The sequence below is a fragment of the Amycolatopsis coloradensis genome (genome assembly GCF_037997115.1).
In the GTDB taxonomy this organism is placed as follows: domain Bacteria; phylum Actinomycetota; class Actinomycetes; order Mycobacteriales; family Pseudonocardiaceae; genus Amycolatopsis; species Amycolatopsis coloradensis_A.
On sequence record NZ_CP150484.1, the window covers coordinates 6892532 to 6948840 of the forward strand.

Annotated in this window: 55 protein-coding genes (1 of these 55 cut by a window edge); 35 read left to right on the forward strand and 20 right to left on the reverse strand. The window is 70.4% G+C overall.

Annotation, left to right across the window (positions count from 1 at the left end; genetic code table 11):
* Positions 1-101: 101 nt before the first annotated feature.
* The 3 genes from LCL61_RS31980 to LCL61_RS31990 are packed head-to-tail and all read right to left on the reverse strand — an operon-like array spanning position 102 to position 4038.
* Complete coding sequence (locus tag LCL61_RS31980; protein ID WP_340683192.1) at positions 102-1052, reverse strand: LLM class F420-dependent oxidoreductase; 951 nt, start codon at positions 1050-1052, stop codon at positions 102-104.
* Positions 1049-3163 carry a S9 family peptidase gene (locus LCL61_RS31985; protein ID WP_340683193.1) on the reverse strand — a complete coding sequence of 705 codons (2115 nt, stop codon included), beginning with the start codon at positions 3161-3163 and terminating at the stop codon, positions 1049-1051. Before LCL61_RS31985 ends, LCL61_RS31980 begins: the two co-directional genes overlap by 4 nt.
* A gap of 20 nt (positions 3164-3183) precedes the next feature.
* Positions 3184-4038, reverse strand: coding sequence for a PPK2 family polyphosphate kinase (locus LCL61_RS31990; protein ID WP_340683194.1), 855 nt, complete (start codon positions 4036-4038; stop codon positions 3184-3186).
* A gap of 156 nt (positions 4039-4194) precedes the next feature.
* On the opposite strand from LCL61_RS31990, the gene rocD reads away from it, so the two are divergent.
* Positions 4195-5397: an ornithine--oxo-acid transaminase gene (gene rocD / locus LCL61_RS31995; RefSeq protein ID WP_340683195.1), complete on the forward strand. Its 1203-nt coding sequence runs from the start codon at positions 4195-4197 to the stop codon at positions 5395-5397.
* Between the two features lie 31 nt (positions 5398-5428).
* Positions 5429-6790, forward strand: coding sequence for a DUF2252 domain-containing protein (locus tag LCL61_RS32000; protein WP_340683196.1), 1362 nt, complete (start codon positions 5429-5431; stop codon positions 6788-6790).
* A gap of 399 nt (positions 6791-7189) precedes the next feature.
* On the opposite strand, the gene LCL61_RS32005 is transcribed toward LCL61_RS32000, so the two are convergent.
* Positions 7190-8065 carry an FAD-dependent oxidoreductase gene (locus LCL61_RS32005; RefSeq protein ID WP_340683197.1) on the reverse strand — a complete coding sequence of 292 codons (876 nt, stop codon included), beginning with the start codon at positions 8063-8065 and terminating at the stop codon, positions 7190-7192.
* A 69-nt stretch (positions 8066-8134) separates the two neighbouring features.
* Here LCL61_RS32005 and LCL61_RS32010 point away from each other — a divergent pair, with 69 nt between their 5' ends.
* Entirely contained in the window at positions 8135-8743 is a 609-nt protein-coding gene (locus LCL61_RS32010; protein WP_340683198.1) for a phosphatase PAP2 family protein, read from the forward strand.
* On the opposite strand, the gene zapE is transcribed toward LCL61_RS32010, so the two are convergent.
* Positions 8697-9731, reverse strand: a complete 1035-nt coding sequence (zapE, locus tag LCL61_RS32015) for a cell division protein ZapE (RefSeq protein ID WP_340683199.1) — start codon at positions 9729-9731, stop codon at positions 8697-8699. The genes LCL61_RS32010 and zapE overlap by 47 nt on opposite strands.
* Positions 9732-9829: 98 nt before the next feature.
* On the opposite strand from zapE, the gene LCL61_RS32020 reads away from it, so the two are divergent.
* The 10 genes from LCL61_RS32020 (at position 9830) to LCL61_RS32065 (ending at position 16644) form a co-directional block, all read left to right on the forward strand.
* Complete coding sequence (locus LCL61_RS32020; RefSeq protein ID WP_340683200.1) at positions 9830-10576, forward strand: pyrimidine reductase family protein; 747 nt, start codon at positions 9830-9832, stop codon at positions 10574-10576.
* Positions 10573-11130, forward strand: a complete 558-nt coding sequence (locus tag LCL61_RS32025) for an RNA polymerase sigma factor (protein ID WP_340683201.1) — start codon at positions 10573-10575, stop codon at positions 11128-11130. Before LCL61_RS32020 ends, LCL61_RS32025 begins: the two co-directional genes overlap by 4 nt.
* Positions 11130-11555: a hypothetical protein gene (locus LCL61_RS32030; RefSeq protein WP_340683202.1), complete on the forward strand. Its 426-nt coding sequence runs from the start codon at positions 11130-11132 to the stop codon at positions 11553-11555. Before LCL61_RS32025 ends, LCL61_RS32030 begins: the two co-directional genes overlap by 1 nt.
* A 238-nt stretch (positions 11556-11793) precedes the next feature.
* Positions 11794-12243, forward strand: coding sequence for an Asp23/Gls24 family envelope stress response protein (locus LCL61_RS32035; protein ID WP_125675157.1), 450 nt, complete (start codon positions 11794-11796; stop codon positions 12241-12243).
* On the forward strand, positions 12243-12419 hold the full coding sequence (locus tag LCL61_RS32040) for a hypothetical protein (protein ID WP_005157087.1): 177 nt from the start codon (positions 12243-12245) through the stop codon (positions 12417-12419). Before LCL61_RS32035 ends, LCL61_RS32040 begins: the two co-directional genes overlap by 1 nt.
* The gene (locus LCL61_RS32045; protein ID WP_340683203.1) at positions 12416-12772 is read left to right on the forward strand and encodes an Asp23/Gls24 family envelope stress response protein; all 357 of its coding nucleotides are present in this window, start codon (positions 12416-12418) and stop codon (positions 12770-12772) included. The genes LCL61_RS32040 and LCL61_RS32045 overlap by 4 nt, the downstream gene beginning before the upstream one ends.
* Positions 12773-12786: 14 nt before the next feature.
* Positions 12787-13323, forward strand: a complete 537-nt coding sequence (locus LCL61_RS32050; RefSeq protein WP_340683204.1) for a DUF6286 domain-containing protein — start codon at positions 12787-12789, stop codon at positions 13321-13323.
* Positions 13320-13907: an alkaline shock response membrane anchor protein AmaP gene (amaP, locus tag LCL61_RS32055; RefSeq protein WP_340683205.1), complete on the forward strand. Its 588-nt coding sequence runs from the start codon at positions 13320-13322 to the stop codon at positions 13905-13907. Before LCL61_RS32050 ends, amaP begins: the two co-directional genes overlap by 4 nt.
* A 28-nt stretch (positions 13908-13935) precedes the next feature.
* On the forward strand, positions 13936-15015 hold the full coding sequence (locus LCL61_RS32060; protein ID WP_340683206.1) for an ATP-dependent DNA ligase: 1080 nt from the start codon (positions 13936-13938) through the stop codon (positions 15013-15015).
* A 72-nt stretch (positions 15016-15087) separates the two neighbouring features.
* Positions 15088-16644, forward strand: coding sequence for an alpha/beta hydrolase (locus tag LCL61_RS32065; protein WP_340683207.1), 1557 nt, complete (start codon positions 15088-15090; stop codon positions 16642-16644).
* A gap of 62 nt (positions 16645-16706) precedes the next feature.
* Here LCL61_RS32065 and LCL61_RS32070 read toward each other — a convergent pair whose 3' ends face one another.
* Positions 16707-16949: a DUF2630 family protein gene (locus LCL61_RS32070; protein ID WP_340683208.1), complete on the reverse strand. Its 243-nt coding sequence runs from the start codon at positions 16947-16949 to the stop codon at positions 16707-16709.
* 90 nt (positions 16950-17039) lie between these two features.
* Between LCL61_RS32070 and trxA the strand changes: the two genes are divergently transcribed.
* On the forward strand, positions 17040-17396 hold the full coding sequence (gene trxA, locus LCL61_RS32075; protein WP_007033511.1) for a thioredoxin: 357 nt from the start codon (positions 17040-17042) through the stop codon (positions 17394-17396).
* A gap of 173 nt (positions 17397-17569) precedes the next feature.
* On the opposite strand, the gene LCL61_RS32080 is transcribed toward trxA, so the two are convergent.
* Together LCL61_RS32080 and pruA are read right to left on the reverse strand one after the other, a co-directional pair.
* Positions 17570-18499 carry a proline dehydrogenase family protein gene (locus LCL61_RS32080; protein WP_340683209.1) on the reverse strand — a complete coding sequence of 310 codons (930 nt, stop codon included), beginning with the start codon at positions 18497-18499 and terminating at the stop codon, positions 17570-17572.
* A gap of 18 nt (positions 18500-18517) precedes the next feature.
* Positions 18518-20146, reverse strand: coding sequence for an L-glutamate gamma-semialdehyde dehydrogenase (pruA, locus tag LCL61_RS32085; protein ID WP_340683210.1), 1629 nt, complete (start codon positions 20144-20146; stop codon positions 18518-18520).
* 128 nt (positions 20147-20274) lie between these two features.
* On the opposite strand from pruA, the gene LCL61_RS32090 reads away from it, so the two are divergent.
* Positions 20275-21867 (forward strand): PucR family transcriptional regulator, encoded by a 1593-nt coding sequence (locus LCL61_RS32090; protein ID WP_425342072.1) that lies wholly within the window; start codon positions 20275-20277, stop codon positions 21865-21867.
* Positions 21868-21967: 100 nt separating this feature from the next.
* On the opposite strand, the gene LCL61_RS32095 is transcribed toward LCL61_RS32090, so the two are convergent.
* The 5 genes from LCL61_RS32095 to LCL61_RS32115 all read right to left on the reverse strand — a co-directional run bounded on the left by LCL61_RS32095 (position 21968) and on the right by LCL61_RS32115 (position 25624).
* A complete protein-coding gene (locus LCL61_RS32095; protein WP_340683212.1) occupies positions 21968-22204 on the reverse strand; it encodes a S1 RNA-binding domain-containing protein in 237 nt (78 codons plus the stop codon).
* Between the two features lie 155 nt (positions 22205-22359).
* Positions 22360-23400 carry an LLM class flavin-dependent oxidoreductase gene (locus LCL61_RS32100; RefSeq protein WP_425341946.1) on the reverse strand — a complete coding sequence of 347 codons (1041 nt, stop codon included), beginning with the start codon at positions 23398-23400 and terminating at the stop codon, positions 22360-22362.
* A gap of 7 nt (positions 23401-23407) precedes the next feature.
* Entirely contained in the window at positions 23408-23800 is a 393-nt protein-coding gene (locus LCL61_RS32105) for a DUF6221 family protein (protein WP_340683214.1), read from the reverse strand.
* 224 nt (positions 23801-24024) lie between these two features.
* Positions 24025-25047 carry a DNA polymerase domain-containing protein gene (locus tag LCL61_RS32110; RefSeq protein ID WP_340683215.1) on the reverse strand — a complete coding sequence of 341 codons (1023 nt, stop codon included), beginning with the start codon at positions 25045-25047 and terminating at the stop codon, positions 24025-24027.
* 19 nt (positions 25048-25066) lie between these two features.
* Entirely contained in the window at positions 25067-25624 is a 558-nt protein-coding gene (locus LCL61_RS32115; RefSeq protein WP_340683216.1) for a GNAT family protein, read from the reverse strand.
* A 24-nt stretch (positions 25625-25648) separates the two neighbouring features.
* Here LCL61_RS32115 and LCL61_RS32120 point away from each other — a divergent pair, with 24 nt between their 5' ends.
* The 9 genes from LCL61_RS32120 (at position 25649) to LCL61_RS32160 (ending at position 32837) form a co-directional block, all read left to right on the forward strand.
* Positions 25649-26335, forward strand: a complete 687-nt coding sequence (locus LCL61_RS32120; protein WP_340683217.1) for a TVP38/TMEM64 family protein — start codon at positions 25649-25651, stop codon at positions 26333-26335.
* Between the two features lie 166 nt (positions 26336-26501).
* Positions 26502-28106 (forward strand): serine/threonine-protein kinase, encoded by a 1605-nt coding sequence (locus LCL61_RS32125; RefSeq protein WP_340688732.1) that lies wholly within the window; start codon positions 26502-26504, stop codon positions 28104-28106.
* A gap of 80 nt (positions 28107-28186) precedes the next feature.
* Positions 28187-28492 carry a hypothetical protein gene (locus tag LCL61_RS32130; RefSeq protein WP_038515722.1) on the forward strand — a complete coding sequence of 102 codons (306 nt, stop codon included), beginning with the start codon at positions 28187-28189 and terminating at the stop codon, positions 28490-28492.
* Between the two features lie 19 nt (positions 28493-28511).
* On the forward strand, positions 28512-28934 hold the full coding sequence (msrB, locus tag LCL61_RS32135; RefSeq protein ID WP_007033524.1) for a peptide-methionine (R)-S-oxide reductase MsrB: 423 nt from the start codon (positions 28512-28514) through the stop codon (positions 28932-28934).
* A 75-nt stretch (positions 28935-29009) separates the two neighbouring features.
* Positions 29010-29897 carry a TIGR04222 domain-containing membrane protein gene (locus LCL61_RS32140; RefSeq protein WP_340683218.1) on the forward strand — a complete coding sequence of 296 codons (888 nt, stop codon included), beginning with the start codon at positions 29010-29012 and terminating at the stop codon, positions 29895-29897.
* Positions 29890-30681 (forward strand): TIGR04222 domain-containing membrane protein, encoded by a 792-nt coding sequence (locus LCL61_RS32145; RefSeq protein ID WP_340683219.1) that lies wholly within the window; start codon positions 29890-29892, stop codon positions 30679-30681. The genes LCL61_RS32140 and LCL61_RS32145 overlap by 8 nt, the downstream gene beginning before the upstream one ends.
* Positions 30682-30761: 80 nt before the next feature.
* The gene (locus LCL61_RS32150) at positions 30762-31691 is read left to right on the forward strand and encodes a TIGR04222 domain-containing membrane protein (RefSeq protein WP_340683220.1); all 930 of its coding nucleotides are present in this window, start codon (positions 30762-30764) and stop codon (positions 31689-31691) included.
* Positions 31681-32496 carry a DUF692 domain-containing protein gene (locus LCL61_RS32155; protein WP_340683221.1) on the forward strand — a complete coding sequence of 272 codons (816 nt, stop codon included), beginning with the start codon at positions 31681-31683 and terminating at the stop codon, positions 32494-32496. The genes LCL61_RS32150 and LCL61_RS32155 overlap by 11 nt, the downstream gene beginning before the upstream one ends.
* Positions 32493-32837 carry a hypothetical protein gene (locus LCL61_RS32160; RefSeq protein ID WP_340683222.1) on the forward strand — a complete coding sequence of 115 codons (345 nt, stop codon included), beginning with the start codon at positions 32493-32495 and terminating at the stop codon, positions 32835-32837. The genes LCL61_RS32155 and LCL61_RS32160 overlap by 4 nt, the downstream gene beginning before the upstream one ends.
* Positions 32838-32854: 17 nt before the next feature.
* Here the strand turns inward: LCL61_RS32160 and LCL61_RS32165 are convergent, their stop codons facing one another.
* Genes LCL61_RS32165 through hemE form a run of 4 tightly spaced genes read right to left on the reverse strand, consistent with a single transcriptional unit; the run spans position 32855 to position 37365 of the window.
* Positions 32855-34201, reverse strand: a complete 1347-nt coding sequence (locus tag LCL61_RS32165; RefSeq protein WP_340683223.1) for a CoA transferase — start codon at positions 34199-34201, stop codon at positions 32855-32857.
* Positions 34201-34893, reverse strand: a complete 693-nt coding sequence (gene hemQ, locus LCL61_RS32170; protein WP_016332997.1) for a hydrogen peroxide-dependent heme synthase — start codon at positions 34891-34893, stop codon at positions 34201-34203. The genes LCL61_RS32165 and hemQ overlap by 1 nt, the downstream gene beginning before the upstream one ends.
* Before the next feature lie 25 nt (positions 34894-34918).
* A complete protein-coding gene (gene hemG, locus LCL61_RS32175) occupies positions 34919-36298 on the reverse strand; it encodes a protoporphyrinogen oxidase (RefSeq protein ID WP_340683224.1) in 1380 nt (459 codons plus the stop codon).
* Positions 36295-37365 (reverse strand): uroporphyrinogen decarboxylase, encoded by a 1071-nt coding sequence (hemE, locus tag LCL61_RS32180; protein ID WP_340683225.1) that lies wholly within the window; start codon positions 37363-37365, stop codon positions 36295-36297. Before hemE ends, hemG begins: the two co-directional genes overlap by 4 nt.
* Before the next feature lie 88 nt (positions 37366-37453).
* Between hemE and LCL61_RS32185 the strand changes: the two genes are divergently transcribed.
* The 3 genes from LCL61_RS32185 to LCL61_RS32195 all read left to right on the forward strand — a co-directional run bounded on the left by LCL61_RS32185 (position 37454) and on the right by LCL61_RS32195 (position 41272).
* Entirely contained in the window at positions 37454-38017 is a 564-nt protein-coding gene (locus LCL61_RS32185; protein WP_340683226.1) for a DUF3000 domain-containing protein, read from the forward strand.
* Positions 38018-39221: 1204 nt separating this feature from the next.
* On the forward strand, positions 39222-39938 hold the full coding sequence (locus tag LCL61_RS32190) for a response regulator transcription factor (protein WP_034318331.1): 717 nt from the start codon (positions 39222-39224) through the stop codon (positions 39936-39938).
* A 68-nt stretch (positions 39939-40006) separates the two neighbouring features.
* Positions 40007-41272, forward strand: a complete 1266-nt coding sequence (locus LCL61_RS32195; protein WP_340683227.1) for a ribonuclease D — start codon at positions 40007-40009, stop codon at positions 41270-41272.
* Positions 41273-41354: 82 nt separating this feature from the next.
* On the opposite strand, the gene LCL61_RS32200 is transcribed toward LCL61_RS32195, so the two are convergent.
* Positions 41355-42011 carry a helix-turn-helix domain-containing protein gene (locus tag LCL61_RS32200; protein ID WP_340683228.1) on the reverse strand — a complete coding sequence of 219 codons (657 nt, stop codon included), beginning with the start codon at positions 42009-42011 and terminating at the stop codon, positions 41355-41357.
* Between the two features lie 177 nt (positions 42012-42188).
* On the opposite strand from LCL61_RS32200, the gene LCL61_RS32205 reads away from it, so the two are divergent.
* From LCL61_RS32205 to LCL61_RS32230, 6 genes are all read left to right on the forward strand, one after another.
* Positions 42189-43655 (forward strand): amino acid permease, encoded by a 1467-nt coding sequence (locus tag LCL61_RS32205; RefSeq protein WP_340683229.1) that lies wholly within the window; start codon positions 42189-42191, stop codon positions 43653-43655.
* 11 nt (positions 43656-43666) lie between these two features.
* Positions 43667-44500 (forward strand): urea amidolyase associated protein UAAP1, encoded by an 834-nt coding sequence (locus LCL61_RS32210; RefSeq protein ID WP_340683230.1) that lies wholly within the window; start codon positions 43667-43669, stop codon positions 44498-44500.
* The gene (locus tag LCL61_RS32215; RefSeq protein WP_340683231.1) at positions 44497-45108 is read left to right on the forward strand and encodes an urea amidolyase associated protein UAAP2; all 612 of its coding nucleotides are present in this window, start codon (positions 44497-44499) and stop codon (positions 45106-45108) included. Before LCL61_RS32210 ends, LCL61_RS32215 begins: the two co-directional genes overlap by 4 nt.
* Positions 45105-48671 carry an urea carboxylase gene (gene uca, locus LCL61_RS32220; protein WP_340683232.1) on the forward strand — a complete coding sequence of 1189 codons (3567 nt, stop codon included), beginning with the start codon at positions 45105-45107 and terminating at the stop codon, positions 48669-48671. The genes LCL61_RS32215 and uca overlap by 4 nt, the downstream gene beginning before the upstream one ends.
* The gene (atzF, locus tag LCL61_RS32225; RefSeq protein WP_340683233.1) at positions 48668-50281 is read left to right on the forward strand and encodes an allophanate hydrolase; all 1614 of its coding nucleotides are present in this window, start codon (positions 48668-48670) and stop codon (positions 50279-50281) included. The genes uca and atzF overlap by 4 nt, the downstream gene beginning before the upstream one ends.
* 459 nt (positions 50282-50740) lie before the next feature.
* Complete coding sequence (locus LCL61_RS32230; RefSeq protein WP_340683234.1) at positions 50741-51328, forward strand: D-alanyl-D-alanine carboxypeptidase family protein; 588 nt, start codon at positions 50741-50743, stop codon at positions 51326-51328.
* On the opposite strand, the gene bla is transcribed toward LCL61_RS32230, so the two are convergent.
* On the reverse strand, positions 51325-52245 hold the full coding sequence (gene bla, locus LCL61_RS32235) for a class A beta-lactamase (RefSeq protein ID WP_340683235.1): 921 nt from the start codon (positions 52243-52245) through the stop codon (positions 51325-51327). The genes LCL61_RS32230 and bla overlap by 4 nt on opposite strands.
* Positions 52246-52430: 185 nt before the next feature.
* Here bla and LCL61_RS32240 point away from each other — a divergent pair, with 185 nt between their 5' ends.
* Positions 52431-53663, forward strand: a complete 1233-nt coding sequence (locus LCL61_RS32240) for a thiolase family protein (RefSeq protein WP_340683236.1) — start codon at positions 52431-52433, stop codon at positions 53661-53663.
* Positions 53663-55774 carry a 3-hydroxyacyl-CoA dehydrogenase NAD-binding domain-containing protein gene (locus LCL61_RS32245; protein WP_340683237.1) on the forward strand — a complete coding sequence of 704 codons (2112 nt, stop codon included), beginning with the start codon at positions 53663-53665 and terminating at the stop codon, positions 55772-55774. The genes LCL61_RS32240 and LCL61_RS32245 overlap by 1 nt, the downstream gene beginning before the upstream one ends.
* 198 nt (positions 55775-55972) lie before the next feature.
* Here LCL61_RS32245 and LCL61_RS32250 read toward each other — a convergent pair whose 3' ends face one another.
* A protein-coding gene (locus LCL61_RS32250; RefSeq protein ID WP_340683238.1) for a hypothetical protein crosses the window boundary here: on the reverse strand, positions 55973-56309 show its 3' portion. Its footprint extends 8 nt past the window's final position; only the last 337 of its 345 coding nucleotides appear in the window; the start codon falls outside the window, past its right edge — the gene reads right to left on this strand; it ends in the stop codon at positions 55973-55975.

A 56309-nucleotide genomic window follows, 5' to 3' on the forward strand; every position in this document is an offset into this window, starting at 1 on the left:
CTTCCGATCTGAACCCGAAACGCCACTCACGACCACCCTGTACCGACCACGCCACCTTTGCCTTACCTCTCAATAGAACCGTCCTTACCACTCACGAGACTTCAGCGAGGAGCGAGCCCACGCACGTGCGCGAACGGGTCCTCCCCCGTCGGCAGCAGCGCGATGATCGGCGTCGTCAGCCCGTTGTCCACATAGGACTGCACTTGCTCGCGGCAGGAATCGAGACTGCCGTGGACGATCAGGTCGTCGACGACCTCGTCCGGGATGACCTGGTTCGCCTTCTGCCGGTCGCCCGCGGCCCACGCCTCGTGCATCGGCGCGAGCGCGTCGCCGCGGCCGAGCCATTCGTGGAACGCCGCGTACACCGGCACGGTCAGGTAGCTCGAGATGAGCATCCGGCCGAGCCCGCGCGCGGCGGCCTTGTCCTCGGTGGGGCAGACGAAGATCCGCGCGGCCAGTTCGACGTCCGGCCCGATTTCCGCCCGCACCTTGGGCACGTCGGAGGCGGCGAGCCAGTTGGTGATGGCGCCGTCGGCCTCCTTCGCCGCCAACCGCAGCATCCCCGGCCGCAGCGCGGCGAGCATGATCGACGGCGGCGGATCGGCGGGCCGCTCCAGCCGGAACTTGCTGACGGAGAACGACTCGTACTCCTCGGTGACCTTCTCCCCCGCCAGCGCCGACCGCAGGAAGCGCAGGGTGTCCCGCGAACGCGCGAACGGCGCTTCGAACTCGGCGGCGTTCCAGTTCTTCACGATCACCGGCGACGACGCGCCGATGCCGAGCACGAACCGGCCGGGCGCCAGTTCCGCGACGGTCGCCGCGCTCATCGCCAGCAAGCCGGGTCCGCGTGTGTACACCGGCACGATCGCGGTGCCGAGCCGAAGCTGCGGCGCCCACTGCGAGGCCAGCACCAACGGCGTGAAGGCGTCGTGGCCCGCCGTCTCGGCCGACCACGCGTCGGTGTAGCCGAGATCCGGCAGCTCCCGCACCATATCCTCGTGCGCCGCGAGCGGCACCCCGGTCAGCGGAATGGTGATGCCCCACCGTTTCATGCGTTCTCCTCGCTCTTGACCGCGGCACCGGACAGCTCACGCACGATCCAGTCCACCTGCGTGCGCATCAGGTTCTCCGCGACCTCTTCGGCTTGCGGCGTCATATGCGTCGCGCCGGCCAGCGGCAGGAACACATGCGCGCGTCCCTTGGCCAGCAAAGCCGACGACAGGCGCAACGAGTGGGCGACGAAAACGTTGTCGTCGGCCAGTCCGTGCACGATCAGCAGTGCCCGCGAGAGGTCGCCGGCGCCGGCGATCAGCGAGTTGTGCTCGTACGAAGCGGTTTCCTCCTGCGGAAGCCCGAGGTAACGCTCGGTGTAGTGCGTGTCGTACAACGACCAGTCGGTCACCGGGGCGCCCGCGACACCGGCGTGGAAGACGTCCGGGCGCCGCAGCACGGCCAGCGCGGACAGGTAGCCGCCGTAGGACCAGCCCCGGATCGCGACCCGTTCCAGATCCAGTTCCGGATGGAGCGCGGCCGCCGCGTGCAGGGCGTCGACCTGGTCGGCGAGGGTCACGTCGGCGAGTTTGCCCGCGATCTCCTTTTCCCAGGCCGCACCCCGGCCGGGGGTCCCGCGCCCGTCGGCGACCAGCACCGCGAAGCCCTGGTCCGCGAGCCACTGCGGGGTCAGGAAGGCGTTGCGGGTCTGCAGGACACGCTGGGCGTGCGGGCCGCCGTACGGGTCGAGCAGCACCGGGAGCTTGCCCTCGCTCTCTTCGTACCCGGTCGGCAGCACCAGCGCGGCACGCAGGCCCCGCTCCCCCAGCGTCAGCCAGGTCAGGTTCGGCACGACGTCGGGGTCGACGGTGAAGGAACCGATGCGCGCCACCGTCTTCTCGCCGGACACGACGGTCACCACCGGGCCGCTGCGCTCCAGCGTCCACGACGAGAGCACGGTCAGCGCGGCGTTCCCGGAGCCGACGTGTACACCGTCCTCAGTGGACAGACGGCGGAGCTCGCCGCCTTCCGTGCGGAAGACGTGGATCTGCGTCGGATCGCCCTCCGACGCGCTGAACAGCACCTCGTCGCCGACGTGCAGGATCGACCGCACCTGCAGTCCCGGCGGGGTGACCGCGACCCCGTCGACGACCAGCCGGTGGTCACCGTCGGCGGCGCTCTCGCGGACCAGGCGGCCGTCGGTCGTCCACGCCGGGACGCCCGCGGCGAGCTCGACCCAATGCTCGTCGGTCTCGGTGTGCAGCACCTCGACGGCGCCGGTCGCCGGGTCGACCGACTGGATCTGGAGTTTCCGCTGGTCCCGCGACTGCACGGACAGCAGCGGCTGGCCCGCGGCGGACCAGTGCACCGCGGCCAGGTACTCCCAATCGGTCTTCTCGACGTCGACGCGGGAGCCGTGGAGGCCGAGGATCGCCAGCGTCACGTCCGCGTTCGTGGTGCCCGCCGCCGGATACGCGACGACGTTCGCCGCCGACTGCGGGTTCGCCGGATCGGCGATCGTCCAGCGCGGCACGGCCGCCCGGTCGGACCGCTCGGCCAGCAGGCTCTTCCCGTCCGGCGACCACCAGTACCCGCGCGTGCGGCCCATCTCCTCGGCCGCGATGAACTCCGCGAGCCCCCAGGCGATGTCGTCGCCCGCTTCGTCGACGAGCAGCCGGTCCTCGCCGGTCGCCCGGTCGATCACCCGCAGGCGGCGGTCGCGGACGTAGGCGACGTGCGTGCCGTCCGGGCTGGGCCGCGGGTCGACGACCGAACCGTCGACCAGCACCGACACCTCGCCGGTGGCCAGGTCGAGGGTGTGGAGCTTGCCCGAGAGCGAGAACGCGGCGACGGTGAAGGCGTCGTCGACCGCGTAGCCGACCACGCCGCCGCCGGTCTCCCGGCTGCGCTCGCGGCGGGCACGCTCCTCCGGCGGCAGGTCCTCTTCACCGGGCAGCAGCTCGGCGGCGTCGACCAGCTTCGTCTCCTCGCCCGACGCGACGTCGAACGACCACAGGCTGTGCCGAGGGTCGGTGCCGGATTCGGACCGCAGGAACAGGATGCGGGAACCGTCCGGGGCGACCTTGAACTCTTTCGGCGCGCCGAGGGTGAAGCGCTGGGTGCGGGCCTGACGGCGAAGGAACGGGAGATCTTCGAGGCTGGTGTCGGTCACCTCCGCACTCTCTCAGACGCTCAAGCCGGTACGCCAATGCCTTCCAGCTTCTCGATCTCCGTCTCGGGATCGAAGTCGGCGGGCGGGAACTTCGGGTCCTTCAACTCGATCGTCTCGATCAGGAGCCGCGCGACCAGCCAGTTGCGGTACCACTTGCGGTCGGCCGGGACGGCGTACCAGGGCGCGGCCGCCGTGGAGGTCTTGGCGAAGATGTCGGCGTAGGCCTTCTGATAGTCGTTCCACTGGGCCCGCGCGTCGAGGTCCGCGGGGTTGTACTTCCACCACTTCGCCGGATTCTCCAGCCTCGCCTTGAGGCGCTTCAGCTGCTCCTCCGGCGAGATGTCGAGGAAGACCTTCACGATCGTCGTGCCGGCGTCGGTCAGCTCCTTCTCGAACGCGTTGATCTCGGCGTAGCGCTTGCGCCATTCCGTCGCGGGCACCAGCTTCTGGACGCGCGGGGCCAGGATGTCCTCGTAGTGGGAGCGGTCGAACACGCTGATCTGCCCCGGCGCCGGGAGCTGTTTGCGGATCCGCCACAGGTAGTGGTGGCGACGCTCCGCCGCGGTCGGTTTCTTGAACCCGGCGTACCGCACGCCCATCGGGTTGACCAGGCCGAGGACGTGCCCCACGGTGCCGCCCTTGCCGGAGGTGTCCATCCCCTGCAGGACCAGCAGGACACTACGGTTTCCCCCGCCGACGCCCTCCGCGTACAGCGCCTCCTGCAGCTCGGCGAGCCTGCCTCCGGCGTCGGCGAGGTCTTTGAGCCCCTTGGGCTTCTTGGTCGGCCCGATCGGGAACGAGCCGGGATGGTGCCGCTCGGCGCCCTTGCCGATCCTCAGCGTGTCCCGGACGGAGACGGTGTCCTTTTTCGCCATCCGGCAACGATAACCGCGCTCCGGAGACCGCGCCTCCGGTGATCAAGTACGCCGACGCACGATTTCGCCACCCGAAGGAGTCGATACGCAATGAACAACGGGTCAAAGCAACGTTTCCCGGATGAAAGCGGCCGGATGGACCTCTAACCTGAACGCATGACGACCGCCGACTTCATCGCGCTCGACGAGCAGTGGAGCACGCACAACTACCACCCGCTTCCGGTGGTGATCGCCACCGCCGAAGGAGCCTCGGTCACCGATGTCGAGGGCAAGACCTACCTCGACTTCCTCTCCGGCTACTCCGCGCTGAACTTCGGGCACCGCCACCCCGGGCTCATCGCCGCCGCGATCGAGCAGTTCGGCCGCGTGACGCTGACCTCGCGCGCCTTCCACCACGACCAGCTCGGGCTGTTCTGCAAGGAGCTCGCCGAGCTGACCGGCACCGAGATGACCCTGCCGATGAACTCCGGCGCGGAAGCCGTCGAGTCGGCGGTGAAGATCGCCAGGAAGTGGGCGTACCGGGTCAAGGGCGTCCCCGACGGGACCGCTGAGATCGTCGTCGCCGGTTCCAACTTCCACGGCCGCACGACGACCATCGTGTCCTTCTCCACCGACGAGACCGCGCGCGCCGACTTCGGCCCCTTCACGCCGGGCTTCGTCACCGTCAAGTACGGCGACGCCGAAGCGCTGCGCGACGCCATCACCGAGCGCACCGCCGCGATCCTGCTGGAGCCGGTGCAGGGCGAGGCGGGCGTGATCGTCCCGCCCGCCGGCTACTTCGCCGAGGCCCGGCGGCTGTGCGACGAGCACAACGTGCTGCTGATCGCCGACGAGATCCAGTCCGGTCTCGCCCGCACCGGCACCGTCCTCGCGCTCGACCACGAAGGCGTCCGTGCCGACGTCTACACCCTGGGCAAGGCGCTCGGCGGCGGGATCATGCCGGTGTCTGCCGTGGTCGGCGGCAAGGACGTGCTCGGCGTGCTGCGGCCGGGTGAACACGGCTCCACCTTCGGCGGGAACCCGGTCGCCTGCGCGATCGGGCGGGCCGTGGTCGGGCTGCTGAAGACCGGGGAGTTCCAGGAGCGTTCGCGGGAACTGGGCGCCCACCTGCACTCGCGGCTCGGCGAACTGGTCGGCGACGGGCTCGCCGAGGTCCGCGGGCGCGGGCTCTGGGCGGGGATCGACATCGCGCCCGGTGGGCCGACCGGCCGCGAGGCGTCCACCGCGCTGGCCGAACGCGGCGTCCTGTGCAAGGAGACGCACGACCACACGCTGCGGATCGCGCCGCCGCTGGTGATCAGCCGCGAGGAGCTCGACCGCGGTATCGACGCCATCACGGAGGTCGTCAAGACCCGGTGATCCTTTCGGACGGGCTGTACGTTGCCTGTCCATGGGAGACGAGCGGGAGTGGGTGGAGCGGCCGCTGGCCGGCACCGAGTCGGTGTCGCCGGAGGACTGGTTCGCGAGGGGTAAGGCACTGCGGGACGAGGCGCCCTCGTCCGCGCACGACCACGCGGCGGCGGGCGAGGGGCGGCCCAGCGTGGCGGAGTTCTTCGCGCGCACCAACGAAGGCCGCCTGCCCGAACTGGTGGAACTGCGGCGCGAGCGCATGCTCGCGTCGCCGTTCACCTTCTATCGCGGGGCCGCCGGGCTGATGGCCGCCGACCTGGCGGGTTCGCCGTCGTCCGGGCTGACCGCCCAGCTCTGCGGGGACGCGCACGCCGCGAACTTCGGGCTGTACGGCACGCCCGAGGGCCAAATCGTCATGGACATCAACGACTTCGACGAATCCGTGCCGGGCCCGTGGGAGTGGGATCTCAAACGGCTCGCGGCGAGTCTCGTGCTCGCCGGGCGCGAGGGCGGCATCGGCGAAGCGGGCTGCCGTGAAGCCGCCGAGGACGCGGTGAAGTCGTACCGGCGCACCATCCGGGGGCTGGCGGAGCTGCCGTTCCTGCGGTCGTGGAACGCGTTGCCCGACGCGTCGGTGCTGAGCAAGGTCAAGGCGCACGACCTGATCGACGACTTCGAAGAAGCGGCCGAGAAGGCGCGGAAGAACACCAGCGCCAAGGTCACCGCGAAGTGGACCAGGCGCATCGACGACCACGAGACCGGCCTCGAACGGCATCGGTTCGTCGAAGATCCGCCGGTGCTCACGCACGTCGACGACGCGACCGCCGAAGCCGTCGTGACCGGATTGGTGTCCTATGTGGACACGCTGCGCGAGTCCCGGCGGACGCTGATCTCGCGGTACCGGGTGTCCGATGTGGCTTTCCGGGTAGTCGGCACCGGCAGTGTCGGGCTGCGCAGTTATGTGGCGCTGCTGCACGGGAACTCCGGCGAAGACCTTGTCCTGCAGGTGAAACAGGCCATTCCGTCGGCGCTCGCGCCGTTCCTCGGCCTGCCGGCCCCGGAGCACGAGGGGCGGCGGATCGTCGAGGGCGCGCGGCTCGTGCAGGCCGAGACGGACATCCTGCTCGGCTGGACGACCATCGACGGCGTGCCGTACATCGTGCGGCAGTTCCGGAATCTCAAGGGCGACATCGATCCGGCGGAGCTGAAGAAGGACCACCTCGACGACTACGGCCGGCTCGCCGGCGCGTTGCTCGCGCGGGCGCACGCGCGGTCACTGCATCCGCGGATGCTGGCAGGCTACTTCGAGGACGACGAAGACCTCGACGAGGCCATCGGGGCCTACGCGGTGCGGTACGCGGATCAGACCGAAGCGGACTTCGCCGCCTTCGCCGCCCTCTGACTCCCTGCTCCTATTGAGGGGTAAGGCAAACGTGGCGGCTGGCCGAAGAGACACTTCTCCCGACTGTCCATAAGGGACACTTCCGAGGGCATCTGTGTCCGAGTTGAGCGATTTATACGGTTCGACGCGGGGGTCGTGAGTGGCAAAGAGGGTTAGAACGCTACTTACCACTCACGACCCCCACGCCAAACCGGGCATACAGCCCCGAAGCAGACATTTCGTCGCCGGAAAGCGTCCCTGTGGACACTCAGAGCGCAGCTGACTCCTGCCGGCCAGCCCAGAACCACGCCGCGACGGCCACCTCTCTGCCTTGCCCCGGCGAAGGGGGCCTTCACCGCGCAAGCTCGGTCACGCCACATTCGACCACCCCGCCGCATTTAGTCCTCTGAATGCGGGTAGTCACACCAGGGCCAGGACGTCGTCAGCGCAACCCCAAGCCACCGTGATCCCCGCACCCCCGTGTCCGTAGCAGTGCACGATCCGGCCGTCCCGGTCCAGCCGTACCTCGGGCCGGAACGGCCGCAGCCCGACCTTCGCCCCCAGCACGGGCGCGTCGGCCAGCGCGGGCACGAGGTCCCGGCACCGCCGCACGATGTCGGCGGTCACCCCGGGATCCGGCTCGACGGAGTCGCGCCCCGGCTCCTGCGTGCCGCCGCAGACCACGTGCCGTCCGTGCGGGATCACGTGCCGCAGCACCGGAGTGGCCCCGTCGACGATCCATTCGGTCAGCCCCGGGTCGGCGAGGTGGACGACCTGGCCGCCGACCGGCACCACGGTTCCGTCCCCCGCGAGCCGCCCGCCACCGAGCCCGGCGGCGTTGACGACGAGGTCCGCGCCGAGGTCGTCCAGCCGCGTGACGGTGCGGTATTCGGTACGCACGCCCAGCGCGGCGACCTGACCGGCGAGCCACCCGAGGTACACCGGGGTGTCGACCAGTGCGGTCGTGAAGGTGAGCCGCCCGGGTTCGTGGTCGAGGCCGGGCATCGACAAGGCCCACGAAGGTAGCGGCGCCTCGCGCGGGACGAGGTACGTTCCCCGGACCATGCGGACTCCTGGCGCGCCGAGGCCGCGGTACTCCTCGACGCTCGTCGCGGTCCAGCGGTCGACCCGGTCGGAGTTCGCCGCCAGCGGCGGGAAGAGCACGCCACCGGCGACCGCCGACGTGGTCTCCCCCGGCCCGGTCTCGGTGACCACCGTGACGTCGTGCCCGGCCCCGGCCAGCCGGTACGCGCAGCTGAGCCCGATCACGCCGCCACCGACCACACTGATCCGCATCGAAAGCCCCCTTCGTTCTCGCGAGCCGTCCCTGCATGGTGACTGATCACCGTCACGTAATCTCGCCGGATGAGCGGAAGAGGGCCGTACGGGCCGGTCGCGGTGACCTGCGCCGTGATCATGGTGGTCCTCGGCTTGCTGGTCTCCGGTGACGGCCCTTCCGTTCCCGACGACCTCGCCGTCAGGTGGGTGGAGCGCACCTTCGGCCGCGACACCGGCCTTCTCGGGCTGCTGGTGCTGCCGACCGAGGCCTACGTCCTGATCCCGGTCGCGGTCCTCACCGCCGTCCTCTGCCTGACCGGACGCCGCAGGCTCGAAGCGGCGCTGACCATCGCCGGCCCGCTCATCGCGATCCTCGCGAACACCTGGGTGCTCAAACCGCTCTTCGACCGCTGGAAGTACACCTACCTCGCCTACCCGAGCGGGCACACCGTCGCGCTGGTCGCGGTGCTGACTGTGCTCGTCCTGCTCGCCCGCCCCGGCGTCGCGACGGCGGTCATCTCGACGGTGGGCGCCGTGGTGCTCTGCGGAGTCACGATCGGCATGATCGGCCTCGGCTACCACTACCTGACCGACGTCGTGGGCGGCACGCTGTTCGCCGTCGCGACTGTATGCGCGACTTGGGTGCTACTCAGCTGGGCTGCACGGCGTCGCGCGCCAGTGCCGTCAGACGGCTGACGGCGCGCAGGTACTTCTTGCGGTAGCCGCCGTTGACCATCTCCTCGGTGAACAGCTCCGGCACGGGCTCGCCCGAGACCACCAGCGGGATCGCGCGGTCGTAGAGCCGGTCGGCGAAGGCGACCAGGCGCAGTCCCACGTTCTGGTCGGGCACCGGGTGGATGTCGCGAAGGTGCACCCGGGTCACGCCGTCGAGAAGCCTGCCGTAGCGCGAAGGGTGCAGGCCGCCCAGGTGTTCGCACAACGCGTCGAAATCGTCCACAGTGGACTCGGGATGCGTGGCGACGGAGGCTTCCAGCTCCTCGGGGCTCGCGGGCGGCGGCGCGTCCGGCAGGCCGCGGTGCCGGTAGTCCGGGCCGTCGACGCGGCAGACGCCGAACCGGGCGGACAGCGACTGGATCTCGCGCAGGAAGTCCGCGGCGGCGAACCGGCCCTCGCCGAGTTTGTCCGGCAGCGTGTTGGACGTCGCCGCCACGAACACGCCCGCCGAGATCAGCTCCTGCAGCAACCGTGTGACGAGCATGGTGTCACCGGGGTCGTCGAGCTCGAACTCGTCGATCGCCAGGAACCGGTGTTCGGACAGCCGCCGCACCGCCTCGGCGAAACCCAGCGCGCCGACGAGATGGGTCAGCTCCACGAACGTCCCGTACGCCTTGGGCGACGGCGTCTCGTGCCAGGTCGAGGCGAGCAGGTGTGTCTTGCCCACGCCGAAACCGCCGTCGAGGTAGAGCCCCATCGGCCCGGACGGCACCTCGTCCCCGCCGCCGAAGAACGCGCGCAGCTTCGACTTCGGCTTCCGGCTCGACGCTTCCGCCACGCGCTTCGCGAACGCGCCACAGGTGACGACGGCTTCGGCCTGGCTCGGCTCGTCCGGGTTGGGCACGTACGTGGAGAACCGGACCGCGTCGAACCTCGGCGGCGGGACGAGCGCGGTGATCAGCTCGTCGGCGGACAGCTCCGGACGGCGATCGATCAGGCGGGCGGGCATTCGCCGAGCGTAACGGCACCGGCCTGGCGGGTTCACCCTCCCTGACCGGGCGTATCCCCCGCTCAGCGGTGCCATCAGGCGCGTGCTGGGATGTTCGTGTGCAGCTTCTGTGGCCAACGACACCGGCGGAACCCGTCTCCGACACCGACCTCGAACGGCTCTATGGGTATCCGGAAGACCTGAACCGTCCCTGGGTCCAGGTCAACTTCGTCAGCTCCGCGGACGGCGCGGCGGCGGTCGACGAGCTGTCCGAGGGGCTTTCCCACCCCGCCGACAAGCGGATCTTCCTGATGGGACGGCTGCTCTCCGACGTGATCCTGGTCGGTGCGGGCACGGCGCGCGCCGAGGGCTATCGCGGCGCGCGCGTCACTCCCGAACGCGCCGCCCGCCGGGTCGCGCTCGGTCTGTCCGAGGTCCCGCCGATCGCGGTGGTGACCCGTTCCGGTGATCTCGACCCCGAGGGCCCGTTGTTCACCGACACCAAGGTCCCGCCGATCGTCATCACCACCGAGAAGGCGCCTCGCGCCGAGTTGGAGCGCGCGGGTGCCGACGTGCTCGTCGCGGGGACCGCCGACGTCGACCTCCGCCGGGCGCTCGCGCTGCTGGGCGAGCGCGGCCTGCGCCGTGTCGACTGCGAGGGCGGTCCGGCGCTGTTCGCCGACCTGATCGCCGCCGACCTCGTCGACCAGCTGTGCCTCACCGTCGCCCCGCTGCTGGCGGGAGCGGGCGAGAGCCGGATCGCGCGCGGCCGTCCGGCCCCGGAACCGCGGCGGATGGATCTCGCGTCCGTGCTCGTCGAAGACGGCTTCACCATGCTGCGCTACCGGCGCCGGGAGGGCGGGTGAGCGAGGCCGCGCCGGTTCCGGACGAGGAACTGGTGGCACTGGCCGCCGCCGGGGACCACGGTGCGTTCGACACCTTGGTCCGGCGGCACACGGCCAGGATGTACCGGGTGGCGCTGCGGATCACCGGCAGCTCGTCCGAGGCCGAGGACGTCGTCCAGGAGGCCTGGCTCTCCGCGTGGCGGGCGCTGCCCGGCTTCCGGTTCGAATCCGCGGTGTCGACCTGGCTCTACCGGGTGACGACGAACGGCGCGCTCGGCGCGGTCCGGCGCCGGAAGCCGACCGTGCCGCTCGACGAGGGCGACGCGGGCGTCGTGCCTGGTCCGGAGGGTCACGTGGTGAGCGCCGAGCAGGTCGGCACGGTGCTGCGCGCGATCGCCGAACTGGACGTCGGCCAGCGGATCCCGCTGATTCTGCGAGAATTCGAAGGGTTGACCTACGACGAGGTGGCCGAGGTGCTCGAAGTCAGCGTGCCCGCCCTGCGTGCCCGTCTGCACCGCGCGAGGGTGGCGCTGCTGGCGAAACTCGGCGACAACTTCCGACCCGGGGAACGGTGATGAGCGACGATCCGCGCGACGACCCCCGGTGGCAGCAGGTGCGCGCCGCCGCGAGCCGTCCGGTGCCGACGCCGCCGGGACTGGTCGAACGGGTGCTCCGCTCGGTCGGCGGCGTCCGCGGCAAGCACACCACCGCCCCGCTCGATCTGCCGTCGTCGGGCGGCAAGACTCAGGTGTCGGAACGGGCGCTGGTACTGATGACCAGGAACCTCGCCGCCGAAATCGGCCGGGAGCTCGGCGGAGTGCACGTCGCCGCCGTCGCGCTCGAAGAGGACGTGCTCCAGGTGCTGGTGACGATCCGGTTCGGTGTCGAAGCGGCCGTCGCGGACCTGTTGCGCCACCGGGTCAGCGCGGCTCTGACCGGTCAGCTCGGATCCGCCCCGCCGACGATCAACGTCCACGTCGTCGACGTCCACCCGGACTGAATCCGGAACACCCGCGGGGTGAAGGGGACTTTCCCCTCAACGGACGCGGGGAAAGTCCCCTTCACCCGGCCCGGGACGCGACCTCCCCCGGCTTCCCGCGGACCGATCCCGGAACTGATTACCCCATCCGGGGGACATCGCGTGACGGCTCGGCATGCGCGCGTGTCCTGGTCGGTGAGAGCGTAGAGACCGTCGCGCGCGCAGGTCGCGCGGCACAGGCCGAGAAGGAGCGAACTTCATGGCGCAGCCGAGCGCGAGCAAGCCCGACACCCCCGTGGCGGGGGCGTCCCTCAACGAGGAAGGAGCCGCCGGCAAGACCACGATCTCGTCGGTGGTGGTGCAGAAGGTGGCGGGTCTCGCCACCCGCGAGGTGACCGGGATCCACGCGCTGGGCGGCGGGGTCTCGCGGGCCTTCGGCGCGATCCGCGAGCGCATTCCCGGTTCCGGCACGGTCACCACGTCCGGTGTCTCGGTCGAGGTCGGCGAGAAGCAGGCGGCCATCGACCTCGACGTGGTCGTCGAGTACGGCGCCCGCATCGTCGACGTCGCGCGGGCGGTGCGCCGCAACGTGATCGGCCAGGTCGAGCAGATCACCGGCCTCGAGGTGATCGAGGTCAACATCGCGGTCAACGACATCCACCTGCCCGACGAGAACGGCGGCGAGACCGAGACCTCGCGGGTCGAGTGATGAACGGGACCCAGACCGGCCTGCTCGCCGGCCTCATCCTCGGCCTCGCCGCGACCCAGGGCTTCACCGCGTTCCTGGTGACGCTGGCCGTCGGCGTCATCGGCCTCGTCCTCGGCCGCGTGCTCGACGGCGAACTCGACCTCGGCGACTTGTTCGGCCGGGGCCGCGACAAATGACCGTCCCGCCCGAACCCGAGGATCGCGGCACCCTCACCATCTCGCCGTCCGTGGTCCGCAAGATCGCGCAGCACGCCGCGGACCAGGTCGACGGGATCACGCGCGCGGAGCGGCGCATCGCCGGGCTCGGGCTCGGGACACACGGCGCGAGCGCGAAGGTCGGCGGTGAGGGCAACGACGTCGACCTCGTGCTCGACGTGGCGCTGAACTATCCGGCGCCGGTGCGGCGGATCGTCGGCGACCTGCGCGCCAGGGTCACCGAGGAGGTCGAGCGGATCACCTCGTACCAGGTGCGGGACATCTCGGTGACGGTCTCCGCGCTTCTGCCCGACATCGCGCCCCGCGTCCGCTAGAAGGAGCAACCGGTATGCGTTTGATCGTCCGCCTGCTGTCGGCCCTGATCGGGCTGGCGCTGGCCGCCGCCGGGGTCCTGCTGGCACTGGAGGTCGGCTGGGGCTGGTGGCGGCCGGGGCGGGGCCCGCTGTTCCTCCCGTGGGACGACTGGCGCGACACGCTCGCGGAGCAGTCCTGGAACGCTTCCCCGGTCCGGTATCTCGCGATCGCCGTCGCGGTCCTGGGGCTGTTGCTGATCCTGGCGGCGGCCTCGGCCGGGCGGCGTGCCATCCGGCTGACCGATCCGGCGAACGAGGTCAGTGTGACCACATCACCGCGTTCCCTGGCGAGGCTGGTCGGGGTGACCGTGCGCGCGCAGGACAACGTCGCGGGCGCGAAGGTCACGGCCACCGCCAAGAAGATCCGTGTCCGCGCGACGAGCAGGCTGGAAACCGAAGGCGAGCTGCGTCCGCGGCTGCTGGCGACGGTCTCCGGTCTGCTCGACGACGTCCCGTTGCTGCGGCGGCCGAAGGTCTCGGTCGTCGTCGACTCCCCGAAGGACCGCCGATGACCCGTTCGGTCTCCGCCAAGGCACTCGGCCGGTCCACCGGCACGGAACGGACCCTGACCGTCCTCATCGGACTCGTCGCGCTGCTCGGCGGCGCGGCGGCGCTCGTGGTCGGCGCGGGCTGGCTCGGCACGCACCGCGCCGGCAGGCCGCTCGTCGACCCGATCGCCCTCGACTGGCTGTCGCGGCACGCACTCGCCTCCCGGATCGGGGCGATCGTGCTCGGCGTTCTCCTGCTGTGGCTGGGACTGTGGTGGTTCTTCCGGTCGCTGCGCCCGGAAGGCCGTCCGGACCTCGAACTCGACGACGACCTCGTGGTGACCTCCTCGGCCATCTCCGAGGCCGTCCGCGCCGACGCGGAGAGGGTGGACGGGGTCGGGCGCGCCCGGGTCCGCGCGGTCGGCGACAAGGAGAATCCGGCGTTGCGGATCACGCTCTGGCTCGTCGAGGGCACCGACCTGAAACGGGTCTGGGAGCAGCTCGACAGCACGGTGCTGGCCCGCGCGCGGGAGTCGCTCGGGGTGGACGTCCTGCCGACGGCCGTCCGAATCGAACTCGACACGGCAGCACCGCAGCGGGTGCGCTGACCGGCTCGGTGCGGCAAGAATGGCCGTCATGTCGCTTCCCCTGACTCCGCCGGTCAAACCGATGCTCGCCAAACCGGCGAAAGCGATCCCCGATTCCGGCGGGCTGCTGTTCGAGCCGAAATGGGACGGGTACCGCTGCCTGGTGTTCCGCGACGGTGACGAGCTGACCTTGCAGTCGCGGTCGGAGAAGCCGCTCAACCGGTACTTTCCCGAGGTCGTCGAGCGGTTGAAGGCGGCGCTGCCCGAGCGGATCGTGCTGGACGGCGAACTGGTCGTCGCCAGGGACGGGAAGCTGGACTTCGACGCGCTCACCGACCGGGTCCACCCCGCCGAAAGCCGTATCAAGCTGCTGGCGGAGCAGACCCCGGCGGAGTTCGTCGCGTTCGACCTGCTGGCGCTGGGCGACGAGTCCTTTCTGGACGAACCGACGTCGACGCGGCGGGAGCGGCTGGAGAAATTGGCCTCCGACGGCGTCCACCTGACTCCGGCCACTTCGGATCCGGCGATCGCGCGGCACTGGTTCGCGCTGTTCGAGGGTGCGGGGCTCGACGGCGTCATCGGCAAACCGCTCGACGAGCCGTACACACCCGGCAAACGTGTTCTGCTGAAGTACAAGCACTCGCGCACCGCCGACTGCGTGCTCGCCGGGCTGCGCTGGCACGTCGACGGCGAACCGGGCGAGCTGGTCGGCTCGTTCCTGCTCGGGCTCTACGACGAGGACGGCGTGTTGCACCATCCCGGCGTCGTCGGTTCGTTCCCGGTCACCCGGCGGCGTGAGCTGGCCGAGGAGCTGGCGCCGCTGATCACCGACGGGACCGATCACCCCTGGCTGGGTGACAACGTGCGCGAGAACCAGCGGATCCCCGGCGGGATCACCCGGTGGAAGGCCAAGGAAGCCCCGTGGGTGCCGCTGAAGCTGGAGAAGGTGGTCGAGGTCGGCTACGAGCACACGGAGGCCGGATTTCCGTCGCGGTTCCGGCACACCGCGCAGTTCAAACGCTGGCGCCCCGACCGCGAGCCGTCCTCCTGCACCTATGCCCAGCTCGAGGAGGTCGCCCGCTACGACCTGGACGCGGTGTTCCGCGGCGAGGTGAAACGCACCCGCTAACCGTGTCCTGACATCCGACCTGCGAAGCTCTGTTCCGAGCTTTTGTCATGCCTTGGAAGTGAGGACCAGCCCGTGAGCACCGCCCGCCGCACGCCACGGCTGATCCTGACGACCACCGTGGTGACGGCCGTGCTCGCGGGCTGCACCGCCGGGCCGTCGGTCCGGCCCGCGGTGATCGACAACGACGGCAAGCCGAATCCCGGTGGTCCGACGACGGCGCAGCAGGTACCGCTGCCACCGCTCGCCGAACCCCGGTCGCCGTCGATCAAATGGGAGGACTGCGACGAGGCGACCCGGCAGCGGCTGGGTCAGCCGTCCGTGCCGGACACGCTGAAGTTCTCCTGCGCCAGGGTGCCGACCACGCTCGACGCGCCGGACCTGCCGGGTCGCGGGCTCTCGCGGCTTTCGGTGGTCAAGACCGGGGGCGGGCCGATCCCGCTCGTCGTGGTCAACGACGTCGACGGCGAGCCGGGGTCGCTGTACGCCGCGCGGCTGGCCGCGACGCTGCCGCCCGAGTTCCTGCAGAAGTTCTCGCTGATCGGCGTGGACCGGCGCGGGACGGGGACGTCCATGCCGGTGCAGTGCATCCCGGCGGAGATCCGCACCGACCTGCTCGGCGCCGATCCGGCCGCCCCCGACCTCGAAGGCGTCGTCGACGCGGCACGCCGGGCGGGGCAGCAGTGCGCCATCGAGCTGGACGACTCGCAGGTCGCGATGGACAGCTGGCGGGCGGCGGGCGACCTCGAAGAACTCCGCGAGCAACTGGGGCTGGACAAGCTGCACGCGCTGGGCCGCGGCGACGGTTCGAAGGTCCTCGCCGAATACGCCGTGCGGTTCCCCGCCCAGGTCGGCCGGGTCATGCTCGACGGACTGCCCGACCCCGCCCCCGACGCGGCCGCCACGCAGGAAGGCGTCGCCGCGAGCGCGCAGGCGACCCTCGACGCGTTCGGCGCCGACTGCATCGCGAGGGGCTGCCCGATCGGCGACGCCCGCTCGGCCGTGACCGCCGTCGCGGACCGGCTCCGGTCGGCGTCCGCGACGACCACCGACGGCGAGCAGATCACCCCGGGGATCGCGCTGTACGCCATCTACTCCGGGCTCGCGCAGCGCTCGCGCTGGGTGGAACTCGCCGAGGCGCTCAAGACCGCGCAGACCGGCGACGTCACGCCGCTGGCCGCGTTCGCCGAGCCCGTGCTGAAGGACACCAAGGCGCGGCCTTCGCGGCTGGACGGCACGCTCGCGACCAAATGCAACGACAGCGCGACCCGGCTCTCGGCCGAGGAACTCACGCGCGCGACCACGACCCTGCGCGACAAGTACCCGCAGTTCGGTGTCTTCGCCGCACAACAGCTGGCCTGGTGCAGCCCGTGGCCCGTACGCCGCGAACCGCTCCCGCCCGCGGGAGCGCCGGGCGCCCCGCCGATGCTCGTCGCGGGCACCGCGACCGACCCGGTCACTCCGGAGCAGGGCACCGGCCGGGCGGCCGACCAGATGCCGAGCGCGGTGACGATCACCTGGCAGGGTGCCGGGCACGGCGCGCTGAGCCTCTCGCCGTGTGTCGCGGACGCGACGCGGGCCTTCCTGATCGACGGCAAGATCCCGGTCGACGGGACCCTCTGCCCCGCCTGAACGACTCGTGAGCGGTAAGGACGGTTAGAACCGTCCTTACCACTCACGAGACCCAGCACCCGCTACTGCCGGTAAGACTCCACCTCGGAGATCGGCCGCGCCGAAGCCTGGTCCGGATCCTCGTCGAACTCCACGCGCGCCCGCCGCTGCCGCAGCAGGTCCCAGCACTGGTCCAGCTGCTGTTCCACACTCGCGAGCCTGGACCGGTCGTCCGAGCTCAGCCCGGTGCCGATCGCCCGCGAACGGAGCTCGTGCTCCTCGATGACCAGCTCGTCGATCCGGCTGAGGATGTCCCCGTCGGCCATGTGCGCCTCCTGCGAAACGTGGGTTGCTCCATCCGAGACGCTACGCGCACTCGCGGGAATGCGCGTCCCGCCCGATTCGTTACGCCGGGCATGAGCACTGTGGAGCTGACCGCCGCCAACTTCGACCAGGTCGTTTCCGAGAACGACTTCGTCATCATCGACTTCTGGGCGGGCTGGTGCATGCCGTGCCGTCAGTTCGCGCCGACCTACGAGAAGGTGTCGGAGAACCACGACGACATCGTGTTCGCGAGCGTCGACACCGAGGCCGAGCAGCAGCTGGCCGCGGCCTTCGACGTGCGTTCGATCCCCACCCTCGCGGTGATCCGCGACAAGACGGTCATCTACGCGCAGCCGGGCGCCCTCCCGGAGAAGACGCTGGAAGACCTCATCCAGCAGGCGCGCGACATCGACATGGACAAGCTCAAGGAAGAGGCCCAGGAGGCCTGACGCGTATGGAGAAGGGGCCCTTCCCGGCGGGTTTCGCGAAGAAGATGAGAATTCTTTGAATTGTGACCCGGAACACANAGGCCGACATCATCGCCTGGCAGGTCAAGCCGGGTGACAAGGTCACGGTGAGGGCCCCTTTGACTTTCAGCGGACCAGTGCCACCGGTGACCGGGTCAGCCCCGGGTGGCGAGTCCGCGCAGGAAGAACGCCAGGTTCGCCGGGCGTTCCGCCAGCCTGCGCATGAAATAGCCGTACCATTCGTCGCCGTAGGGGACGTAGACGCGCATCGTCTTGCCGTCGCCCGCGATCCGGCGCTGCTCCTCGGGACGGATCCCGTACAGCATCTGGAACTCGTGGTCGTCCGCCTTGCGGCCCGCGTCCGCCGCGAGCTTCTCGGCGATCGCGATCATCCGCGGGTCGTGCGAGGCGACCATCGGATAACCCTTGCCCCGCATGAGGATCTTCAGGCAGCGCACATAGGACTTGTCCACTTCGGACTTGTCCTGGAACGCGACCTCCTCGGGTTCGGCGTACGCGCCCTTGCACAGCCGGACGCGGGAACCCTCGGTCGCCAGGTCGCGGCAGTCCTGCTCGGTGCGCCGCAGGTAGGCCTGCAGCACCGCGCCGACCCACGGGTACTCGGTGCGCAGCTCCTTGAGGATGCCCAGCGTCGAGTCGGTGGTGGTGTGGTCCTCCATGTCGAGGGTCACCGTGGCACCGACCGCCTCGGCCGCCGCGCAGATCTTGCGGGCGTTCTCCAGCGCGACCTTCTCACCGTCGGCCGGCAGGAACTGCCCGACGGCCGACAGCTTCACCGAGACGTCCGCGCCGAACGCGAGGCCGTCGGCCGCCAGCGCGGTCAGCAGTTCCTCGTAGGCGCGGACGGTCGTCGCGGCCTGCTCGGCGTCGGTGGTGTCCTCGCCGAGGTGGTCGAGGGTGACCCGGAGGCCGTCGTCGGCCAGTTCGCGGACCACCCTGGCGGCGTCGGGCGTCTTCGAACCGGCGACGAACCGGCCTACCACCGATCGGGTGGCGGGGACGACCTCGACCAGCTTGCGCATCCGCTGGGATCGAGCGGCGGCGAGCAACGGGGCACGCAACATCACGGACTCCTGGAGAACTCAGCCCTGGTGGGGGTAACGGACGCTGGTGGGCGGGACGAAGGTCTCCTTGACCGAGCGCGGGCTCGTCCAGCGGAGCAGGTTGAACACCGAACCGGCCTTGTCGTTGGTGCCGGACGCGCGACCGCCGCCGAAGGGCTGCTGGCCGACGACCGCACCGGTCGGCTTGTCGTTGACGTAGAAGTTGCCGGCGGCGAAGCGCAGCGCCTCGGACGCCTTCGCGACGGCCGTGCGGTCGTTCGCGATGACCGCGCCGGTGAGCGCGTAGTCGGCGGTCTCGTCGACCAGCTTCAAGACGTTGTCGAAGTCCTCGTCCTCGTAGACGTGCAGCGCGAGGATCGGGCCGAAGTACTCGGTGCGGAAGATCTCGTGGTTCGGGTTGTCCGACACCAGGATCGTCGGGCGCACGAAGTAGCCGACGCTGTCGTCGGCGGTACCACCGGCGATGACCTCGATCTCGGCGTCCTCAGCGGCGCTCTTCAGCACGGCGGCGTGCTTGTCGAAGGCGCGGCGGTCGATCACGGCGCCACCGAAGTTGTCCAGGTCGGTGACGTCGCCGTAGGTGATGGCCTCGGTCTCGGAGACCAGCTCGTCCTTCAGGCTCGCCCAGAGCGAACGCGGGACGTAGGCGCGGGACGCGGCCGAGCACTTCTGGCCCTGGTATTCGAAGGCGCCGCGGATCAGCGCGGTGCGCAGGACGTCCACGTCGGCGGAGGCGTGCGCGAGCACGAAGTCCTTGCCGCCGGTCTCGCCGACCAGGCGCGGGTACGTGCGGTAGCCGGAGATGTTGGCGCCGACGGTGGCCCACAGGTGCTGGAAGGTCGCGGTGGAACCGGTGAAGTGGATCCCGGCCAGGTCGCGGTGGGTCAGGGCGACCTCGGAGACGGCCTTGCCGTCACCCGGAAGCAGGTTGATGACGCCCGGCGGCATGCCCGCCTCTTCGAGCAGCCGCATCAGCATGTGCGCGGCGTAGCTCTGCGTCGGCGACGGCTTCCACAGCACGACGTTGCCCATCAGCGCGGGCGCGGTCGGCAGGTTGCCGGAGATCGCGGTGAAGTTGAACGGGGTGATGGCGTACACGAAGCCCTCGAGCGGGCGGTGCTCCATCCGGTTCCAGATGCCGGGCGAGCTGACCGGCTGCTCGGCGAGGATCTGACGGCCGAACGCGACGTTGAAACGCCAGAAGTCGATCAGCTCGCAGGCGGAGTCGATCTCGGCCTGGAAGGCGGTCTTCGACTGGCCGAGCATGGTGGCGGCGTTCAGCTTGGCGCGCCACGGGCCCGCCAGCAGGTCGGCGGCACGCAGGATGATCGCGGCGCGGTCGTCGAAGGACAGCGCGCGCCAGCCCGGGGCGGCGGCCTTGGCCGCCGCGATCGCGTCGCGGGTGTCCTCCGCGGTCGCGCTGTGGATGACGCCCAGCACCGCCTTGTGGTTGTGCGGCTGGACGACCTCGATCTTCTCGCCGCCGCCCTTGCGCTGCTCACCACCGATGGTCGCGGTGATGTCGATCGGGTCGGCGTTGCCCAGCAACTTGAGCGCGCCCTCGAGTTCAGCGCGCTCAGCGCTGCCCGGTGCGTAGTTCAGCACCGGCTCGTTCTTCGGGGCGGGGGTCTGGGTCACGGCGTCCACTGACTGCTCCTGACTGCACTTCGCCGGGTAGAGGTCTCACCCCGAACGGTAGACCCGACGGCTCCACGACGGCTTGTTCGACTGGCTAGAATCAGGGTGACCATCTTGTCCGATCGGCTTAATCGGTGATCAAGACGACTGCTCAGGCAACCACCGGCGCTTCCCTGCGGCACATCCTCGCCACGCTCGGGGAACCGCTGGTCAGGGTGCTCGCGGCCCCGGGCGGGCTCGGCGTCGGAGTGGAGGACGTCGTCATCCACGATCCGGAGGATCCGCCCGACGCCCATCCGGGTGACCTCGTCCTGGTGATCGGCGCTCGCGGACGCTCCGCCGCGGGTGCGATCCGGGCGGCGGGACGGTCCGGCGCGGCCGCCGTCGCGGTCAAGAACGGCATGGCCGTCGTGAACGTCGCGACCGACGCGGGGATCGCGCTGATCGAGGTCGGCCACGAGGCACGCTGGGAGCAGGTCGAAGCCCTGGCCAGGGGCGTGGTCGACGCGGCTCGCGCGGGTGGCGAGGCGGACAGCGGCGAGGTGCTGGGCGATCTGTTCTCGCTCGCGCAGACCATCGCGACGCTGACGGGCGGCCTGGTCAGCATCGAGGACACCGCGAGCCGGGTGCTGGCCTATTCGCGGGCGGGCGACGAGGTGGACGAGCTGCGCAGGCTCTCGATCCTCGGCCGCGAAGGCCCGGAACGCTACCTCGCGATGCTGCGCGAATGGGGCGTCTACCAGCGTCTTCGCGCCGGTGAGGGCATTGTCCGCATCGACGAGCGGCCCGATCTCGGCATCCGGCGGCGGATCGCGGCCGGGATCCACGCCGGATCGCAGCCGCTGGGCACGATCTGGGTCCAGGAGGGCGCGCATCCGCTCACCGAAAGCGCGGAGGTCGCGTTGCTCGGCGCGAGCCGGGCGCTGGCACCGCAGCTGATCCGCCACCGGACGCTGCCCAGCCCCGAGCTCCGGCTGCGCGAGGATCTGCTGGCGGGCCTGCTCGACGGCCGTGTCGACGCCGAGTCCGTCGCCGACGACATCGGCGCGGATCCCGGGAAACCCGCCGTGGTGCTGGCGTTCTCGCTCCCTCGCGACCGGGCGGCGACCGACCGGCAGCTGCGGCGCGCCGAGCTGGTGCACCTGATCACCGTGCACACCGCCGCGTACCGGCGGAGCGCGCTGGTGAGCGTGATCGGCGGCCGGGTCTACGCGCTCCTTCCCGACCTCCCCGAGCACGCCGAAGCGCGGATCCTGGCGCTGGCCAAGGAAATCGCCGGCACCGCGCAACGGCATCTCGACGTCCGGGTGCGCGCGGCGCTGGGCGGTGTGGTCCCCAGTCTTTCCGACGCGGCGGCCTCGCGCGGCGACGCGGACCGCGTGCTGGCCACGATGGCGCGCGGGCACGGGACCGCGGACGTCGCCTCACTGGCCGACGTCCGCGCCGAGGTCCTGCTCTCGGAGGTGCTCGCGTTCCTCGGTGAGCAGCCGAGGATCCGCGATCCGCGGTTGACCGACCTGATCACCCACGACGCCGAGCACGGCGGCATCCTGGTGCCCGCCGTACTCGCGTACCTCGACGCTTTCGGCGACGTCCGGAAAGCGGCGCGTGAGCTGAACATCCACCCGAACACGGTCCGCTACCGGGTGCGCCGCGCCGGCGAGGTGTGCGGGATCGACCTGGACGACCCCGCACAACGCATCCTCACCCAGCTTCTGCTGCGCCTCTAGGTTTTCTCGCTGCAATCAGTCCTCTGGATGCGTTCCTTGCACGCGCAACTACCGCATTNGCGTGTGCAAGGAACGCATCCAGAGGACGAAATGCGCCGGGTCAGGCCAGGATCAGGCTGAACCGCCGGTTCTGGACGTCCAGCTTGTCCAGCCGTACCGCGACGGCCGCACCGGCGGTGAGCGGGCCGGTTCCGCCGACGGTCGGCAGCAGCCCTTCCATCCCCTGGGCCACTTCGACGAACGCGCCGAAGGGCAGCACCCGCGTGACGACACCGTCCAGGACGCCGCCGTCGGCGTGCGCGGCGACGAACTCGCGCCAGTTTTCGGTGGGAGACATGCGATTCACCTCCTCTCCGCGCATGGTCCACAACAGAAGGACACATACGGGAGGGCGGGCTTCGTGCCCGCGCGGAGATCAAGCGGCGGCCGGGGAACCCGTCCGCTCACGGCACGAGGCCGACCCGGCAGTCATGGCCGTGACACTAGCAAAAGTCAGGAGACGGCGGCCAGGCTGCGAAGTCCGGCGACCTCGGCCAGCGCGCGATAGGAATCCAGCCGCTCCGCCTGGTCGAAAGTACTGGTGGTCACCAGGATCTCGTCGGCTCCGGTCTTGGCGACGAGATCGGTCAGCCGGTCGCCCACCTCGTCCGGGGTGCCGGCGAGCTGACCGTCGAGCGCCCGGTCCAGCCGTTCCCGGTCGCGGTCCGGCAGCGGCCCGGCGAGGATCTCTTCCACCGGCGACAACGGCGGGAAGACGCCGTGCGTCCGCGAGTAGACCGTCGACCACGCTTCGGGGATCAGCAGCCGCCGTGCCCGTTCGGCCGTCTCGGCGACCGCGATCGCCGTCGACACCACGACGTACGGCCGCGACGCCTGTGCGGACGGGCGGAATCCGGAGCGATAGCCGTCGATGGCTTCGAGCAGCGGACCCTCGCCCCGGACCGGCGCGATCACCAGCGGCAGCCCCAGTTCCGCGGCCAGCCGCGCCCCGGCACCGGTGGCCAGCAGGAACGCGGGCACGCGCAGGCCTTCCGCGGGAATGGCGTGCACACCCGGATAGGTCGTCTGGTCACCCACGAGGAAGCCCAGCAGCTCGCGAACCTGGTCACCGAAGCGGTCGGCGTCGTCCTTCTCGTGCCCGAGCGCCTGCCGGACCCCGCCGGTGAACCCGACCGACCGGCCCAGTCCCATGTCGATCCGCCCGGGGAAGAGTGATTCGAGCACGCCGAACTGTTCCGCGACCACGAGGGGCCGGTGGTTCGGCAGCATCACGCCGCCGGTGCCGACCCGGATCCGTTCGGTCGCCGAGGCGACGGCGGCCGCCAGCACCGTGGGCGCCGAACCCGCGACACCGGGCACGCTGTGATGTTCGGACACCCAGAACCGGTGGTAGCCGAGCGCTTCGATGTCCCGCGCGAAGGCGACCGTGTCCCGCAGGGCGCGGGGCGCGCCGCCGCCGCGGCGGGTCGGGGACCGGTCCAGTACGGAAAGCGTGATCACCTTCGGGTCAACGTGTCCGGACCCGGCGGGCATTCCCCGCTCAGGGACGCCAGCGCTCGCTGTAGTCCGGGTGGTCGGCGTGCGGCAGGGCCAGCAGCCGCAGGGTCAAACACCAGTTCGTCCCGGCCTCGTCGGCGGGCACATGGCACGTCTCGCACCAGTACTCGTTGCCGTACAAGGGGAATCCGGGAACCTTCTCCGAGACCGTGGTGCGGTGTGCCTGCAGGAGCCGCCGGGTCGCTTCGATCTCGTTGATCATCTGATTGACCGTGTCGAGTTCGATGTCGTTGAGCGAACGAATCTTCTTTTCGATGACGACCTTGGTCTCACCGCGATTGAGCGATTCGTTGCTCTCGGTTTTCTTGACCGCCTGCATGATCAACGCCTGGCGCTGCCCCACACGCGCGGCGAGAAAGGCGATCAGGTCGTCCACGGGCACTCCTTCGTCTCCCCCAGCCTAGTGTTCGGAGGGAAATGTCGCTGGCAGGAGGCCCTGCGTTACGGCTGAGTCCCACGCGTCACACAGTCTCGTATCGGTCCACGGCGGAGCGGTAACAGGTTTCTGGATCGACACGAAAGCGCAATCACTCCGCGAGCAAAACGAAGGAAAGACGTAAATCGGTCACCGACGCCGCACGCGTCGTCACTTGGTGCGTGCTACGCCGTGTCGTCGCGCGCCTTGCTCGGCTGGACGCGCTTCGGCTCGCCGGGCATTTTCGGGTAGTCCGGCGGATATGGCATCTCGCCGACGCCGTGGTCGCGTTCGTCCCGCACGTACCAGTCCAGCAGCGTCTCGATGCCGAACGCCTGCTCGTCCATCGGCGCGTGCAGGTCACCGTGCTCGCGATAGAAGGCTCCCGCGGTGAGGACGTCTAAGTCGTCCGGGTCCACTTCGGTCAGCAGATCCCAGGTCAGCGGCGTCGACACCGTCGCCCGCCGGGTGCCGCGGACCGACCAGGCCGAAGCCACCGTGCGGTCGCGCGCGGCCTGGTTGTAGTCGATGAAGACCCGGCCGCCGCGCTCTTCCTTCCACCACGCGATGGTCGCCTTGTCCGGGATCCGGCGCTCGACCTCGCGGCCCAGCGCGATCACCGCGTGGCGCACGTCGATGAAGTCCCACTCCGGCCGGATCCGCACCAGGACGTGCACGCCGCGGCCGCCCGAGGTCTTCGGGTAGCCGACCAGGCCCGCCGAGTCGAGGACCTCTCGCACCACGCCCGCGACCGCGACCGCGTCGGCGAAGCCCGCCTCGTCCGGCGGGTCCACGTCGATGCGGAGTTCGTCGGGATGGTCGACGTCGGGCCGCCGCACCGGCCACGGATGGAAGTCGAAGGTGCCCAGGTTCGCCGCCCAGGCGAACACGGCGGGCTCGGTCGGGCAGACCTCCTCGGCCGTCCGGCCGGACGGGAAGGTGATCTTCGCGGTCTCCACCCACTCCGGGGCGCCCTTCGGCACGCGCTTGGCGTAGAACCACTCGCCCTCGACGCCGTCGACGTAGCGCTTCAGCGTCGTCGGCCGCTCCCCGATCGCGCGCAGCAACGGCTCCCCGACCGCGACGTAGTGCTCCACGACCTGGCGCTTCGTGATACCCCGGGCCGGGAAGTACACCTTGTCCGGGCTGGACACCCGGACCTTGCGCTCGCCCGCCTCGACCTCGATCGGCTCACCGTTCTTGGGCATGCGCACACCGTATCGCCGATCAGGGCCGGGGATCGGTCTTCAGGATTGCCATCGTGACGACGTCATGCCATTCGCCGTCCCACCACAGCGCCTGTCGTTGAAGCCCCTCGCGGACGAACCCGGCCTTCTCATAGACGCGCTGGGCCCGCGGGTTGTGGTCGAAGACCTCCAGCGAGACACGATGCAGGCCGACGACGTCGAACGCGTAGCCCAGCAGCAACTCGGTCGCTTCGGTGCCATAGCCCTTGCCGAAGAACTCCGGGCCGTTCAGGGCGATGCGGAACGACGCGGAGCGGTTGTCCTTGTCGACGTCGGTGAGCGCGAGGTCGCCGACGTGCGCGCGATCCTCCCTGCGCACGATCGCGTAGTCCGCGCGATCGTCGAGGCCCCTCCGCCCGGCGAGCCAGGTCCGGATCTGCTCGGGGGTGAACCGGCTGTGCGTCCCGGTCAGCCGGGTGGTTTCGGGCTCCTGCAGGGCCTTCCACGCGGTCTCGAAGTAGGTCTCGTCGAGCTGGGTGAGCACGACGTTCTCGCCGGTGAGTTCGGGCTGGACGCGCAGCGCCTCGGTGTCGATCACAGCGGACACGGTACGGTTGACGTGGTGTCCGGCCGTACCAGATTAATCCTCGCGCTCACCGTGTTCGCCGTGTTCGTGGCGGCGGCGGTGCTGTTGCCGATCCCGAGTCCGGCCGGGCTGCGGGCTTGGGCGGCCGAGACCGGTCCGGCCACCCCGTTGGTGTTCTTCCTGGCCTATTCGGTGCTGACCGTGGCGCCGATCCCGCGCACCGTGTTCAACCTGGCCGGCGGGCTGCTGCTCGGCGCCACGACGGGCATCGTCGTCGGCATCCTGGCGACCACGGTCGCGTCCGCGCTCTCGTTCGCTCTTTCGAGGGCACTCGGCCGCGATCTGGTCACCCGGCACCTGCACCGGGCGAAGGTCCGCGCGGTCAACGAGAGGCTTTCGGACGGCGGGGTCCTGGCGATCACCTCCTTACGGCTGATCCCGATGGTGCCGTTCGCTCCGTTCAGTTACCTGTGCGGAGTGTCATCGGTCCGTTTCGCCCCGTATCTGATCGGGACCGCGCTCGGCAGCCTGCCGGGGACGGTCGCGGTCGTCGTCCTCGGCGACGCGCTGACCGGGGAAACACCGCCCGCCCTGCTGATCTGTTACGCCGTGTTCGCCGCGGCGGGGGCCATCGGGCTCGTCAAGGTCTTCCGGCGCAAAGCCCGGCCGGTGCCCGATTCGAGCGAGGAAGAAGAATTGCCCGCCTCCGCACCGGCGAGCTGACGGGGAGCCGAAACCGCCGCCCGCTACACTCGATCGAGTGCGCGGGACCTGTCAGGCCGCGTAGCGCCACCATCACCCGGAGAACGTGTCAGGAGCAGTCGCCATCGACACCGGTCAGCTGATCGCTGGGCACTATCGCCTGGTCGAGCAAATTGGTAGCGGTGCCATGGGGGTGGTCTGGCGTGCCATCGATGTCCGCCTCGAGCGCTCGGTGGCGGTCAAGCAGATCCTCCCGCAGCCGGGTGTCTCCGAGGCCGAACGCGACAACATGCGCCAGCGCGCCATGCGCGAGGCGAAGAACGCGGCCCGCTTCCAGCATCCGAACGCGATCGTGGTGTTCGACATCGCCGAGCACGGCGGCGATCCCTGCCTGGTGATGGAGTACCTGAACGGCCCGAGCCTCTCGGCGATCATCTCCGAGGAAGGCACGCTGCCGCTGGGGCGCGTCGCGAAGATCGGCGAGCAGGTCGCGTCGGCGCTGGTCGCCGCGCACCGCGCCGGGATCGTGCACCGCGACGTCAAACCCGGGAACATCCTGATCGACGAGTCCGGCACGGCGAAGATCACCGACTTCGGCATTTCGCGCGCGGCCGGCGACATGACGCTCACCCAGACCGGCCTGATCGGCGGCACCCCGGCGTATCTCGCGCCCGAGCTGGCGCGCGGCTCGGACCCGGTGCCCAGCTCCGACGTCTTCGCGCTCGGCGCGACGCTGTACCAGGCGATCGAGGGCCAGACCCCGTACGGGAACAGCTCGAACCAGCTGGCGCTGCTGTACGCGGCCGCGAACGGCCAGATCAACCCGCCGCAGCAGGCGGGTCCCGCGACGGCGCTGCTGATGAGCCTCCTGCGCACCGAGCCGACCGAGCGCCCGACCATGGCCGAGGCCCGGGAGCGCCTCGCCGCGCTGGCGGCGAACGAATCCGACGCGGGCACGGCGGCGTCGCCCCGGCTCTTCGGAGCGGGCGGCGGCAGACAGCCGGCCGTGCCCGACACCCCGGGACACGGCCTTCCGGGCGGAGACCGGCCGCCGTGGCAGCGGACCGACAAACCGGCCCAGTCCGCCGCGGCGCCTCCGCCGCAACCCACCAAGACCCACCCGCCGACGGCCGCCTTCATCCCGATGCGCTCGCCGTCCGCACCGCCGAACACGCCGCCGCGCCCGGTCGCCGCGATGAGCCCGCCGCCGTCCGCGGCCGCCCCGATGCGGCCGTCGCCGGCCAAGCAGCCCGACGCCAAGCGCAAGGCCGTCCTGTTCGCGGGCGCCGGTGCCGCCGTCGTGGTGATCGCCGTGATCGTGTTCCTGGTGCTGAATTCGGGCAACGGGGGCAACACCCCGGGCGGGAACAACGCCGGGGCGAACCCGCAGCCCAGCACCTCGGCGCCCAAGTCGAGCGGCTCCAAGAGCAGCGCACCCTCGTCGTCCGCGTCGTCGAGCGGCGGCAAGATCGAGTACCGGCCTGCGGGGGAACGTGTTGTTGACTTTTACAGCAAGGCAGGCACGCCGGAAGGCTGGGCGATGCTCACTCCGGACGCCCAGGCCGTCTATGGCGACCAGGGGAAGTACCAGGAGTACTGGGCGACGAAGCAGCTGAGCAGCTACAAGGGTGCCAATGCCAACAAAGGCAACAACGCCGACGGCTCGGTCGACATCACCATCAACCTCACGTTCAAATCCGGCGGCTCCGAGGCGAAGACCGTCCGCGTCATCGACGATGGTGGCGGTCAGCTGCTGATCGCCGGAGACACCCGCAGCGCGCAGGGCAACTAGCAGCAATCGGTGCGTGGCGGTGATGAGACCCGCCTCGCTGGTGGTAGGCCAATCGCCGATCGTGGCTTACTGTTGCCGGTATGGCCGATAGCGGACCTTTCGGACCTCGCCAGAATCCTCGCTTCCAGGAAGACCTGGTAGGCCTCGACCCGCACGACCCCGAGGCCCGGGCCTTCGCCGAGCATCTGGACCGCATCGAACGTTGCGGACCGAACTTCACCGTGGAGGCCTGCCTCGACGGTGTCTCCGATTTCGCCGACTCCAGCAACCGTCTCGGCGGGCTGCGCTGGTGGGTTTCGGCACTGGTCGTGGTCCTCATCGTGCTCGGCGTGATGGTCACCGCATGGGACATCATCGGCCGGGCCATCGCGTGGCTCGCGGGGTAACGTGGAACCGGTGAAAGGCATGAAACCCGTTGTCGGAGCCACGCCGCGCGTGGTCAAGTCCGAGCAGGAATGGCGGGAGCAGCTCAGCCCCGACGAGTACGCCGTGCTCCGCCAGGCGGGCACCGAGCGCCCCTTCACCGGGGAGTACACCGACACCAAGACCACCGGTGTGTACCAGTGCCGAGCCTGTGGTGCCGAACTGTTCCGCAGCGACACGAAATTCGAAAGCCATTGCGGCTGGCCGTCCTTCTACGACCCGGCCGACACCGACGCAGTCCTCCTCCGCGAGGACACCACGATGGGGATGCGCCGGATCGAGGTGCTGTGCAAGTCGTGCCACAGCCACCTCGGGCACGTCTTCGAAGGCGAGGGCTACGCCACGCCGACGGATCAGCGGTACTGCATCAACTCGATCTCGCTGAAACTCGTTCCCGAGTCGTAACCGAACGAAGCGAACCACCGCCCTTTCCGACGCGTTCCCGGATTACAGGAACAGCGTCGGGGAGGGCGGTGTCGCATGAACGAACCTTGGGGAATCTCCGGACCGGCTTTCGCCTGGCTGTACGGGGTCTGTGCCCTACTGCCGGTCGTGCTCGCCGTGGCGCACGAACGGTGGCTGCGTCGTGACACCGGGGCCAGGGCGGTGCCCGGCCTCTACCCCCTGGCCGCGCTGGCGGACGGCGCGGATCGGGTCACCGACACCGCCGTCGCCGGTCTGCTCGAACGGAACTTCCTGCGGCCCGACGGCCGGGGCCTCCTGCACCCGATCAGGCCGGTCCCGGCCGATCCGTTCGAGCGCGCGGTCGTCTCGCTCGTGCCCGGCAACGGAATCGACCTTCGCGAGCTGCGCTCCAGGATGGCCCGGCACGAGGCCGTCCGGGAACTGCGTGCCGATCTGGAGCGGCGGGGCCTGCTCGTTCCCGAAACCCGTCGCCGGAGGGGCTGGCAGTACGCGATCGCCGCGTACGTGGCCGTCTTCGCGCTGGGGATCGCGAGGCTGGCGAACGCCATACCGCTGAAGCGGCCGGCCGGCGCCCTCGTCGTCCTGGTCATCGTCGTGGCAGGCGCGATCGGCCTGGTCGTGTGGCGGCAACGGCCGGACCGCACGGGCCGGGCGACGGCCGCCGGTGGCCTGGCACTCCACTACGGCGACTGGGACCGCGGGCTGGGGCGCACCACGGCCGGGCAGGTGGCCCTCCACGGGTTGCGGGCCTTCCCCGACCAGGTCGTCGCGGCCACGTTGACCAAGACCGGCGGCACGAAGGCCGGCGTGTTCGCCCGCACGGCGAGTACCTGCGGCGGTGGCGCGTCGTACGCCGTAGGTTCGTCGTGCGGCGGTGGAGCGTCGTCCTGCGGCGGGGGTTCTTCCTGTGGTGGTGGCGGCGGAGGTGGTTGCGGTGGCTGAACAGATCGTGGTCGTGCTCGGGGTGCTTCCACTCCTCGTGGCGCTGGCGGGTACCCGATGGCTGCGGAATCGACCTCACGGCGGGGAACCGTTACGGACGATCCATCAGGTCGCCTACCTCGCCGGCGGCCCCGACCGGGTCACGGACACGGCCGTCGCGGCCGCTCTCGAACGGCAGGTGGTCCGCCTCGACAAGGCCGGCGTCCTGCGCCGGTCTTCCGCCCGGCCCGCCGATCCGTTCGCGTTCGCGGTGTCCGAGGCGCTGCCGAAGGTGGGGATCGGGAGGGTGCGCGGTCCGCTGCGCGCGTCGGAACCGATGCGCTCACTGCGGGCGGAACTGCTCGCCGACGGACTGGCCTTGCCGGAAGGCCGCCTGCACCTCGTCTGGCGTGCGGCCCTTCTCGCGCAACTCGTGCTCGTCGTGCTGGGAATGGCGATGCTTCTCCGGGCCGTCGTGGTCACCGGGCAGGCCGCGCTGCTCGCCGGGAGCTCGCTGATCGTCGCGACGACGGCATTCGCCGTCACCCTCTGCCTCGATCGGGCACACCGCGAGACGTGGACGACGAAAGCGGGCGAGCTGGCGCTTTCCCGGGCGCGCGAGGACCCAGGGCTCGTCACCGGAGTGACGGGCGCGGTGGCGCTGGGCGGTCTCGCCGCGCATCCGGATCGACGGCTCACGCGGAGCCTGCTCCTGACGCCATCTCGCGCCCGCGACCGAACCACGGTCACCGCCTGCGGCTCCTATGACGGTCCAACGACCGTCGTGGACGATTCGCCCGGCTGACCGACTGGTTCGCGGAACCACGACCGAACGGAAAAGCGTCCGACTACGGTAAGCCCACCTGCTCGCGAAAGGCTCGTGCGATGGAAGACACCTGGGGTATACCCGGACCCACGTTCCTGGCGATCTATGGCGCCCTGCTGGTGTTCCCGCTGGCCGTCGGTCTCGTGTGGACGATCGCGGTCAAGCTCGGTGCCAAGGCACCGCGCGCCACCGTGACCGGACCCGAGCCGACGGTGTACGAACTCGCCTATCTCGCGGGCGGACCGGACCGGGTGGTCGACACGGCCATCGCGGCACTGGTCGACCGCGGGACCTTGCGGGTCAGCAGCTCGAAGCAGCTCCAGCTCACCGGCCCCGAGCCCGCCGACCCGATCGAAAAGGCCGTCGCCAAGGGCGCCAAGCCGGGGTACAACGCCACGACCCGCGGCATCCGCGACCGGTTGCGGCTGTCGGGCCCGATGCAGGCCCTCGCCAAAGGGCTGGAGGAGCGAGGACTCGTCGTCGCGGACCGGTCACCCCGGATCCGCCAGGTCGTGTTCTTCCTGTACTTCGCCGTGCTCGTGCTCGGTGTCGTCCGCCTGATCGCCGGGATCTCCGGCGACCGTCCCGTCGGTTTCCTCATCCCGCTGCTGATCGCGGCAGTGTTCGCGACGCTGATCGCCCGCGCGCTCAAGGACAAGCGGTCGGGCCCGCGCCCGACCAGCGAGGGCGGCCGGATCCTCCACCGGGCCAGGTCCGCCCACGGACGGGAGCGCAAGCGCGGCATCCCGAACGGGCCGGAGTACGCCGGCATGGCCGGTGGCGCGCTGCTGGGCGGCGCCGCCGCGGCGGTCGCGTTCGGCGGCCTCGCCTACTACCCGGACGAAGAACTGAGTGCCGCCCTGATCCCGCCTCCGGTCTCCGGTGGTTTCGGCGGCGGTTCGTCCGGCGGCGGCTCCTCGTGCAGCAGCAGCTCCGGTGGCAGTTCCTGCGGTGGGGGCGGTGGCTGCGGTGGCGGCTGTGGCGGCTGACGGGCCGGGCAGGCTCGGGATCGGCATCGGCTGGCGGCACGAGCTGGACCTGTCGATCGCACGGCTGCCCGGCGTCGACTGGGTCGAGGTCGTCGCCGAGAACCTGCACGCCGGGCATCTGCCGGAGACCCTGGTCGCTTTGCGCGACAAGGGAATGCCGGTTCTGCCGCACGCGGTGTCGCTCTCGCTGGGCGGGGCCGAACCGCTGGACACCGCGCGCGTCGAGCATCTCGCGGAGGTCACTCGCGAGCTCGGCGCGCCGATGGCCAGCGACCACGTGTGCTTCGTGCGCGCGGGCGGCCTCGACTCGGGTCATCTGATGCCGCTTCCCCGCACCCGGGAAGCGCTCGACGTGCTGGTGGACAACGTCAAACTCGCCCAGTCCATCGTGGAGGCCCCGTTCGCGCTGGAGAACATCGCGGCGGTGCTGGACTGGCCGGACGCGGAGTTCACCGAGTCGGAGTTCCTGCGGGAGCTCACCGACCGGACCGGCTGCCTGCTGATCATCGACGTCGCCAACCTGTACGCCAACGCCCGCAACCTCGGCACCGATCCCGAACGGTTCCTCGACGAGATCCCGTGGGAGCGGCTGGCGTACACGCATATGGCGGGCGGTGTCGAACGCGACGGCGTCTATCACGACACGCACGCTCATCCGGTGGTCCCGGAGGTGCTGGACCTGCTGCGCGAACTGCGGCGCCGCACCGAGCCGCCGGGTGTCCTGCTGGAGCGCGACGACGACTACCCGTCCGACACGGAACTGGCGGCCGAGCTGGCCGCGCTGAGGGAAGCGGTCTCGCCGTGACGTCGCCCCGGGAGCGGCTCGCCTCCCAGCAGGCCGAACTGCTGAAGGCGCTCCTCGCGGGAGGCGACGCCCCGGCGGGCTTCGACGCGGACAGGCTCCGTATCGAGGCGAACGTCTTGCGGAACAAGCAGAGCAGGCTGGTCACCTACTTGCGCCCGGATCTCGCCGAGGCCCTCGGCGACCGGTTCGCCGCGCTGTTCCGCGAGTACGCGACGAGCCATCCGAAGACCGACGCGATCCGCGCGCGGGCCTACGCGGACGCTTTCGGCGCTTGGCTCGTGGACCGCGGCGAGGTACCCAAGCCCCGGGGCCGGTTCACGAGCTGGCTACGCCGCGTTTAGTCCTCTGAATGCGGTCTTCACCAGACCGGACGGTCGCTTCCGGGCACGTGCGTCGCTTCCGTCCACTGTGGATTCGAGCCCGGCAGCGTGCCCGCCATCTTGACCCTGGTGACCCGGCCGAGCTGGCTGTCGGCCTCTTCGAGCCATTCGCCGCCGTCGAAGCCGGTGGGCCCGGATTCCTTGCGCCCCAAAGAGTTCAGCCACTCCCCGGTCCCGGCGAGCGAGGTCCGGACATGTTGACTGCCGCCCTCGGTGGCCGCACGGCGGACGGCGGTCATGATCGCCGCCGCGGTGAGCCAGCCGGTCGCGTGGTCGAGCGCCTGCACCGGAAGCGGTCCCGGGCCGTCGAGCCCGGCCGTCCTGCCGCCCTCGTCGGCGATCCCCGACGCCATCTGCACCAGGCTGTCGAACCCGCGCCTGCGCGCCCAAGGCCCTTCCCAGCCGTAGGCCGACAGGTCCGCGACGACGATGCCCGGCCGGAGCTCGGCGATCGCTTCCGGCGAGAAACCCTTGGCCACCAGCGATCCCGGCCGGAAACCCTGCAGAACGACGTCCGCGCGGGCGATCAGCTTGCGCAGCCGCGAGCGCCCGGCTTCGGTCTCCAGGTCGACGTACGCCGAGAGCTTGCCCATCCCGGTGTCGACGGCCAGCGGCGGCACGGTCGGCAGCTGGGCCGACCCGATGTGCATGACGGTGGCGCCGTGCGCGGCGAGCACGCGGCCCGCGACCGGTCCGGCGATGACGTGGGTCAGGTCCAGGATCCGCACCCCGCCCAGCGGCCGGTCGGACTCGAACAGCCGCACCGGTTCCGACGGCCCGAGCGGCCGGATCTCGGCGACCGGCAACGCCGACGCCGCCTGCCCTTGCTTGTGCGCCAGCCACTCTTCGCGAGAGCGCAGCACAGCGGCCGCGCCGCCGGCGCCGATCACCGCCGACTCGACCTCGTACTTCGACTTGGCCGCGACGACCTTCTCGAACGCCGCCCGGGTCGCGGGCACGCCCAGGCCCCAGCACACGGCGGAGACGTGACGCGGGTAGTTGCAGTGCAGCCGCACCCAGCCGTCGTTCGCCCGGTAGTCGCCGGACAGCGGCGCGCTGAACTGCACCGGTTCCCCGTCGACGCGGATGTACTGCTCGCTGTGGAACGACGCGGCGGCGTGCCGGGTGTCGACCGAGACCTTGCCCGGCTCGATTCCCCGCAGCCGCAACAGTTCCCCGGCGGCCAGCGTCGCCGCGGCGATACTCGTCGCCGCCGCCTCCTCGACCCGGAAGGTGCCGGGCAGCACCGACTCGGGGCCGGTGATCTCGACTGCGTCTTCGGCGAGGGTGTCGCCGGTGAGCGTGGTCCAGACGCGGGTGTCCACTAGGGCAGCAGGGCGATCAGCTCGGCGGGGGCCACCTTCGTCCCGGTGTAGAACGGGATCTCCTCGCGCACGTGGAGCCGCGCCTCGGTGCCGCGCAGATGCCGCATCAGGTCGACGATGCGGTGCAGCTCGTCGGCCTCGAAGGCCAGGATCCACTCGTAGTCGCCCAGCGCGAACGACGCGACCGTGTTGGCGCGGACGTCCGGGTAGTCGCGGGCCTCCTTGCCGTGGTCGGCGAGCATCTTGCGGCGCTCGTCGTCCGGCAGCAGGTACCACTCGTAGGAGCGCACGAACGGGTAGACGCAGATGAACTTGCGGGCCTCTTCGCCGGCGAGGAACGCCGGGATGTGACTCTTGTTGAACTCCGCCGGGCGGTGCAGCGCGACCTGGCTCCACACCGGCGCCGACGCGCGGCCGAGCGGCGTGTGCCGGAAGCCGCTGTACGCCGCCTGGACCTGCTCGATCTCCTCGGCGTGCCACCAGATCATGTAGTCGGCGTCGGCGCGCAGCCCCGAAAGGTCGTAGACACCGCGGACGACGACGCCCTTCGCCTCCAGCGCGTCGAGGTACTCGGTGGTCTCCGCGGTCGCCTTCGCGCGGTCTTCGCCGAGCTTGCCCTGCTCGGCCCGGAAGACCGACCAGGCGGTGTAGCGGATGGTGTCATTGAGCTCGTTGTAGTTCAGCCGCGCCATACCGCCATCTTGGCACTGCCGGTGCTCAAGAGCCCTCGTGGGTCGGTGTGATCCCGGCGATGCGGCGGGCGGCCGCGTCGGCGGTGGCGATGCAGGCCGGGATCCCGACGCCGTGCAGCGTCGCGCCCGCCACGGCGAGGCCAGGGACGCCGGCGACGGCACGTTCGATCCGCTCGACGCGTACGAGGTGCCCGGTGCCGTACTGCGGGAGCCCGCCGCCCCATCGGGTCACGAGGGTGTCGATCGGCTCGGCGGTGACACCGGTCAGCCGGGCCAGGTCGTCACGGACCACGCGCACGAGTTCGTCGTCGTCGGCGTGCAGCGCGCCCGGTTCGCCGAAGCGGCCGACCGAGCCACGCACCAGCACCGGGCCTTCGCCGTACTGCGCCCACTTGCGGGAGGAGAAGGTGAACGCCTTGGCGGCGAACGGCTTCCCGGCGGCGTCCCGCTCCCCGGCGCCGATCAGGACCCCGGACGACTCCGGCAGCGCGGTTCCCGGCGGGAGCGCGAGCGCGACCACCGCCATCGACGCGAGTTCGACCTTGGCGAACACCGACGAGGCCACTCCTGCGACACCGTCGAGCAGCCGCCGCGCCGAAGGCGCCGGGACGGCGAGAAGGACGGCGTCGGCGTCGAGGTCATCGACCCTCCAGCCGTCGGCGGTGCGCTCGAGCGCCGTCACGGTGGTTCCGGTACGGACCTCGGCGCGGGCCAGCTCCGCGAGCCGCACGATCAGCGTTCCGAGGCCGCCCAGCAGAGTGCCGAAGACCGGCGCCGTACTCGGTGAGGCGGGCATGAGCGAGGCGGCGCCTTCGGTGAGCGAGCGCGCGCCGCGATCGATCGCGGACGCGAGACCGGGCATGGTCGCGCGCAGGCCGAGCCCGTCCGCTCCCCCGGCGTAGACCCCGCCGAGCAGCGGATCGACGAGCCGGTCGACCAGTTCGTCACCGAACCGCTCGCGCAGCAGCGGGCCGAGCGGCACATCCTCCGCGGGCAATTCCAGCGGAGACAGCGACGCCTCGGCCTCGACCAGCGCGCGGCCCTTCTCCGACAGCACCCCGGCGACCGCGTCGGCCGAGGCGGGAACGCCCATGACCGTGCCCGGTGGCAGACCGAGCACGGAGCCACCGGCGTGGATCTTGGCGCGGGCCTTGGTGGGATGGACGAGGCTTTCGCCCAGCCCGACCTCGCGGACCAGGGCGAGCCCTTCGGGACGGCGGGCGAGGAACGCCTCCGCTCCGACGTCGTAGCGCTCACCGGCGAGTTCGACCGTGCGGAGTTTCCCGCCGAGTGAGCCTGTCGCCTCGAAGACGACGATCCGGGCATCTTCACCGAGCAGCGTCCGCAGCCGGTAAGCCGCGGTCAGTCCCGAGATACCGCCACCGACGACGGCGATGGTGCTCATTGAAGCTCGTGCACCAGCCCGACCACGCGCGTCAGAACGTCCGGGTCGACGCCGGGCAGCACGCCGTGGCCGAGGTTGAAGATGTGGCCGTCGGCCGCGCGGCCCTCGGCGTGGATGCGCCGGACCTCGGCTTCGAGCACCGGCCAGGACGCGTGCAGCAGCGCCGGGTCGAGGTTGCCCTGGACGACACCGCCGCCGAGCCGCCGGACGGCTTCGTCGAGCGGGATCCGCCAGTCGACACCGACCACGTCGGCACCCGCGTCGCGCATGGCCACCAGCAGCTCGCCGGTGCCGACGCCGAAGTGGATCCGGGGCACGCCGTAGCCCGCGACCGCGGACAGGACCTTCGCCGAATGCGGCAGGACGAACTCGCGGTAGTCCCGCTCCGAGAGCGCGCCCGCCCACGAGTCGAACAGCTGGATCGCGTCGGCCCCGGCGTCGAGCTGCGCGGAGAGGAAGGTGATCGCCATGTCCGCGAGACGCCCGGCCAGCTCGTGCCACAGCTCCGGCTCGGAGTGCATGAGTGCCTTGGTGTGCTCGTGATTGCGGCTCGGCCCGCCCTCGATGAGGTACGAGGCCAGGGTGAACGGCGCGCCCGCGAACCCGATCAGCGGCGTCTCGCCCAGCGACCCGACCAGCAGCCGGACCCCTTCGGCGACCCGCTCCACCTGCTCCGGTTCCAGCACCGGCAGCGCGCGCACGCCCGCGGCGTCGCGGATCGGCTCGGCGACGACCGGGCCGGTGCCCGCGACGATGTCGATGTCGAGGCCCGCCGCCTTGAGCGGGACGACGATGTCGCTGAAGAGGATGGCCGCGTCGACGCCGTGACGGCGGATCGGCTGGAGCGTGATCTCGGCGAGCATCTCGGGGTCGAAGCAGGCGTCGAACATCGAGGTGCCCTCACGCAGCGCCCGGTACTCGGGCAGCGACCGGCCCGCCTGGCGCATGAACCACACGGGGGTATGGGCCGGGCGTTCGCCGCGCGCGGCGGCCAGGAACGGCGCACCGGGCAGGGCGCGACGGGCCGTGGGGACGGTCTGCGCGGGAGAAGCGACTGAAGGAGACATCACGGTTCATGGTGCCATGTGCGCTCGGAGGCCTTACTCTCGGCGCGCCTGCGCCCCGAACCGGACGATCGCGTCTTACAGTCGGTTGGTGACCGCGATGACGTCAGCACCCGATCTCTTCCGTGAAGCCGTCGCGGCGTTGCAATCGGTCCGGCCCCGCCCCGAAGTGCAGCTGGAGACGATGCGCCCGCCGCAGCGCCTCGCCCCGTGGTCCTACGCGGTGAGCTGCGAAGTGGAAGGGCCGGCGGACGTGCTGGCGTCGGGACGGCTGGTGCTGCTGCACGATCCGGAGGGCCAGGAAGGCTGGGACGGGGTCCTGCGGCTGGTCATGTACGTGCGCGCGGAACTCGACCGGGAACTGGCGACCGATCCCTTCCTGCCCGCCGTGGGCTGGTCGTGGCTGACCGACGCGCTGGAGAGCTCCGGCGCGGACTGGACGGCGCTGGGCGGCACGGTCACCGAGACGTCGTCGGCCCGCTTCGGCGACATCTCCGGGCCCGCGCGCACCGACGATCTGGAACTCCGGGCGTCCTGGACCCCGACGGACGCCGCGCTGCGGCCGCACGGGCAGGCGTTCTGCCAGGTTATGGCGAGCGTCGTTGGGCTGCCGCCGGTCGGCGTGACCCTCTTCGAGCAGCGTCAGTCCTCCTGAGCCGCTTCGCGCGGGCGCCGCGCTCGGGTCGTTAGAGGCCGGGGCTTAGTAGCACCACCAGCCACAACGACAGCGCGTGAAGGCCCCTTCCTCAGTACAAGACGGACCTCTTCCTTGCGCCTAAATACAGGAAGGGGCCTTCATGCACTGGGACCTCCCTGACATCAGGCAAGACACGACGCAGTACCCGCGAGAGGGGCTCGCCAGAACGACCGGGATCACCCAGGAGCCCTCGTCGCGCCGGTGCTCCCGAACCCGGCGGCAAGTCCGTGAAGTCCTCCTTGAGGGGACTCTCGGTCCCTCAAGGAGCCTTCACGGACTTGCGACACCCCTCGGCATCAGTCCCGACACGCCGGATCCCAGCAATCGAGACATAGCATTTGGGTTATTTTGCGATTTCCGGCCACCTAGCGGCGCTAGGAAAACTAGCGTCACTAAAGGTCCCTTGCTTCCACCCGGTCCGGGCGTTGCGCGGGTTCGGGGAGCTCCTCGGCGGCCCGCACCCGGGNGATCTTACCCTCAAGGTAGGGAAGGAGGCCTTCACGGACAGCCGCGACGCTCACGGAGGCTGCGCAAAGCGCCCAGGGGTTCCTCGACTGCTCCGCCCGCGGGCCCTCAGAGCGTCTGTACGCCACTAAGCCGCGCTTCGGAGCCATTTGGACCAGACCGGCTCCGACCAGCGAGGAGCCGGTCACTCAGAGGTCTGGACCACCCCGTTCGTGCTAACGCGGCCGTCACCGTCCGCAACAAGATCAAACCCGATCGCGAGCACTCCGAGACGCTTCCGGAGCGTTACCATCATCGTCACTGAGCGAAGCGATCATGGCGCTCCGCAAAGTTGATCAAGCCCCATGCCGGAGGCGGTTTCCGGCCCCCGCCGCACCGCTCGCCGAGGCGCCCTGGCAGAGGCACCGGCAGGTGCACGGCCCATCTGCACAGTCGGTCGAGCCCCGGTAACTCAAGTCCATCGTGTTCTTTCGGCGATGTGTTAGCCACCGGCTGTGTACTAGCCCGATCGTGTTACGACGAACTCCCTGAGTGACTACTCGTTTGAGATAGATACCCATTCGATCCCCCCGCGAAGGCCTCAGGGCGGCTACAGTGCCATCGACGACACCACTTTCGGTCTAAAGCTGGCGCGGCTAAACGGCCGAAAGTCCCGGTGCCGGTCGGGGGGCACGACCGACTCCAGGGAGGTAGTGACGTGGCTACCGTCGGCATTTCTCAGGCCGTCCGATCCACGCCAGCCGGTTCATTGCCGGCGAGCATGGTTCCGCACCCGCGGGAAGAGCTTTTTTCCGTGTTGGTGGTCGATGACCACCCGCTGTTGAGGGAGGCAATCTCAGCAAGACTCGCACAGATGGGTGCGGGCACCGTCCACGAGGCCGCCACGGTGGCCGAGGCGAGGGCGCGAGCACAGGCCACCGGGCCTTGTGACCTGGCGATCCTCGATCTCGGACTGCCGGATGGCAGCGGCATCGAGCTGGTTACGGAACTCCGTAGCCACGGCTGGCCTCGAGTAGTGGTGCTCGCTTCATCAGACGACCCGTACGCGGTCAGGTCGGCGTTCCAGGCCGGCGCCCAGGCATACCTGCTCAAGTCGGCATCGCCGGTCGTAGTGACCGACGGCGTCCGCAGGGTGCTCGAGGGCGGCGTCTACGCGGACCCGAGCGTCGCACCGGTCCTGGCCACCGGCACCCGGGTCGCCGGCACCGACAACACCCCGCGCGAGCTTTCGGCGCGCGAGGTCGAGGTGCTGCAGCTCGTGGCCGACGGCCAGAGCAACAAGGAGATCGGCGAGGAACTCAGCCTCTCCGCTCTCACGGTGAAGTCTCACCTCTCCCGCATCGGGCGCAAGCTCGGCACGGGTGACCGGGCTCAGATGGTGGCGCTGGCCATGCGTGCCGGCGTGATCCGCTGACAAAGGCGAACAGCCCTGCGGGGCGGGCGGACCAGGCGCGGCCCGCTCGTCCCGTAGGGTCTTCACCTATGGAAGGCGACCGACCCGGAGAACCGCAGACGGACCCGAAGACCGGCACCGACGACACCGGTGGACCGGTCCTCCTGCGGGAGCCCGCCGAGGGCACTCCCCCGGTGATCGCCGACGCGACCGCCCTCGCAGAAGCCTGCGCGAAGATCGCGGGCGGCAGCGGGGCCATCGCCGTGGACACCGAACGCGCGTCCGGCTACCGATACTGGCCCAAGGCCTATCTCGTGCAGCTGCGCCGCGAAGGTGCCGGCTCCTTCCTCATCGACCCCATTCCGCTCGAAGGGCAGCTCGAACCCCTCGCGGAAGTGCTCAACAACGCCGAATGGGTGCTGCACGCGGCCTCTCAGGACCTGCCGTGTCTCGCCGAACTCGACCTGCACCCGAAGAGCCTCTTCGACACCGAACTCGCCGGACGGCTCGCCGGGTACGAACGGGTCGCCCTCGGCACCCTCGTCGAGCTCCTCCTCGGCTACCAGCTGGAGAAGGGCCACAGCGCCGCCGACTGGTCGAAGCGCCCGCTTCCCGTCGACTGGCTGAACTACGCCGCCCTCGACGTCGAGCTGCTCATCGAGCTGAGAGAGAAGCTCGAAGCCGACTTGGCCGCCCAGGGCAAGCTCGAATGGGCCCAGCAGGAATTCGAGGCCGTCCGCACCGCGCCGCCGCCGGCCCCTCGGGCCGAGCCGTGGCGCCGGACGTCCGGCGTGCACAAGATCCGCAGCGCCCGCGGCCTCGCCGCCGTGCGCGAACTGTGGCAGGCGCGGGACGAACTCGCCCGCAAACGCGACCGCGCGCCGAGCCGGATCCTGCCCGACAGCGCGATCATCAACGCCGTCACCGCGGACCCGAAGACCGTCGACCAGCTGCAGGCGCTGCCGGTGTTCAGCGGCCGGGTCCAGCGCAAGTACACCGCGAGCTGGCTGCGGCATCTGCAGGCCGCCCGCGCGCTCCCCGCCGACGAGCTGCCGACCCCCGCGCAGCAGACCGACGGACCGCCGCCGGTGAACCGGTGGTCGGACAAGGATCCCGACGCCGCCGCCCGGCTTTCGGCGGCCCGCGCGGCGCTGTCCGCGATCGCGGAGGACCGGCGGCTCCCGGTGGAGAACCTGCTGCTGCCGGAGCTGGTGCGGCGCACCTGCTGGCGTCCGCCCGCGGACCTGAGCGAGGATTCGGTCGCCCAGGTCCTCCGCGACGGCGGTGCCCGGCCTTGGCAGGTCGAGCTGACGGTGGCGGTGCTGAGCAAGGCGCTCCACGCCACCCCCGCCTGACCCTGAGAGCTGAAGGACGCCTTCGCCGCATCTCACGCGGCGAAGGACGCTTTCGTCTCGTCACATGCGGGGAAAGTCCCCTTCAGCCCTCCAGCAGCGCCCGCGCGGCTCCGCGCAGCGCGGCGTCCGGTTCCCCGAGACCGGCGAGCCTCAGCACGCCGTCGGCCCCTTCGACGGCGTGCGCCTCGACGTCCAGGTCCGGCTGGTCACGCCGGACGATCGCGATGCTCTCGACGAGCCCGAACACCAGGTCGGTCCGGATCCCCTGGAGAGCGGCCGTGACGCCCGCCGCCGCGACGAGCGAGCCGTAGACGCGTTTGAGCTCCGCCCGCTCGGCCCGGAATCGCGCCAGCCGCGGCGACGAGATCTCCGGCAGCAAGTACAGGGCGCCCAGGTTGTGCCGCGCGCTGCCGAGCAAGTGGATGTCCGCGTAGGCCAGCGCCCACAGCCGCGTGCCGACCGGCGCGAGCTTGGCCGAAAGACCGCCCGCGACGTCCAGTGACGGCCGGACGGTGTCCTCCAGCAGCGCCGCGAGAATGTCCTCTTTGGACGGAAAGTGGTAGTAGAGCGACGCCTGGCGCAGTCCGGCGCGTTCGGCGATGGCCCGCGTGGTCGTCGCCGCGTACCCGGCGCCGGTGAACAGCTCTCCCGCCGCGTCCAAGACGGCGAACCGCGCCTCCCGTTTGCTCGCGGCGGCGCCGCTGGCTCTCGGCCTGCCCACCCCGGTCGTTTTCGTCATCTATCCGATCCTGCCATTTCTCCGCGAAGATCTTTGTTACGTCCGGCGGTCGGCCCAGGTTACCGAATCCGGTATCTGTTAACACCGCGCTTACCCGGCGGAGATCGGAAGGATCCCGCACGCGCTTAATTTCGGTCAGCCGATCGAAATCCGGCCCTTGAGACAGGAGCCTCCGCAATGCCTTCCGAGGACCTTTCCGCCTTCGGGTACCGCCAAGAACTTCGCCGGACACTGGGCGGTTTCTCCGCCTTCGCCGCCGGTTTCTCCTTCGTTTCCATCCTGACCACGGTGTTCCAGCTGTTCGCCTTCGGCTATTCCTTCGGCGACACGCTCTTCTTCTGGACATGGCCGCTGGTGATCGCCGGGCAATTGCTCGTCGCGCTCAACTTCGCCGAACTCGCGGCCCGATTCCCGCTGGCCGGATCGGTTTACCAGTGGGCGAAACACCTCTCCCCCGGATTCGCGGGGTGGCTCGCCGGCTGGATGATGCTGGTGGGCTGCGTCGTGGCGCTCGCCGGGGCCGCGATCGCGTTGCAGGTCGTCCTCCCGTCGGTCTGGAGCGGGTTCCAGCTCGTCGGCGGGGATCCGGCGATCACCTCCCCGACCGGCGCCAGCAACGCGGTCCTGCTCGGCACCCTGCTGATCGTTCTCACCACCGCGATCAACGCGGGCGGTGTGCGGCTGATGGCGCGGATCAACGACGTCGGGGTCGCGGCCGAACTCGTCGGCGTCCTCGTGCTGATCGCCGGTCTCGCGCTGTTCGCCGTCCGCGGCCCGCAGGTCGTGCTCCAGCCCGCGGGCGAAAGCCCGGGAGCCGGCGGCGTTCTCGCTTCGGCACTGATGGCCGCGTACGTTCTGTACGGTTTCGACACCGCCGCCTCCGTCGCCGAAGAGACCAAGGACGCCCGCCGCATCGCCCCGCGCGCCGTGCTTCGCGCGCTGTTGATCTCCGGGGTCGGCGGCCTCGCCGTCGTCGTCACCGCGCTGATGGCGGCACCGAGCCTGACCGACGGGCAACTGGCCGGGAAAGGCCTGCCGTACGTGATCACGGCCGTCTTCGGCGACACACTCGGCCGGGTCTTCCTCGCCGACGTCGCGATCGCGGTCGTCGTCTGCACGCTGACCATACAGACCGGCACCGTCCGGCTGATCTACTCGATGGCCCGCGACGGCGCGCTCCCCGGCGCCAGGAGGCTTTCCGCGGTCAACGCCCGCACCGGTACGCCGATCGCGCCCGCGGTGCTTTCCGGGGTGCTCGCCATGGGGCTCCTGCTGCTGAATCTGGGGAATCCGACGATCTTCAGCACCATCACCGGCACGTCGGTGGTCGTGGTCTACCTGGCCTATCTCCTGGTGACCGGACCACTGCTGATCCGGCGCCGTCAAGGGCGTTTCACCGCCGAACCCGGCCATTTCTCCCTGGGACGATGGGCTATTCCGGTCAACATCGCGGCAGTAGGGTACGGCGCGATGATGATCGTCAACATCGCTTGGCCACGAGCCGAGATCTACGACCTGGCGGGCACCGGTTCCGTCTGGGTCCTGTTGTTCCCGATCGAGTTCGTCGGCGCCGCGCTGCTCACCGGCTACCTCTGCTGGCGCCGCCGCTCCGCGCTCACCACGGTTCCCGTCCCCGCGACCTGAAGGAAGGTTCCATGAGCACGACATCGACCACGTACGGCGCTCGCGACCACGCGCGCGCCCAGGCGGGCACGGTGACCGAAGCGATGCCGGCCATCCCGGCGTCCACCTGGCCGGATCCGCCGCCCGGGATCGACCCGGCGAAGCTGGTCTGGGCCGAGACAGTCGCCGGCGGCGGCTACACCCACAAGGTCCTCGCCCGCGGCACCGAGCTGCGGCTGACCGACGTCAAGGGCGACGCCTGCGCGCATCTGCTGCTGTTCAACGCGGACCAGCCTTGGGAGCGGCTGAACGTCGCGGACACGGTGAAGGTCCAGTGGAACGCCTATCTCGGCGAGGCGATCGCCCTGCTGTCGGACCAGGCTCGGGTGCTCGCGACCGTCGTCACCGACGAGAGCGGCAAACACGACGCCCTCTGCGGAACGTCCACTGTGGATGGTAACGCGCAGCGCTACGGCGACGGGAGCCCGCAGGGGGATTCCCCGTCGGGGAACGCGCTGTTCACCCTCGCCGCCGCGAAACACGGCCTCACCCCACGCGATCTGCCGCCGAGCCTGTCCTTCTTCCAGGGCGTGCACGTGGAGGCCGACGGCGGGCTGACGTTCACCGGTTCGGCGGGCGCCGGCAAATCCGTGGTCCTGCGCACGGAACTCCCGGCGGTCGTCCTCATCGCCAACGTGGCGCATCCGCTCGACCCGCGCCCGGACTACACGGTCACCCCGCTGCGCGTCCTCGCCCAGCGCTCGGCGCCGTCCACTCCGGACAGTCCTGAATGGACGGCCTCACCCGAGGCACAGCGCGCCTTCGAGAACACCGCCGACTACCTCACCGCAAGGGGCCTGGCATGACGATCATCTCCGACACCGAGGTCGCCGCGCGGGCGCCGTACTCCACCGTGCTCCGCGAGGGCGAGACGCTCGCGATCATCGATCTCGGCGGCAACCAGGCCGTCGACTTCCTCTGCTACGACGCCGCCGACACGGCGAAGAGATACAGCGCGGCCACCACGATCGCCGCGCAGCGCAACATCTTCCTCACCACCGGCAGCGTGCTGCGCACAGGCGAGGGCGCGCCGCTGCTGACCGTCGTCGAGGACACCTGCGGACGGCACGACACGATCGGCGGCGCCTGCAGCAAGGAATCGAACAGCCTCCGCTACGGCCAGCACACGCGGTACCAGCACGCCTGCGTCGAGAACTTCCTGATCGAAGGCGCCAAATGGGGTCTCGGCAAACGGGATCTGGTCAGCAACGTCAACTGGTACATGAACGTGCCGGTGGAACAGGACGGCACGCTCGGCATCGTCGACGGCATCTCGGCACCCGGCCTGGAGGTCAAGCTGCGCGCCGAAACCGACGTCCTGGTGCTGGTGTCGAACTGCCCGCAGATCAACAACCCGTGCAACGGCTTCGACCCGACGCCGGTCCGGATGATCGTCACCGGCGGTGGCGTGTGAAACTGCTCGTCGCCAACCGGGGGGAAATCGCGGTCCGGATCATCCGCACCGCAAGGGAGATGGGCATTCCGACGGTCGCCGTCTACTCCGACGCCGACCGTACGGCCGCGCACGTACGGCTTGCCGACGAAGCCGTCCGGCTCGGCCCGGCGCAGGCGAGGGAGAGTTATCTCCTCGGCGACGCCATCATCGAAGCCGCGCTGAAGACCGGCGCGGACACGATTCACCCGGGCTACGGCTTCCTGTCCGAGGACACCGCCTTCGCCAGGGCGGTTGAGGCGGCCGGGATCCGGTTCGCCGGTCCTACCGCGGACCACCTCGAAGTCTTCGGCAACAAGCACACCGCGCGGATGAAGGCCGCCGCGGCCGGTGTCCCGATGCTGCCCGGCACCGAACTGCTGGACACCCTGGCCGACGCCGAAGCCGCGGCCGCCGGGATCGGTTATCCGGTGATGCTCAAGGCCACCGGCGGGGGTGGCGGGATCGGCATGCGTGCCTGCGCGTCCGCCGTCGAACTGCGGGACGCCTGGGAAGCGGTACGGAGCATCGCGGCCAAGAGCTTTTCGACCCCGGGCGTGTTCCTCGAACGGCTCGTGACGCACGCGCGGCACGTCGAGGTCCAGGTGTTCGGCGACGGCGCGGGCACAGTGCTGACGCTCGGCACGCGGGACTGCACCTTGCAGCGGCGCAACCAGAAGGTGCTCGAAGAGTGCCCCGCGCCGGGCTTGCCCGATGCGGTGCGGGAGAAACTGGTCTCGACGGCCGTCGCCCTCTGCGCTTCGGTGCGCTACCGGTCGGCCGGGACGGTGGAGTTCATCTACGACCCGGCCCGTGAAGAGGCCGCGTTCCTCGAAGTCAACACGAGGCTGCAGGTCGAACATCCGGTCACCGAGGCGGTGTACGGCATCGACCTGGTCTCGTGGATGCTCCGGCTCGCCGACGGCGACACCGGGATGTTCGCCACCACGCCGTCGCCACGCGGGCACGCGATCGAAGCCCGCGTCTACGCGGAGGATCCGGCCGCCGGGCACCGGCCGAGCGCGGGCCTCCTGACCCGCGCCGACTTCCCGGCCGATGTCCGGGTCGACACCTGGGTCGAGGCCGGGTCGAAGGTGACGACGCATTACGACCCGCTGCTCGCCAAGGTGATCACCGTCGGCGCGGACCGGGACGAGGCGCTGGCCGCATTGGGCGAGGCGCTCGGCGAAAGCCGGGTGGACGGCGTCCGCACGAACCTCGGCCAACTGCGCGCGGTCGCCGCTGATCAGCGGCTGCGCGAGGTCACCCACGACACCGCGACGCTGGACACGATCGCCGACCCCGAGCCGCGGATCGAGGTCCTGCGGGGCGGCACGATGACCACCGTCCAGGACTGGCCGGGGCGACTGGGCTTCTGGCACGTGGGTGTCCCGCCGAACGGGCCGATGGACGATCTGTCCCTGCGACTGGGCAACCGCGCGCTGGGCAATCCCGAAGGCGCGGCGGGCCTGGAGTGCACCGTGGACGGTGTCTCCCTGCGGTTCACCGAGGACGCAATCGTTTGCGTCACGGGCTCGCCGTCGCCGGTGACCGTCGACGGTTCACCTGTTCCACAGTGGACACCTGTCGAGGTCCCCGTCGGCGGCGTGCTCGACGTCGGCACGGGGACCGCCGGGCTCCGCGCGTACGTCCTCGTCCGCGGCGGGATCGACGTGCCGGACTTCCTGGGCAGTGCGGCGACGTTCACCCTCGGCGGCTTCGGCGGCCACGGCGGGCGCGCGCTGGCGACCGGTGACGTCCTCTCCCCCGGCCCGGAACCGGAGCACGCCGTCACCGGACCGGTTCCCGAAGCAGAACGCCCTGTTTTCGCGACACACTGGGAGATCGGCGCGTCCGAGGGGCCGCACGCCGCGCCGGAGTTCTTCACCCCGGACGACGTCGAGACCTTCTACGCCACCGACTGGGAAGTGCACTTCAACTCCGCGCGGACCGGCGTCCGGCTCGTCGGACCCCGGCCACGATGGGCACGGGAGGACGGCGGCGAGGCGGGCCTGCACCCGTCGAACATCCACGACACGCCGTACGCGATCGGCGCCGTCGACTACACCGGCGACCTGCCGATCCTGCTGGGCCCGGACGGGCCGAGCCTCGGCGGTTTCGTCTGCCCGGCGACCGTGGTGACCGGGCAGCGCTGGAAACTCGGCCAGCTGCGGCCGGGCGACACCGTGCGGTTCGTGCCGATCACCATCGAGCACGCCGGCGCGTTGCGCGACGAACCGGCCAAGGCGGTCAAGGCGAGCCGGCAGCCGATCGACGACGGCGGCATCCTCGGTCGTCTGTCCACATCGGACGGGAACCCCGAGGTCACCTACCGGCGCAGCGGCGACGACAACCTGCTGATCGAGTACGGACCGATGAAACTCGACCTGGCCCTGCGGATGCGCGTCCACGCGCTGGCTGATCGGCTGGCCAAGGAAGGGCTCGACGGCGTCGTCGATCTGACCCCGGGCATCCGTTCGCTGCAGGTCCACGTCGACCCGGACGTGCTGCCGGTGCCGAAACTGCTCGGCCTCGTGCAGGAGGTGGAACACGATCTGCCGCGCACCGCCGATCTCGTGGTGCCGAGCCGGACCGTGCGGATGCCGTTGTCCTGGGACGATCCGGCGACGCGCGAGGCGATCGAGCGGTACATGGCGGGCGTACGCGACGACGCGCCGTGGTGCCCGTGGAACATCGAGTTCATCCGGCGGGTCAACGGTCTGTCCAGTGTGGACGAGGTCTATCGCACGGTGTTCGACGCGGAGTACCTGGTGCTCGGCCTCGGCGACGTCTATCTCGGTGCGCCGGTGGCCACTCCGCTGGACCCGCGGCACCGGCTGGTCACCACGAAGTACAACCCGGCGCGGACCTGGACCGCCGAGAACTCGGTCGGCATCGGCGGCTCGTACCTGTGCATCTACGGGATGGAAGGCCCCGGCGGGTACCAGTTCGTCGGGCGGACCGTGCAGGTGTGGAGCGGCTGGCGGCAACGCGGGTCGTTCGAGCCGGGTTCGCCGTGGCTGCTGCGCTTCTTCGACCGGATCTCGTGGTATCCGGTGACCGCCGAGGAACTGCTCGACCTTCGGGCTCGGAGTTCGGCGGGAGAACTGGAACTCGACATCACCGACGGTGAGTTCGCGCTGGCGGACCACGAGCGGTTCCTCACCGACAACGCCGATGACATCGCCTCGTTCCGGGCGAAGCAGAGCGCGGCGTTCGAGGCGGAACGGCAGGCCTGGGCGGCGGCGGGCGAATTCGACCCGCGACCGGAACCCGTCGGAGCCAAGGTCCCGACCACGAAGGTCGAGGCCCCGCCCGGTGGGCACGTCGTCGAAGCACCGTTCGCCGCGACCGTCTGGCGGGTGGACGTCGAGCCCGGCAAGGAGGTCGACCCGGCGGAGACGCTGGTGATCCTCGAGGCGATGAAGACCGAGGCGCGGATCCCCGCGCCCGCCGCCGGGGAGGTCGTCGAGGTGCTCGTCTCCCCCGGCGATCAGGTCGCCCCCGGCACCCCGCTGGTGGTACTGGGAAGGAGAGCGGGATGAGCGTGCTGGAGCGGGTGCGCGCCGCGTACCATCGGATCGCTCGAGTCGACCGGCCCGAGATCTGGATCGACCTGCGTCCGGAGGAAGACGTCCTCGCCGACGCGGAGAAGCTGGACGCCCGCCGCGCGGCGGGGGATTCCCTGCCGCTGTACGGGAAACTCGCCGCGGTCAAGGGCAACATCGACGTCGCCGGGCTGCCGACGACGGCGGCGTGCCCCGAGTACGCCTACCTACCCGCCGAGGACGCGCCGGTGGTGGCGCGGCTGCGCGCGGCCGGGGCGCTGATCCTGGGCACGACCAATCTGGACCAGTTCGCGACCGGGCTGGTCGGGACGCGCAGCCCGCACGGCGCGGTCCGGAACGCGATCGATCCGGCGTACGTCTCGGGCGGGTCGAGTTCGGGGTCGGCGGTCGCGGTGGCGCTCGGGATCGCGGATCTCGCGCTGGGCACGGACACCGCCGGATCGGGCCGGGTCCCGGCGGCGTTCAACGGGATCGTCGGGCTGAAGCCGACGCGGGGGCTGCTGCCGACGACCGGTGTCGTGCCCGCGTGCGCGAGCATCGACTGCGTGACCGTGTTCGCGCGGACGGTCGATGAGGCTTCGGCGGCGTTCGCCTGCCTGAGCAAGCCCCGGGACCTACCGGTGCTGAACCGCCCTTTCCGGATCGGCGTGCCGTCCGAGGTGGGGCCGCTCCAGAACGGGTGGGCCGAAGCGTTCTCCGCGGCGGCTCACGAGCTCCGCGACGCGGGCGCCGAACTGGTCACTGTCGACATATCGGCGTTCCTGGCCGCGGCGCGTCTGCTGTACGAGGGCGCCTTCGTGGCCGAGCGGTACTCGGCGGTGGGCGAGTTCATCGACGCCCACCCGGACGCCGTCGATCCGGCCGTGCGGCGGATCATCGGCGCGGCCAAGGACATCCCGGCGCACCGGTTGTTCTCCGACCTGGCGACGCTCGGGGATTTGGAGCGCGAAGTGTCGGCTGTCTTGTCCACTGTGGACTGCGTCCTGCTGCCCACGACGACGGAACACCCGACGATCGCCGAAGTCGAGGCAGATCCGCTGGGGGTGAACGCCCGGCTGGGCCGGTTCACGAACTCGACGAACCTGCTGGGCCTGTCGTCGCTCGCCGTTCCCGCCGGAACGGTCGGCGGGCTGCCGTTCGGGGTGATGCTGGTCGGCGCCGCGTACGCCGACCGGATCCTCGCCGACGTCGCCCGCTCGGTGCCGCGGCGGACGCGGATCGCCGTCGTCGGCGCCCATCTGCGCGGGCAACCGCTGAACCACGAACTGACCTCGCGGGGCGGCCGGTTCGTTTCCGCGAGACCGACGGCGGCCGAGTACCGGCTCCACGCGCTGGACACCGTCCCGCCCAAACCCGGTCTCGTCCGGGTCGCTTCGGGCGGCGCGGCGATCGAGGCCGAGGTGTGGGACCTGCCACTCGCGGGCTTCGGGGAGTTCGTCGCCGGTGTCCCGGCGCCGCTGGCGATCGGGAAGGTGCGGCTGGCCGATGGGAGCGAGGTGTCCGGGTTCGTCTGCGAGCCTGGCGCGGTGGTGGGCGCCGAAGACATCACGGGGTACGGCGGGTGGCTCGGCTACCTGAGCCGCTGATTGGGAATTCGGCCCTGGGAACTTTCGGTACCTGCTGGATTTTGGCTGCGGCTGATCGCGGGTCATGTCCGTGAAGGCCTCCTTGCCTACCCTGAAGGTAGTGAAGGAGGCCTTCACGGACGCGATGAGCGCGGCGGCGCCGGGTGGTCATGAGTAGCGATTCGGGTTGCCAGGTTGACCCGGCGCCGGGCCGGTGTCCCCAATGTCGCATCAGGGACACTGAGCGTCTCCAATGCGACATTGGGAACCTGGCCTGTGCCCCGAATCGCCACTCGCGGCCTGGAGCGACCAGCCCTCGACGACACAGAGCCGCCCTCGGCTCCGCAGGAGCGTTGCCGTCGGACCGCACTAGGGACGACGCCCTCCACCAGGGCTTTTCCGATTTGGTTGGCCTTCCGGGCGGTTCTGGGAACAACCTCACAAACCCTGGCGCCCCGCCGGACGCTGGGTAACTTCGGGGTGGTGCCGACCACATCCACCTCCCACCGCCGGACCGCGATCAGCGTGCTCGCGGCACTGGGTCTCGTCGGGGCCGCGATGGTGACGCTGGGAGCCACCGGCGTGGCCGTCAAGGCAGTGAACGGGCAGGCGCTCGCGGTCTTCGAAGAGGTTCCCGGACCCGAATCCGGCCCGACGTGCGCCGTCGACAAGCGTTATGTCGACGAAGAGACCTTCGGCATGCGCCCGGACGTGATCGAAGCGTGGAACGCCCTGCGCGCCAAGGCCAAAGCACAGAACATCACGCTTTGCGTGAACGACGGCAAGCGTAGCCGGAGCCAGCAGCAGCGCGAGTTCGACAAGGCCGTCGAGCGGTTCGGCTCCGTGGAGCAGGCCAAGAAGTGGGCACTGCAGCCGGAGACGTCCATGCACGTCAAGGGAATCGCCGTCGACATCCAGCCGCTGAACTCGGCCGCGTGGGTGGACGAGAACGGCGGCGCGCTCGGCTGGTGCCGCCGCTACGACAACGAGAAATGGCACTTCGAGTACGACCCGGCCTACAAGACCAGCGGTTGCCCGGCCCTGCTTCCCAGTGCCACCGGCAACTAGGCCGGGACTCGCGTGAGGGTTTCGGCCACGTACTTCGCGGCCTCGGAGAGGAGCGCCTGGTCGTACGGAGCGTCCTTGGTCGCCTTGCTGGACATGATCGCGACGACGAGCGGCGCTCTGTCCGGCGGCCATACGACGGCGATGTCGTTCAACGTGCCGTAGTCGCCGGTCCCGGTCTTGTCGGCGACGGTCCAGCCGGACGGCAGACCCGCCCGGATCCGCTGGGCGCCGGTGGTGTTGCGCTGGAAGAGGTCGCGCAGGAAGTCCCGTTTGTCGGCCGTCAGCGTGTCGCCCAGCACGATCTCCCGGTAGTCGGCGGCGAAAGCGCGCGGAGTCGTGGTGTCACGAAGGTCGCCCGGGGTGGCCTCGGTGATGGCCGGCTCGACCCGGTCCATCCGCGTGACGGTGTCACCGATGCTGCGCGTGAACGCCGTCAGCGCGGCGGGGCCGCCGAGGTCCCGCAGCAGCAGATTGCCCGCGGTGCCGTCGCTGAACCGGATGGCGGCGTCGCACAGCTGGCGGATGGTCATCCCGGTGGCCACGTGCTGCCCGGTGACCGGAGCGTGTTTCATCAGGTCGTCGCGCGAATATTCGACCCGGGTTTCCAGATGCGACAACGGATTGCGCTGCAGGACCGCGGCCGCCGCCACCCCTTTGAACGTCGAGCAGAACGCGAAGCGCTCGTCGGCGCGGTGCTCGACCGTAGCGCCGCCTCCGGTGTCGACCGCGTACACGCCGAGCCTGGCGTCGAATTTCTTTTCCAGCTCCATCAACCGGTCGTGGAACTGCCGGGAAGGAGAAGGCGAAGGAGACGAAGGGCTCGGAGGCGGGGTCCCGCGGGTGCAGGCGGCCAGCGACGCGAGGACCGCCATCCCCAGCAGCGCACGACGGGTGACGGCCGGCCCCGGCGTTGTCATCGTGATCCCTCCCCCTGATCACGTCGAACATAGCAACTTCCCCACCACCCCCGGATCGGCCAAGCGGCCGAGGCGGGTGACCCCGGGAGTGTGCCTTCCCCCACTCGACCGGGCCACCATCCTGGTTACCGACGGGTAACCAGGGCTAGGGTGCGGTCAGGACTACCTCAACTTCAGGAGCATTCGTGGCCGCAGGAGCAACACCGCTCGCGCCGAACGCGCGGTCGGTACGCAATGTCGCCTTCGTCGAAGGGGTGCGGACGCCCTTCGGCAAGGCCGGCGAAAAGGGTATGTACGCCGGCACTCGTGCCGACGATCTCGTCGTCAACGCCATCCGTGAACTGCTGCGGCGGCATCCCGAGCTGCCGCCCGAGCGCGTCGACGAGGTGGCGATCGCCGCCACCACCCAGATCGGGGACCAGGGCCTGACCATCGGCCGCACCGCCGCGCTGCTGGCCGGCCTGCCGAAGTCGGTACCCGGCTTCGCGCTGGACCGGATGTGCGCGGGCGCGATGACCGCGGTCACCACGACCGCGAGCGGGATCGGCTTCGGCGCGTACGACATCGCCATCGCCGGCGGCGTCGAGCACATGGGCCGCCACCCGATGGGCGAGGGCGTCGACCCGAATCCGCGCATCATCGCCGACAAGCTGGTCGACCCGACGGCGCTCGTGATGGGCCAGACCGCGGAGAACCTGCACGACCGGTTCCCCGAGATCACCAAGCAGCGCACCGACGCCTTCGCCGCGCGCAGCCAGGAGAAGTACGCCGAGGCCGTGAAGACCGGCAAGATCGGCCCCGAGCTGGTCCCGGTCGCCACCCGGTCCAAGGAACTGGGCTGGGGCCTCGCGACCGAGGACGAGCCGCCGCGTCCCGGTACCACCGTCGAGCAGCTCGCCGGGCTGAAGACGCCGTTCCGCCCGCACGGCCGGATCACCGCGGGCAACGCGGCAGGCCTCAACGACGGCGCCACCGCGGCGCTGCTCGCCGACGAGGACACCGCCCGCGAACTCGGCCTGCCGATCGGCATGCGCCTGGTGGGCTACTCCTTCGCCGGTGTCGAGCCGGAGGTCATGGGTATCGGCCCGGTGCCCGCCACCGAGAAGCTGTTCAAGCGCACCGGTCTGTCGATCGACGACATCGGCCTGTTCGAGATCAACGAGGCGTTCGCCGTCCAGGTGCTCGCGTTCCTCGACCACTTCGGCATCGCCGACGACGACCCCCGCGTCAACCAGTGGGGTGGCGCGATCGCCTGCGGTCACCCGCTCGCCTCGTCCGGTGTCCGGCTGATGACGCAGCTCTCGCGTCAGTTCGCCGAGCGCCCCGACGTGCGCTACGGCCTGACCACCATGTGCATCGGTATCGGCATGGGCGGCACTGTGATCTGGGAAAACCCGGCCTTCGAGGGGGCGAAGTAATGACTTTCACCGCTGAGCAGGCGAAAGCCGCCTTCCCCGACGAGGTCGTCACGAACGCGGTCACGCGGCTGGTGAAGGTGCCCGGGCTCGACAAGCCGGTCGCGCTGATCACCCTGGACAACGGCCACGACCACACCCGGCCGAACACCTTCGGCCCGCAGGGCCTGGTGAGCCTCGACGCCGCGATCGACGCCGCCTTCGCCGCGGAACCCGCCGCGATCGCGGTCACCGGCAAGCCGTTCATCTTCGCCGTCGGCGCCGACCTTTCCGGTGTCGAAGCGGTCGCGGATCCGGCGCTGGCGCGGGAGATCGCGCAGACCGGGCACGACGTGTTCCGGCGCCTCACCGAATCCGAGATCCCGACGTTCGGGTTCGTCAACGGCGCGGTGATGGGCGGCGGGCTCGAACTCGCGCTCTCCTGCCACTACCGCACGCTTTCGGAGAACACCGCCGCGATCGCGTTCCCCGAGGTCTTCCTCGGCCTGTTCCCCGGCTGGGGCGGCACGCAGCTGCTGCCGAACCTGATCGGGCCGGACGCCGCTGTCACCGTGATCATCGAGAACGCCCTGGCGCAGAACAAGATGCTCAAGGTCGCGCAGGCGGCCGAGCTCGGCATCGTCGACGAGGTCTTCGGTTCGGCCGACTACCTGGAGCAGTCCCTGCTGTGGCTGGCGAAGGTCGTCAACGGCGAGATCACCCCCGCCCGCCGCGAGATCGACCGCGGCGCGGGCTGGGACGCCGCGATCGCCCGCGCCAAGGCCATTGTGGACGGACGAACCAAGGGCGCCTCCCCCGGCGCGACCAAGGCCGTCGAGCTGCTGGAGCTGGCCCGCGAGAACGATCTGGACCGCGGCTACGCGGCCGAGACCGACGGGCTCGCCGAACTGCTGATGGACGACACCTTGCGTGCCGGGCTGTACTCGTTCAACCTGGTCAACAAGCGCGCCAAGCGGCCGGCGGGCGCGCCGGACAAGTCGCTGGCGCGCAAGGTGAACAAGGTCGGCATCGTCGGCGCGGGCCTGATGGCCAGCCAGATGGCGCTGCTGTTCGTCCGTCGTCTCAAGGTGCCGGTGGTGCTCACCGACGTCGACCAGGAACGCGTCGACAAGGGCGTGTCCTATGTGCACGGGGAGATCGACAAGCTGCTGGCCAAGAAGCGGGTTTCGCCGGACGGCGCGAACCGGCTGAAGGCGCTCGTCACCGGCTCGCTCGACAAGTCTGCCTTCGCCGACGCCGACTTCGTGATCGAGGCGGTTTTCGAGGAGCTGGGCGTCAAGCAGAAGGTCTTCGCCGACCTGGAGCAGTACGTCTCCCCCGAGGCGATCCTGGCGACGAACACCTCGTCGCTGTCGATCACCGCGATGGCGTCGCAGCTGAAGCATCCGGAACGCGTGGTCGGGTTCCACTTCTTCAACCCGGTCGCGGTGATGCCGCTGCTGGAGATCGTCCGCGCGGAGAAGACCGACGACGCCGCGCTGGCGACGGCGTTCGCGCTCGGCAAGCAGCTCAAGAAGTCGAGCGTGCTGGTCAAGGACGCGTCCGCGTTCGTGGTCAACCGGCTGCTGCTGCGGTTCCTCGGCGAGGTGCTGGTGACCGTGGACGAGGGCACGCCGTTCGACGTCGCCGACAAGGCGCTCGAGCCGCTGGGCCTGCCGATGACGCCGCTGACGCTGATGCAGCTCGTCGGCCCGGCGATCGCCCTGCACGTCGGGGAGACCCTGCACGAGGCGTTCCCGGACCGGTTCACCGTCAGCGAGAACCTCGACCGCTTCGTCAAGGCGGGCAAGAAGGGCGTCTGGCAGTGGGACGACAAGGGCAACGCCACCGTCGACCCCGAGGTGGCCGAACTCTGGCAGCAGGGCGACGCGCCGTCGACCTCCGAGCAGGTGCGTGACCGCGCGCTGGCGGCGATCGCCGAAGAGATCCGGATCATGCTCGACGAGGGCGTGGTCGCGGAGGCGCAGGACATCGACCTGTGCCTGATCCTCGGCGCGGGCTGGCCGTTCTGGCTCGGCGGCATCACGCCGTACCTGGACCGGGCGGGTGTGTCCGAGAAGGTCAACGGCAAGCCGTTCCTGGCCCCGGGCTTGGCGAGCGTGCCGCTCTCCTGAGGCCGCGACGAAAGGCCACCGTCGGCGATCCCTTGATCGCAGGCGGTGGCCTTTCACGTTTTTCGTGGATTCCATGGCGAATGACTGCGTTTTCGTGAACCCTTGTCTCCGAGCCGGAAGGTTCGTCTCCCCGGCCATCCCCCGGGGAGACGGGCTGTCAGCGTTCTCCTGAAGGCGGGCAGGGCGGCGGCGTGGTCGTCATCCGAGCGGCGATCCGCGCGGAATCGAGCACGTCGCCTTCTCCGCCTTGGGGATCCGCTGCCGCAACTCGTCCGGCGTCGCCAGCTCCAGCATTTCCGGCCGGTCAGCGAAGATCTTCTTGAACCGCTCGGACGCCTCTGCCTTGGTATCGGTGAGCACCCGGCGGGCTTTCGGATCGTCCCGGAGCGCCTGGGCGGCGACGGTCATGTCCGCGTCGGTACCGACGGACACGAGCAACCGGAGCCCGCAGAGTTCCCCGCTCCCCCAGCGGGACGGGAACGGTGTCCCGACCACCCACAGCAACCGCCGCGGCGCCTTGGGTGTCCGTTCCGGT

Bases quoted from the DNA above. Each gene is read 5' to 3' on its own strand.
- LCL61_RS32205 (WP_340683229.1), top strand. From the start codon at position 42,189: ATGCCTTCCGAGGACCTTTCCGCCTTCGGGTACCGCCAAGAACTTCGC.
- atzF (WP_340683233.1), top strand. From the start codon at position 48,668: ATGAGCGTGCTGGAGCGGGTGCGCGCCGCGTACCATCGGATCGCTCGA.
- amaP (WP_340683205.1), top strand. From the start codon at position 13,320: ATGACCCGTTCGGTCTCCGCCAAGGCACTCGGCCGGTCCACCGGCACG.
- LCL61_RS32150 (WP_340683220.1), top strand. From the start codon at position 30,762: ATGGAAGACACCTGGGGTATACCCGGACCCACGTTCCTGGCGATCTAT.
- LCL61_RS32210 (WP_340683230.1), top strand. From the start codon at position 43,667: ATGAGCACGACATCGACCACGTACGGCGCTCGCGACCACGCGCGCGCC.
- LCL61_RS32215 (WP_340683231.1), top strand. From the start codon at position 44,497: ATGACGATCATCTCCGACACCGAGGTCGCCGCGCGGGCGCCGTACTCC.
- LCL61_RS32070 (WP_340683208.1), bottom strand. From the start codon at position 16,949: ATGGCCGACGGGGACATCCTCAGCCGGATCGACGAGCTGGTCATCGAG.
- LCL61_RS32245 (WP_340683237.1), top strand. From the start codon at position 53,663: ATGACTTTCACCGCTGAGCAGGCGAAAGCCGCCTTCCCCGACGAGGTC.
- LCL61_RS32030 (WP_340683202.1), top strand. From the start codon at position 11,130: ATGAGCGACGATCCGCGCGACGACCCCCGGTGGCAGCAGGTGCGCGCC.
- hemQ (WP_016332997.1), bottom strand. From the start codon at position 34,893: ATGGCGCGGCTGAACTACAACGAGCTCAATGACACCATCCGCTACACC.
- LCL61_RS31990 (WP_340683194.1), bottom strand. From the start codon at position 4,038: ATGGCGAAAAAGGACACCGTCTCCGTCCGGGACACGCTGAGGATCGGC.
- zapE (WP_340683199.1), bottom strand. From the start codon at position 9,731: ATGCCCGCCCGCCTGATCGATCGCCGTCCGGAGCTGTCCGCCGACGAG.
- LCL61_RS32095 (WP_340683212.1), bottom strand. From the start codon at position 22,204: ATGTCTCCCACCGAAAACTGGCGCGAGTTCGTCGCCGCGCACGCCGAC.
- bla (WP_340683235.1), bottom strand. From the start codon at position 52,245: ATGACAACGCCGGGGCCGGCCGTCACCCGTCGTGCGCTGCTGGGGATG.
- LCL61_RS32100 (WP_425341946.1), bottom strand. From the start codon at position 23,400: ATGCCCGCCGGGTCCGGACACGTTGACCCGAAGGTGATCACGCTTTCC.
- LCL61_RS32050 (WP_340683204.1), top strand. From the start codon at position 12,787: ATGCGTTTGATCGTCCGCCTGCTGTCGGCCCTGATCGGGCTGGCGCTG.
- msrB (WP_007033524.1), top strand. From the start codon at position 28,512: ATGAAACCCGTTGTCGGAGCCACGCCGCGCGTGGTCAAGTCCGAGCAG.
- LCL61_RS32195 (WP_340683227.1), top strand. From the start codon at position 40,007: ATGGAAGGCGACCGACCCGGAGAACCGCAGACGGACCCGAAGACCGGC.
- LCL61_RS32060 (WP_340683206.1), top strand. From the start codon at position 13,936: ATGTCGCTTCCCCTGACTCCGCCGGTCAAACCGATGCTCGCCAAACCG.
- LCL61_RS32035 (WP_125675157.1), top strand. From the start codon at position 11,794: ATGGCGCAGCCGAGCGCGAGCAAGCCCGACACCCCCGTGGCGGGGGCG.
- LCL61_RS32045 (WP_340683203.1), top strand. From the start codon at position 12,416: ATGACCGTCCCGCCCGAACCCGAGGATCGCGGCACCCTCACCATCTCG.
- LCL61_RS32200 (WP_340683228.1), bottom strand. From the start codon at position 42,011: ATGACGAAAACGACCGGGGTGGGCAGGCCGAGAGCCAGCGGCGCCGCC.
- LCL61_RS32000 (WP_340683196.1), top strand. From the start codon at position 5,429: ATGGGAGACGAGCGGGAGTGGGTGGAGCGGCCGCTGGCCGGCACCGAG.
- LCL61_RS32005 (WP_340683197.1), bottom strand. From the start codon at position 8,065: ATGCGGATCAGTGTGGTCGGTGGCGGCGTGATCGGGCTCAGCTGCGCG.
- LCL61_RS32140 (WP_340683218.1), top strand. From the start codon at position 29,010: ATGAACGAACCTTGGGGAATCTCCGGACCGGCTTTCGCCTGGCTGTAC.
- LCL61_RS32125 (WP_340688732.1), top strand. From the start codon at position 26,502: ATGGGGGTGGTCTGGCGTGCCATCGATGTCCGCCTCGAGCGCTCGGTG.
- LCL61_RS32010 (WP_340683198.1), top strand. From the start codon at position 8,135: ATGAGCGGAAGAGGGCCGTACGGGCCGGTCGCGGTGACCTGCGCCGTG.
- trxA (WP_007033511.1), top strand. From the start codon at position 17,040: ATGAGCACTGTGGAGCTGACCGCCGCCAACTTCGACCAGGTCGTTTCC.
- LCL61_RS32130 (WP_038515722.1), top strand. From the start codon at position 28,187: ATGGCCGATAGCGGACCTTTCGGACCTCGCCAGAATCCTCGCTTCCAG.
- LCL61_RS32040 (WP_005157087.1), top strand. From the start codon at position 12,243: ATGAACGGGACCCAGACCGGCCTGCTCGCCGGCCTCATCCTCGGCCTC.
- rocD (WP_340683195.1), top strand. From the start codon at position 4,195: ATGACGACCGCCGACTTCATCGCGCTCGACGAGCAGTGGAGCACGCAC.
- hemG (WP_340683224.1), bottom strand. From the start codon at position 36,298: ATGAGCACCATCGCCGTCGTCGGTGGCGGTATCTCGGGACTGACCGCG.
- LCL61_RS32110 (WP_340683215.1), bottom strand. From the start codon at position 25,047: ATGCCCAAGAACGGTGAGCCGATCGAGGTCGAGGCGGGCGAGCGCAAG.
- LCL61_RS31980 (WP_340683192.1), bottom strand. From the start codon at position 1,052: ATGAAACGGTGGGGCATCACCATTCCGCTGACCGGGGTGCCGCTCGCG.
- LCL61_RS32080 (WP_340683209.1), bottom strand. From the start codon at position 18,499: ATGTTGCGTGCCCCGTTGCTCGCCGCCGCTCGATCCCAGCGGATGCGC.
- hemE (WP_340683225.1), bottom strand. From the start codon at position 37,365: ATGTCTCCTTCAGTCGCTTCTCCCGCGCAGACCGTCCCCACGGCCCGT.